This is a genomic window from Streptomyces lavendofoliae (genome assembly GCF_014649735.1).
GTDB lineage: Bacteria > Actinomycetota > Actinomycetes > Streptomycetales > Streptomycetaceae > Streptomyces > Streptomyces lavendofoliae.
In genome coordinates, this window is the sequence record NZ_BMTP01000008.1 from 1 (window position 1) to 57,029 (window position 57,029).

50 protein-coding genes and 1 pseudogene (1 of these 51 running past the window's edge) are annotated in these 57,029 nt (G+C 72.7%); 17 read left to right on the forward strand and 34 right to left on the reverse strand.

Annotated features, from left to right (window positions below; genetic code table 11):
- The 4 genes and pseudogenes from IE109_RS16405 to aroA form a co-directional block, all read right to left on the reverse strand.
- A pseudogene (locus tag IE109_RS16405) lies at positions 1–130 on the reverse strand (flavodoxin-dependent (E)-4-hydroxy-3-methylbut-2-enyl-diphosphate synthase); the annotation flags it as partial.
- 138 nt (positions 131–268) lie between these two features.
- Entirely contained in the window at positions 269–1,570 is a 1,302-nt protein-coding gene (locus IE109_RS16410; protein ID WP_189551639.1) for a M50 family metallopeptidase, read from the reverse strand.
- The gene (gene dxr / locus IE109_RS16415) at positions 1,567–2,817 is read right to left on the reverse strand and encodes a 1-deoxy-D-xylulose-5-phosphate reductoisomerase (protein ID WP_189551640.1); all 1,251 of its coding nucleotides are present in this window, start codon (positions 2,815–2,817) and stop codon (positions 1,567–1,569) included. Before dxr ends, IE109_RS16410 begins: the two co-directional genes overlap by 4 nt.
- Positions 2,818–2,935: 118 nt before the next feature.
- Positions 2,936–4,162, reverse strand: a complete 1,227-nt coding sequence (gene aroA, locus IE109_RS16420) for a 3-phosphoshikimate 1-carboxyvinyltransferase (RefSeq protein WP_189551641.1) — start codon at positions 4,160–4,162, stop codon at positions 2,936–2,938.
- A gap of 259 nt (positions 4,163–4,421) precedes the next feature.
- On the opposite strand from aroA, the gene IE109_RS16425 reads away from it, so the two are divergent.
- On the forward strand, positions 4,422–5,096 hold the full coding sequence (locus tag IE109_RS16425) for an IclR family transcriptional regulator (RefSeq protein ID WP_189551642.1): 675 nt from the start codon (positions 4,422–4,424) through the stop codon (positions 5,094–5,096).
- Positions 5,097–5,239: 143 nt separating this feature from the next.
- The gene (locus tag IE109_RS16430) at positions 5,240–5,692 is read left to right on the forward strand and encodes a hypothetical protein (protein ID WP_229891134.1); all 453 of its coding nucleotides are present in this window, start codon (positions 5,240–5,242) and stop codon (positions 5,690–5,692) included.
- A gap of 73 nt (positions 5,693–5,765) precedes the next feature.
- On the opposite strand, the gene IE109_RS16435 is transcribed toward IE109_RS16430, so the two are convergent.
- The 5 genes from IE109_RS16435 to IE109_RS16455 form a co-directional block, all read right to left on the reverse strand.
- Complete coding sequence (locus tag IE109_RS16435) at positions 5,766–7,703, reverse strand: acyl-CoA dehydrogenase family protein (protein ID WP_189551644.1); 1,938 nt, start codon at positions 7,701–7,703, stop codon at positions 5,766–5,768.
- A 159-nt stretch (positions 7,704–7,862) separates the two neighbouring features.
- Positions 7,863–9,305 (reverse strand): aldehyde dehydrogenase family protein, encoded by a 1,443-nt coding sequence (locus IE109_RS16440; RefSeq protein WP_189551645.1) that lies wholly within the window; start codon positions 9,303–9,305, stop codon positions 7,863–7,865.
- Positions 9,306–9,413: 108 nt separating this feature from the next.
- Complete coding sequence (locus tag IE109_RS16445; protein WP_189551646.1) at positions 9,414–10,370, reverse strand: EamA family transporter; 957 nt, start codon at positions 10,368–10,370, stop codon at positions 9,414–9,416.
- A 188-nt stretch (positions 10,371–10,558) separates the two neighbouring features.
- On the reverse strand, positions 10,559–12,121 hold the full coding sequence (locus tag IE109_RS16450) for a PucR family transcriptional regulator (RefSeq protein ID WP_189551647.1): 1,563 nt from the start codon (positions 12,119–12,121) through the stop codon (positions 10,559–10,561).
- A 98-nt stretch (positions 12,122–12,219) separates the two neighbouring features.
- A complete protein-coding gene (locus IE109_RS16455) occupies positions 12,220–14,274 on the reverse strand; it encodes a type IV secretory system conjugative DNA transfer family protein (protein WP_189551648.1) in 2,055 nt (684 codons plus the stop codon).
- Positions 14,275–14,531: 257 nt separating this feature from the next.
- Here IE109_RS16455 and gabT point away from each other — a divergent pair, with 257 nt between their 5' ends.
- Positions 14,532–15,866: a 4-aminobutyrate--2-oxoglutarate transaminase gene (gene gabT / locus IE109_RS16460; RefSeq protein WP_189551649.1), complete on the forward strand. Its 1,335-nt coding sequence runs from the start codon at positions 14,532–14,534 to the stop codon at positions 15,864–15,866.
- A 336-nt stretch (positions 15,867–16,202) separates the two neighbouring features.
- Positions 16,203–16,778, forward strand: coding sequence for a phosphatase PAP2 family protein (locus IE109_RS16465; RefSeq protein WP_373297718.1), 576 nt, complete (start codon positions 16,203–16,205; stop codon positions 16,776–16,778).
- Here IE109_RS16465 and IE109_RS16470 read toward each other — a convergent pair.
- The 8 genes from IE109_RS16470 to IE109_RS16505 form a co-directional block, all read right to left on the reverse strand.
- On the reverse strand, positions 16,714–18,513 hold the full coding sequence (locus IE109_RS16470; protein WP_189551651.1) for a chitinase: 1,800 nt from the start codon (positions 18,511–18,513) through the stop codon (positions 16,714–16,716). The two genes, IE109_RS16465 and IE109_RS16470, sit on opposite strands and share 65 nt — an antisense overlap.
- Before the next feature lie 99 nt (positions 18,514–18,612).
- Positions 18,613–19,071, reverse strand: a complete 459-nt coding sequence (locus IE109_RS16475) for a hypothetical protein (RefSeq protein WP_189551652.1) — start codon at positions 19,069–19,071, stop codon at positions 18,613–18,615.
- 156 nt (positions 19,072–19,227) lie between these two features.
- Positions 19,228–20,646 carry an NAD(P)/FAD-dependent oxidoreductase gene (locus tag IE109_RS16480; protein WP_189551653.1) on the reverse strand — a complete coding sequence of 473 codons (1,419 nt, stop codon included), beginning with the start codon at positions 20,644–20,646 and terminating at the stop codon, positions 19,228–19,230.
- Positions 20,647–20,668: 22 nt separating this feature from the next.
- Positions 20,669–21,463 carry an ABC transporter permease gene (locus IE109_RS16485; RefSeq protein ID WP_189551654.1) on the reverse strand — a complete coding sequence of 265 codons (795 nt, stop codon included), beginning with the start codon at positions 21,461–21,463 and terminating at the stop codon, positions 20,669–20,671.
- Positions 21,463–22,377, reverse strand: a complete 915-nt coding sequence (locus tag IE109_RS16490; protein ID WP_189551655.1) for an ABC transporter permease — start codon at positions 22,375–22,377, stop codon at positions 21,463–21,465. The genes IE109_RS16485 and IE109_RS16490 overlap by 1 nt, the downstream gene beginning before the upstream one ends.
- On the reverse strand, positions 22,374–23,543 hold the full coding sequence (locus tag IE109_RS16495) for an ABC transporter ATP-binding protein (RefSeq protein ID WP_189551656.1): 1,170 nt from the start codon (positions 23,541–23,543) through the stop codon (positions 22,374–22,376). The genes IE109_RS16490 and IE109_RS16495 overlap by 4 nt, the downstream gene beginning before the upstream one ends.
- Before the next feature lie 44 nt (positions 23,544–23,587).
- Positions 23,588–24,835, reverse strand: coding sequence for a polyamine ABC transporter substrate-binding protein (locus IE109_RS16500; protein WP_189551657.1), 1,248 nt, complete (start codon positions 24,833–24,835; stop codon positions 23,588–23,590).
- Positions 24,836–24,891: 56 nt separating this feature from the next.
- Positions 24,892–26,397, reverse strand: coding sequence for a gamma-aminobutyraldehyde dehydrogenase (locus IE109_RS16505; RefSeq protein ID WP_189551658.1), 1,506 nt, complete (start codon positions 26,395–26,397; stop codon positions 24,892–24,894).
- A 175-nt stretch (positions 26,398–26,572) separates the two neighbouring features.
- Here IE109_RS16505 and ybiA point away from each other — a divergent pair, with 175 nt between their 5' ends.
- A complete protein-coding gene (gene ybiA / locus IE109_RS16510) occupies positions 26,573–27,130 on the forward strand; it encodes a riboflavin biosynthesis intermediates N-glycosidase (RefSeq protein ID WP_189551659.1) in 558 nt (185 codons plus the stop codon).
- Between the two features lie 29 nt (positions 27,131–27,159).
- On the opposite strand, the gene IE109_RS16515 is transcribed toward ybiA, so the two are convergent.
- Entirely contained in the window at positions 27,160–27,843 is a 684-nt protein-coding gene (locus IE109_RS16515; protein ID WP_229891136.1) for a DUF4190 domain-containing protein, read from the reverse strand.
- A 93-nt stretch (positions 27,844–27,936) separates the two neighbouring features.
- Between IE109_RS16515 and IE109_RS16520 the strand changes: the two genes are divergently transcribed.
- Genes IE109_RS16520 through IE109_RS16530 form a run of 3 tightly spaced genes read left to right on the forward strand, consistent with a single transcriptional unit; the run spans position 27,937 to position 30,478 of the window.
- Positions 27,937–28,962: an adenosine deaminase gene (locus tag IE109_RS16520; protein WP_189551661.1), complete on the forward strand. Its 1,026-nt coding sequence runs from the start codon at positions 27,937–27,939 to the stop codon at positions 28,960–28,962.
- Positions 28,962–29,672 carry a glycerophosphodiester phosphodiesterase gene (locus IE109_RS16525; RefSeq protein WP_189551889.1) on the forward strand — a complete coding sequence of 237 codons (711 nt, stop codon included), beginning with the start codon at positions 28,962–28,964 and terminating at the stop codon, positions 29,670–29,672. Before IE109_RS16520 ends, IE109_RS16525 begins: the two co-directional genes overlap by 1 nt.
- A complete protein-coding gene (locus tag IE109_RS16530; protein WP_189551662.1) occupies positions 29,669–30,478 on the forward strand; it encodes an SAM-dependent methyltransferase in 810 nt (269 codons plus the stop codon). Before IE109_RS16525 ends, IE109_RS16530 begins: the two co-directional genes overlap by 4 nt.
- Before the next feature lie 57 nt (positions 30,479–30,535).
- Here the strand turns inward: IE109_RS16530 and IE109_RS16535 are convergent, their stop codons facing one another.
- Complete coding sequence (locus IE109_RS16535) at positions 30,536–31,069, reverse strand: hypothetical protein (protein WP_189551663.1); 534 nt, start codon at positions 31,067–31,069, stop codon at positions 30,536–30,538.
- A 104-nt stretch (positions 31,070–31,173) separates the two neighbouring features.
- On the opposite strand from IE109_RS16535, the gene IE109_RS16540 reads away from it, so the two are divergent.
- Positions 31,174–33,087 (forward strand): serine/threonine-protein kinase, encoded by a 1,914-nt coding sequence (locus IE109_RS16540; RefSeq protein ID WP_189551664.1) that lies wholly within the window; start codon positions 31,174–31,176, stop codon positions 33,085–33,087.
- Between the two features lie 120 nt (positions 33,088–33,207).
- Here IE109_RS16540 and IE109_RS16545 read toward each other — a convergent pair whose 3' ends face one another.
- Both IE109_RS16545 and IE109_RS16550 read right to left on the reverse strand, forming a co-directional pair.
- Positions 33,208–33,441 carry a hypothetical protein gene (locus tag IE109_RS16545; RefSeq protein WP_189551665.1) on the reverse strand — a complete coding sequence of 78 codons (234 nt, stop codon included), beginning with the start codon at positions 33,439–33,441 and terminating at the stop codon, positions 33,208–33,210.
- 112 nt (positions 33,442–33,553) lie between these two features.
- Positions 33,554–34,990 (reverse strand): gamma-aminobutyraldehyde dehydrogenase, encoded by a 1,437-nt coding sequence (locus tag IE109_RS16550; RefSeq protein ID WP_189551666.1) that lies wholly within the window; start codon positions 34,988–34,990, stop codon positions 33,554–33,556.
- A gap of 187 nt (positions 34,991–35,177) precedes the next feature.
- Here IE109_RS16550 and IE109_RS16555 point away from each other — a divergent pair, with 187 nt between their 5' ends.
- The 7 genes from IE109_RS16555 to IE109_RS16585 all read left to right on the forward strand — a co-directional run bounded on the left by IE109_RS16555 (position 35,178) and on the right by IE109_RS16585 (position 42,923).
- Entirely contained in the window at positions 35,178–35,684 is a 507-nt protein-coding gene (locus tag IE109_RS16555) for an Lrp/AsnC family transcriptional regulator (protein WP_189551667.1), read from the forward strand.
- Entirely contained in the window at positions 35,669–37,048 is a 1,380-nt protein-coding gene (locus IE109_RS16560) for an aspartate aminotransferase family protein (RefSeq protein ID WP_189551668.1), read from the forward strand. The genes IE109_RS16555 and IE109_RS16560 overlap by 16 nt, the downstream gene beginning before the upstream one ends.
- Before the next feature lie 212 nt (positions 37,049–37,260).
- Entirely contained in the window at positions 37,261–37,989 is a 729-nt protein-coding gene (locus IE109_RS16565; RefSeq protein WP_189551669.1) for an ABC transporter ATP-binding protein, read from the forward strand.
- Positions 37,971–39,143, forward strand: a complete 1,173-nt coding sequence (locus tag IE109_RS16570; RefSeq protein WP_189551670.1) for a hypothetical protein — start codon at positions 37,971–37,973, stop codon at positions 39,141–39,143. Before IE109_RS16565 ends, IE109_RS16570 begins: the two co-directional genes overlap by 19 nt.
- Before the next feature lie 145 nt (positions 39,144–39,288).
- Positions 39,289–40,404 (forward strand): LOG family protein, encoded by a 1,116-nt coding sequence (locus tag IE109_RS16575; protein WP_189551671.1) that lies wholly within the window; start codon positions 39,289–39,291, stop codon positions 40,402–40,404.
- Positions 40,405–40,548: 144 nt separating this feature from the next.
- Positions 40,549–41,745 (forward strand): serine hydrolase domain-containing protein, encoded by a 1,197-nt coding sequence (locus IE109_RS16580; RefSeq protein ID WP_189551672.1) that lies wholly within the window; start codon positions 40,549–40,551, stop codon positions 41,743–41,745.
- A 263-nt stretch (positions 41,746–42,008) separates the two neighbouring features.
- Positions 42,009–42,923, forward strand: a complete 915-nt coding sequence (locus IE109_RS16585) for a DMT family protein (protein ID WP_189551673.1) — start codon at positions 42,009–42,011, stop codon at positions 42,921–42,923.
- 38 nt (positions 42,924–42,961) lie between these two features.
- Here the strand turns inward: IE109_RS16585 and IE109_RS16590 are convergent, their stop codons facing one another.
- The 9 genes from IE109_RS16590 to rpsB form a co-directional block, all read right to left on the reverse strand.
- Positions 42,962–43,978 (reverse strand): ABC transporter ATP-binding protein, encoded by a 1,017-nt coding sequence (locus IE109_RS16590; RefSeq protein ID WP_189551891.1) that lies wholly within the window; start codon positions 43,976–43,978, stop codon positions 42,962–42,964.
- A 2-nt stretch (positions 43,979–43,980) separates the two neighbouring features.
- The gene (locus IE109_RS16595; RefSeq protein ID WP_189551890.1) at positions 43,981–45,585 is read right to left on the reverse strand and encodes an ABC transporter permease; all 1,605 of its coding nucleotides are present in this window, start codon (positions 45,583–45,585) and stop codon (positions 43,981–43,983) included.
- A gap of 35 nt (positions 45,586–45,620) precedes the next feature.
- Entirely contained in the window at positions 45,621–46,712 is a 1,092-nt protein-coding gene (locus IE109_RS16600; RefSeq protein ID WP_189551674.1) for a thiamine ABC transporter substrate-binding protein, read from the reverse strand.
- A gap of 216 nt (positions 46,713–46,928) precedes the next feature.
- Positions 46,929–48,041, reverse strand: a complete 1,113-nt coding sequence (rlmN, locus tag IE109_RS16605) for a dual-specificity RNA methyltransferase RlmN (RefSeq protein WP_189551675.1) — start codon at positions 48,039–48,041, stop codon at positions 46,929–46,931.
- A gap of 139 nt (positions 48,042–48,180) precedes the next feature.
- Entirely contained in the window at positions 48,181–49,386 is a 1,206-nt protein-coding gene (locus IE109_RS16610; RefSeq protein ID WP_189551676.1) for a phosphatidate cytidylyltransferase, read from the reverse strand.
- The gene (gene frr, locus IE109_RS16615; RefSeq protein WP_064070288.1) at positions 49,386–49,943 is read right to left on the reverse strand and encodes a ribosome recycling factor; all 558 of its coding nucleotides are present in this window, start codon (positions 49,941–49,943) and stop codon (positions 49,386–49,388) included. The genes IE109_RS16610 and frr overlap by 1 nt, the downstream gene beginning before the upstream one ends.
- Positions 49,944–50,090: 147 nt before the next feature.
- The gene (gene pyrH, locus IE109_RS16620; RefSeq protein WP_189551677.1) at positions 50,091–50,855 is read right to left on the reverse strand and encodes a UMP kinase; all 765 of its coding nucleotides are present in this window, start codon (positions 50,853–50,855) and stop codon (positions 50,091–50,093) included.
- 158 nt (positions 50,856–51,013) lie between these two features.
- Positions 51,014–51,850: a translation elongation factor Ts gene (gene tsf, locus IE109_RS16625; protein ID WP_189551678.1), complete on the reverse strand. Its 837-nt coding sequence runs from the start codon at positions 51,848–51,850 to the stop codon at positions 51,014–51,016.
- A gap of 98 nt (positions 51,851–51,948) precedes the next feature.
- On the reverse strand, positions 51,949–52,875 hold the full coding sequence (gene rpsB, locus IE109_RS16630) for a 30S ribosomal protein S2 (RefSeq protein WP_189551679.1): 927 nt from the start codon (positions 52,873–52,875) through the stop codon (positions 51,949–51,951).
- Positions 52,876–53,128: 253 nt separating this feature from the next.
- Between rpsB and IE109_RS16635 the strand changes: the two genes are divergently transcribed.
- Complete coding sequence (locus IE109_RS16635; RefSeq protein WP_189551680.1) at positions 53,129–53,683, forward strand: M23 family metallopeptidase; 555 nt, start codon at positions 53,129–53,131, stop codon at positions 53,681–53,683.
- Positions 53,684–53,729: 46 nt separating this feature from the next.
- Here IE109_RS16635 and IE109_RS16640 read toward each other — a convergent pair whose 3' ends face one another.
- From IE109_RS16640 to IE109_RS16655, 4 genes are all read right to left on the reverse strand, one after another.
- Positions 53,730–54,290, reverse strand: coding sequence for a TetR/AcrR family transcriptional regulator (locus IE109_RS16640; RefSeq protein WP_189551892.1), 561 nt, complete (start codon positions 54,288–54,290; stop codon positions 53,730–53,732).
- A gap of 53 nt (positions 54,291–54,343) precedes the next feature.
- The gene (whiG, locus tag IE109_RS16645) at positions 54,344–55,180 is read right to left on the reverse strand and encodes an RNA polymerase sigma factor WhiG (protein ID WP_189551681.1); all 837 of its coding nucleotides are present in this window, start codon (positions 55,178–55,180) and stop codon (positions 54,344–54,346) included.
- Between the two features lie 264 nt (positions 55,181–55,444).
- Positions 55,445–56,611: a DNA-processing protein DprA gene (gene dprA, locus IE109_RS16650; protein WP_189551682.1), complete on the reverse strand. Its 1,167-nt coding sequence runs from the start codon at positions 56,609–56,611 to the stop codon at positions 55,445–55,447.
- 117 nt (positions 56,612–56,728) lie between these two features.
- Positions 56,729–57,029: the end of a YifB family Mg chelatase-like AAA ATPase gene (locus IE109_RS16655; RefSeq protein ID WP_189551683.1), read on the reverse strand. 1,313 nt of this gene lie beyond the right edge of the window; 301 of the gene's 1,614 nt are visible here — the last part of the coding sequence; its start codon lies beyond the right edge, outside the window; it ends in the stop codon at positions 56,729–56,731.

Below are 57,029 nucleotides of genomic sequence, written 5' to 3' on the forward strand. Positions count from 1 at the left end.
TGGTCATCGACTGCACCGACACGGGCGCGTCCCCGCCCACGGCCACCGAGCCGACCTGGATCTTGCGGCTGACACGGCGGTCGGCCAGCTTGGTCGGAACGGACGGGATACCGAGAGAAATCGCGGTCATCTGCTGTGCAACCCCAAGGTGTGGATCGAGGTCCCGAGATCGGCGGGCTCCGCCTTCGAGATTACAGCCCCCCGATGACACGGCCGGACACCGCGGGGAGTCCGGCCGTTGTCGTTCACGCGTACGTACGCCGCCTGACTATGAGATTTTCACCGGGTTGACGATGTCCGCCACCAGCACGAGCAGCGTGAAGCAGATGAAGATCCCCGCCACCACGTAGGCGACCGGCATCAGCTTGGCGACGTCGAACGGTCCCGGGTCGGGCCGCCGGAAGACCTTCGCCACGTTCCGGCGCAGGGACTCCCAGAGCGCGCCCGCGATGTGCCCGCCGTCCAGGGGCAGCAGGGGCAGCATGTTGAACAGGAAGAGGGAGAGGTTGAATCCGGCCAGCAGCGTGAGGAACGTCGCGATGATGTTCTGCGTGGGGATGTCCAGGTTCATCACCTCGCCGCTGATCCGGGCGGCACCGACGACGCCCACCGGGGAGTCCGCCTTGCGCTCGCCGTCGCTGAACGCCGCGTTCCACAGGTCCGGGACCTTGGAGGGCAGGGCGACGATGGACTCGGCACCGTTCTCGATCATGTCGCCCATGCGGTCCACGGACTGGCCGAAGCTGAGCGGCAGGATCTCCGTCTTGGCGGCGAAGCCGAGGTAGCCGGCCTGGATGTACGTGTCGGCGACGACCTCGCCGTCCTCGTCCTTCCGGGGGACCTCGTTCTCGATGAGCGTGGGGTGGAGCGTCAGCTCCTTGCCGTCGCGGACGACGGTGAGGTCGGCGGGGCCGATGGTGTCGCGGATGCGCTGGGAGAGGGTCGCCCAGTCGTCGACGGGCTTGCCGTCGAAGGCGACGATCCTGTCGCCCGGCTTGAGCCCGGCGGCGTGCGCCGGGGAGACCGGGTCGCTCTTGGCGCAGGTGTCGCGCTTCTCGCTCTGCTCGATGACGCATTTCTGTACGCCGGCGACCTCCGTCGTCTGGGTCGCGTACCCGAAGGTCATCGAGACGCCGAGGAAGATCGCGACGGCGAGGACCAGGTTCATGAAGGGTCCGGCGAACATCACGATGACGCGCTTCCAGGGCTTGCGCGTGTAGAACAGCCGCGTCTCGTCGCCCGGCTGGAGCTCCTCGTACGCCGCCGACCTGGCGTCCTCGATCATGCCGCGGAACGGGGAGGTGGAGCGCGCCTCTATGCGGCCGTCGTCGCCGGGCGGGAACATGCCGATCATGCGGATGTAGCCGCCCGCGGGGATGGCCTTGATGCCGTACTCCGTCTCGCCCTTCTTGCGCGACCAGACGGTGGGGCCGAAGCCCACCATGTACTGCGGCACCCGGATGCCGAAGAGCTTGGCCGTGGACAGGTGGCCGAGTTCGTGCCAGGCGATCGAGAACAGCAGCCCGACGCCGAAGAGCGCGATGCCGAGGATCGTCAGAAGAATCGTCATGCGCGAGCCTCCGCGGTCGCCTTCGCCGTCAGTTCACGGGCCCGGGCACGTGCCCAGGTCTCCGCCTCCAGGACGTCCTGCATGGTCAGGGAGGTTCCCCCGGCCGGGGTGCCGTGCTCGGTCACCACGGCGGTGACCGTGTCCATGATGCCGTTGAAGGGGAGCCGGCCGGCGAGGAACGCCTCGACGCACTCCTCGTTGGCGGCGTTGAAGACGGCCGGGGCCGTGCCGCCGAGCTGCCCGACGTGGCGGGCGAGGCCGACGGAGGGGAAGGCTTCGGTGTCGAGCGGGAAGAACTCCCAGGTGGACGCCTTGGACCAGTCGAAGGCGGGCGCGGCGTCGGGGACGCGGTCGGGCCAGCCGATGCCGATGGCGATCGGGCCGCGCATGTCGGGCGGGGTGGCCTGGGCGAGGGTGGACCCGTCGGTGAACTCGACCATGGAGTGGACGTACGACTGCGGGTGGACGACCACCTCGATGCGGTCGAAGGGGATGTCGTAGAGCAGGTGCGCCTCGATGACTTCCAGACCCTTGTTGACGAGCGTCGCGCTGTTCACCGTGATCACCGGGCCCATGGCCCAGGTGGGATGCGCGAGGGCGTCCTCGCGGGTGACGTGGGCCAGTTGCTCGCGGGTACGACCGCGGAAGGGGCCGCCGGACGCGGTGACGACCAGTTTCCGGACGTCGGTGCGGGTACCGGCGGCGAGCGCCTGGAAGAGCGCGGCGTGCTCGGAGTCGACCGGGATGATCTGGCCCGGCTTGGCGACGGCCTTCACCAGCGGACCGCCGACGATCAGCGACTCCTTGTTCGCGAGGGCCAGGGTCCGGCCCGCTTCGAGAGCGGCGAGGGTCGGCGCGAGGCCGATGGAGCCGGTGATGCCGTTGAGCACGGTGTGGCATTCGGAAGCGGCCACCTGGGTGGCGGCCTCCGGTCCGGCGAGGATCTCGGGCAGCGGCTCGGTGCCGTACTGCTCCCTCAGCGCCTCCCGCAGCGCGGGCACGGCCTCCTCGCGCGCCACGGCCACCGTACGCACCCGGAGCCGGCGCGCCTGCTCGGCCAGGAGCCCGGCCCGGCCGCCGGCGGCGGACAGGGCGGTGACGCGGAAGCGGTCGGGGTTGCGCAGCACCAGGTCGATGGCCTGGGTGCCGATGGACCCGGTGGAGCCGAGGACGACGACGTCCCGGCGGCCTTCGGCGGGATCGAAGGCGATGTGCGGGTCTGCGAGGGGGGCTGGGCTGTCGCTCATGCCCCCATTCTTGCCGCATCCGCGCCCCGCCCGGACGCGGCATCCCCTTTTCAGCGCCCGGTTAGCCCGCGGAGCGCCCCGGCCGGCCCCGGCGCTCCCCCGCCCGGTCGCCCGCCCCTCACGGCCGCAGCGCGTTCTCCCAGTGGGCGTGGAAGCCGGGGAAGGTCTTGCGTACGCAACCGGGGTCGTCGAAGGAGATTCCGGGGGTGCGCAGCCCGGTGACGGCGAACGACATCACGATGCGGTGGTCGCCGTGGGTGACGATCTCGGCCGGACGGGGTGTGCCCGGGTGGATCTCGATGTGGTCGGGGCCGGTGGTGACCGTGATGCCGAGGCGGCGCAGGTTGTCGGCGCAGACCTCCAGCCGGTCGCACTCCTTGACGCGGGTGTTGGCGACGTCCTCGATACGGACGGGGCCGTCGGCGTACGGGGCGAGGGCGGCGAGGGTGGGCATGGTGTCGGAGATGTCCCGCATGTTCACGGTGAGGCCGTGGAGGCGGCCGGTGCCGCGCACGGTGGTGCCGCCGGGGGTGACCGCGACGTCGGCGCCCATGCGGCGCAGGACGTCGACGAAGCCGAGGTCGCCCTGGAGGGCTCCGGTGCCGAGACCGGGGACGGTGACCTCGCGGCCGGTGAGGGCGGCGGCGGCGAAGAAGTAGCTCGCGGTGGAGGCGTCGGGCTCGACGGCGTAGGTGGTGGCGCGGTAGCCGGTGGGCGGGACGGTGAAGACGTCGCCCTCGCGGGTCGGCCGGGCGCCGAAGGAGCGCATCATCGCGAGGGTGATGTCGACGTACGGCTCCGAGACCAGGTCCGTGACGGTGACCGACAGGCCCTCGGCGGTGAGCGGGCCGAGCATCAGCAGGGCGGTGAGGTACTGCGACGACTGTCCCGCGTCCAGGGTGACCGCGCCGCCCTTGACGCCACGGGCGGCGATCCGCAGCGGGTGGTGGCCCTCGGCCTCCTCGTGGCGCAGGTCGACGCCCAGGGTGCGCAGGGCCTCGGTGAGCGGCGCGAGGGGGCGGCGGCGCATCTGCGCGGAGGCGTCGAAGCGGAAGTCGCCGTGCCCGGCGGCGGCGAGCGTGGGCAGGAAGCGGGCGGTGGTGGCGCCGTCGCGGCAGTACACGTCGGCGCTCGCCGCGGCGGGGCCGGCGGGGCGGCCCCGGACGCGCCACGCGCCGGGTGCGCGCTCGACCTCGTACCCGAGGACGGCGAGACCCTCGGCGAACCCCTCGGTGTCGTCGGAGGCGAGGGGGCCGACGAGCGTGGTGGTGCCCTCGGCCGCGGCGGCGAGGAACAGCGCGCGGGCGGTGACGGACTTGGAGCCGGGGATGTCGATGACGGTCACGGCGCCCATCCTGCCGTCCGGGCCGGGACGGCCGCCGGGCGTCTCATGTGCTGGGCGGCGCCGGTGGTGCCGGGGGAGGTGGTGGGAGTCCTGGGGTGCCGGGCGGGCGGCTGCGTTCGCGCGTGTGTGGGCGGGGCGACACGGCGGAACGGTTTCGCCCGGCGCGCCGGTCCGGGGAACATGGTCGCGGACACCATGTGCCGGGGCCGCGCGGTTGTTTCGGGGGACGCGGCCGGGCCACGTCATCCGGGGGGATGCCATGGAGACAGCCGTAGCCACGCGGACGGCCGGCAGGGGACGCGGGGTGCTGGAGGGGGCGTTCGCGCTGCTGGAGGCCCTGCGGCAGCACGGGCACGAGGCCGGGGTGACCGAACTGGCGGTGGCCTGCGGCGTACCCAAGAGCACCGCCCACCGGCTGCTGGAGCAGCTGGTGGCCCTGGAGGCCGTGGAGCGCCGCGGTCCGCGCTACCGGCTGGGCGCGCAGCTGTACCGGCTCGGCCAGGCGTGGCAGCCGCACCCGGGGCTGCGCGCGGCGGGGCGGCTGCCGTTGCACCGGTTGAGGGCGGCCACCGGAGGCAGTGCGGTGCTGGCGGTGCTGCGCGAGGAGCAGGCCCTGACCGTGTGTTCGGTGCCCGGCCGGGTGGAGCCGCTGGCGCCGGTCCGCGACGGCGAGGCGTTCTCGCTGGACACGGCGCTGGGCAGGGCGCTGCGGGGGCCGGTGCGCGGCGGGGCCGTGCTGGACCGGGAGGACGTGGTGGCCGGGGTGTGCTGTGCCGCGCTGCCGGTGCGGTCGCCGGCGGGCACCGTGGTGGGGGCGGTGGCCGCGATGGTCGAGGCCGGTCAGCGGCTGGAGGTGGTGACGGGCCGGGTGGCCGAAGCGGCCTCCGCCGTCTCCCGCGCGCTGGTCCGGTCGGGGGCGGACCCGGCGCCGTGAGGACGTCGCCCGGCGCGTCCCGCTCAGTGGAACGCGCGTAGATGCGGGGCGGCCGCAGCGGGCACGGTGGAGTCGTGCCGGGGGACGGCACGGGCCCCGCGGAACGACGCGGGACCACCACACCACCATGGGGGATGACGACAATGCGTGGAATCGCTCGAGTGGCCGCGGCCGCCTTCCTCTCGATCGCCGGGTTCGCCGGGACGGCCCAGGCCGAGCCGATCGACTACGTCCGGATCGAGCTGCTGGAGCTGACCTGCCACCAGCAGAGCGAGGGTGACCACGACGAGACGTACCTGAAGGTCACCGACGCCAACGGCAACGCCGTGAAGGTGTGGCCGGGCAGCGTCAAGTACCAGACGATGGGCCCGGGTTACGTGCGGTCGATGACCGACGGCAACGGCAACGCGGCCCTGGTCCTCGGCAAGCAGCAGGCGCGCACCATGACGCTGTGGGACTACGACACGACCAGCGGCGACGACAAGCTGGGCTCGACGCTCGCCACCGGCAGCGAGGCGGGGGCCGAGATCCAGTACCGCTCGCTCGAGGGGTCCGGCGGCGTCTACACCATCGCGTACCGGGTCATCGACATCTGACGGTCCCCGGCGGCGCCGCCGGGCGGGTGCGGTCCACCCGTCCGGCGGCGCTCCGTGCGCCGTACCGGCGCGGTCAGCGGATGGGGCGGTGCACGTTCTCCCTGTCCGACGGGCCGGGGGTGGCGTCGGCGATCCAGGCGCCGTCGCCGCTGGGGTCGAGGATGCCCTCCTCCAGCCAGGTGTACGTGCCGGACAGCACTCCCTTGACGACCGTGCGGTCGAGGTCGTCCGTGTTGGTCCACAGCCGGCCGAACAGCTCCTCCACGCGGATGCGGGACTGGCGGCAGAAGGCGTCCGCCAGCTGGTACGCCTCGCGCCCGTGGTCGCCGGTGGAGCGCAGGAGTTCCGCGCGCACGCAGGCGGCGCTCATCGCGAACAGCTCGGCGCCGATGTCGACGATCCGGCCGAGGAAGCCCTGCTTGGTCTCCATGCGGCCCTGCCAGCGGGACATGGCGTAGAAGGTCGAGCGGGCCAGCTTCCGGGAGGTGCGTTCGACGTAGCGGAGGTGGGTGGACAGGTCGGTGTGACCGGCGGGGTGGAAGTCGCCGTACGAGAGCGGCAGCCGGCCCGGCCCGGCCACGAGCTTCGGCAGCCAGCGGGCGTAGAAGACGCCGGCCCGGGCGCCGGCCTTCGCCTTGTCGCCGAGCGTCTTGTCGGGGTCGATGATGTCGCCGGCGACCGCGAGGTGGGCGTCGACGGCCTCGCGGGCGATCAGCAGGTGCATGATCTCGGTGGAGCCCTCGAAGATGCGGTTGATCCGCAGGTCGCGCAGGAGCTGTTCGGCGGGGACGGCGCGCTCGCCGCGGGCGGCGAGGGACTCGGCGGTCTCGTAGCCGCGGCCGCCGCGGATCTGGACGAGTTCGTCGGCGATGAGCCAGGCCATCTCGGAGCCGTAGAGCTTGGCCAGGGCGGCTTCGATGCGGATGTCGTTGCGGTCCTCGTCGGCCATCTGGCTGGAGAGGTCGACGACGGCTTCGAGGGCGAAGGTGGTGGCGGCGATGAAGGAGATCTTGGCGCCGACGGCCTCGTGGTGGGCGACGGGCTTGCCCCACTGTTCACGGACCGAGGTCCATTCGCGGGCGATCTTGAGGCACCACTTGCCGGCGCCGACGCACATGGCGGGCAGGGAGAGGCGCCCGGTGTTGAGGGTGGTGAGCGCGATCTTCAGGCCGGCGCCCTCGGGGCCGATGCGGTTGGCGGCGGGGACGCGGACCCGGTGGAAGCGGGTGACACCGTTCTCCAGGCCGCGCAGGCCCATGAAGGAGTTGCGGTTCTCGACGGTCACACCCTCCGAGCCGGCCTCGACGATGAACGCGGTGATGCCGCCCTTGTGGCCCTCGGACTTCGGTACGCGGGCCATGACGACCATCAGGTCGGCGACGACACCGTTGGTGGTCCACAGCTTGACGCCGTCGATGACGTACTCGTCGCCGTCCGGTACGGCGGTGGTGGCGAGGCGCGCGGGGTCGGACCCGACGTCGGGTTCGGTGAGGAGGAAGGCGGAGATGTCGGTGCGGGCCAGGCGCGGGAGGTAGGTCTCCTTCTGCTCGGGGGTGCCGAACTGCTTGAGCGGCTGCGGCAGCCCGATCGACTGGTGGGCGGAGAGCAGGGCGCCGACGGCCGGGCTGACCGAGCCGACGAGGGCGAGGGCCTTGTTGTAGTACACCTGGGTGAGGCCGAGACCGCCGTACTTGGTGTCGATCTTCATCCCGAGGGCGCCGATCTCCTTGAGGCCGTCGATGACGGCGTCGGGGATGCGGGCCTCCCGCTCGATCAGGGCGCCGTCGATCTTCGTCTCGCAGAAGTCGCGCAGTTTGGCCAGGAACTCCTCGCCCCGCTGGGCCTGTTCCGTGGCCGGCATGGGATGCGGGTGGATCAGGTCGAGCCGGAACCGGCCGAGGAACAGTTCCTTGGCGAAGCTGGGCTTGCGCCAGTCCTGTTCACGGGCGGCCTCGGCGACCTGCCGGGCTTCGCGCTCGGAGACCTTGGGCTGGTGGTGGGGGCCGGACATGGGGGCTCACCTCGCCGCGTTCGGGGGCGGCCGGCCGGTGGTCCCGCCGACCGGTGCTACTCGACCGTATTACCCGATAACAGCGCGTACGAAAAGGCGGCCGGAGCCCCCGCACAGTGGGCTCCGGCCGCCGGTCTGGGCCGTACGAGTGACGTGCTGTTACAGGGCCAGGCCCGTGAGGACCAGCACGCGCTCGTAGGTGTAGTCGTCCATCGCGTACCGCACGCCCTCGCGGCCGACGCCGGACTGCTTGGCGCCGCCGTACGGCATCTGGTCGGCGCGGTAGGACGGGACGTCGCCGATGATCACGCCGCCGACCTCGAGGGCGCGGTGGGCGCGGAAGGCGGTCTGGAGGTCGTGGGTGAACACGCCCGCCTGGAGGCCGAACTTGGAGTCGTTGACCTTGGCGAACGCCTCGGCCTCGCCGTCGACCTTGTGGAGGGTGAGCACCGGGCCGAAGACCTCCTCGCAGGCGAGGGTGGTGTCGGCGGGCAGGTTCTCCAGCACGGTCGGGGCGTAGGTGGCGCCGTCGCGCTTGCCGCCGGTGAGCAGCTTCGCGCCGGCCGCGACGGCCTCGTCGACCCAGGACTCGACGCGCTTGGCGGCGTCCTCGCTGACCAGCGGGCCGACGTCGGTGGTGTCGTCGGACGGGTCGCCGGTGCCCTGCGCCTCGACGGCGGCGGTCACCTTGGCGACCAGGCGGTCGTAGACGGAGGCGTCGGCGATGACCCGCTGCACCGAGATGCAGGACTGGCCGCCCTGGTAGTTGGAGAAGGTGGCGATCCGGGTGGCCGCCCAGTCGAGGTCCTCCTCGGAGGACCAGTCGCCGAGGACGACGGCGGCGGCGTTGCCGCCCAGCTCCAGGGTGCAGTGCTTGTGCGGCACGGACTCCTGGATGGCGTAGCCGACCTTGTCGGAGCCGGTGAAGGAGATGACCGGCAGGCGCTCGTCCTGGACCAGGGCCGGCATGCGGTCGTTGGTGACCGGCAGGATCGACCAGGAGCCGGCCGGCAGGTCGGTCTCGGCGAGCAGCTCGCCCAGGATCAGACCGGAGAGGGGGGTGGCCGGGGCCGGCTTGAGGATGATGGGGGCGCCGACGGCGATGGCCGGGGCGACCTTGTGGGCGCACAGGTTCAGGGGGAAGTTGAACGGCGCGATGCCGAGGACGACACCCTTGGGGAAACGGCGGGTCAGACCGAGGCGGCCGGTGCCGCCGGCGTCGGTGTCGAGGCGCTGGGCGTCGCCGCCGTTGAAGCGGCGGGCCTCCTCGGCGGCGAAGCGGAAGACGGAGACGGCGCGGCCGACCTCGCCGCGGGCCCACTTGATGGGCTTGCCGTTCTCGGCGGAGATCAGCTGGGCGATCTCCTCGGTGCGCTCGGCGAGCCGCTTCGACACGTGGTCGAGGGCGGCGGCGCGGACGTGGGCCGGGGTGGCGGCGAACTCGTCGACGACCGCGTGGGCGGCGGCCACGGCCTCTTCGACCTGGGCCTCGGTGGGCACGCTCACCTGGCCGACGGTGCGGCCGTCCCACGGGGAGGTGACGTCGAAGGTGGTCTCGCCGGTGGCCTGGCGGCCGGCGAGCCAGAAGGCGGTGGCAGTCATGAGTGGATCCGGCCCTTTCGAAGCTGTGCGGGGTGGGGGTTCCTCTGCTCACACGGTAGGGCCGGGGAAGCGCGTGGTCGCTTGTCCGCGATGGAGTGGTGCCGAGTGTCAGTTTCGCCGTTCCGTACTGACGATGAGGCTCACCCCGGCCACGACCACGGCACCGCCGAGGGCGATCGGCCAGGTCACGGCCTCGCCGAGGATCAGGGCGCCGAGGGCGACGGCGACGACGGGGTTGACGTAGGCGTACGTGGCGACGAGCGACAGCGGGGCGGTCTGCAGGAGCCAGGCGTAGGCGGTGAAGGCGAGCAGGGAGCCGAACAGGACGAGGTAGCCGAAGGCGGTCCAGGACCGGAGGGAGACGTCGGCGACGTCCAGGCCGTGGTGTTCGCCGCGGAGCAGTCCCAGGAGGAGGCAGCCGAGGCCGCCGGCGACCATCTCGTAGGCGCTGGCCGTGAAGGGGTTGGCGGGCATCGGGATGCGGGACGCGGAGAAGGAGCCCGCCGACCACAGGAGCGAGGCCGCGATGACGGTGACGACGCCGCCGATGCGCACCTCGCCGCTGAGGCCGGGGAGGGTGAGGACGGCGAGCCCCGCGAGGCCGAGGAGGACGCCGGTGTACGCGGCGGCACCGGGACGCTCGCCGGACGCCGTGCGCAGCAGGACGACCCAGGCGGGGACGACCGCGACGAGCAGAGCGGCGAGGCCGGAGGGGATGGAGGTCTCGGCGAGGACGACGAGCCCGTTCCCGCCGAGGAGCAGGAGCAGCCCGACGAGGGAGGCGGAGGCGAGTTCCCGGCGGCTGATCCTGAGTACGCCGATGCCCTTCCGCCAGACCAGCAGGGCGGCCAGGAGGACGCCGGCGAGCACGAACCTGCCGCCGGCGGAGAGGAAGGGCGGCATGGTCTCGACGACGACGCGGATGCCGAGGTAGGTGGACCCCCACACCACGTACACGATGGCCAGCGCGGCCCAGACCGGGCCGGGGATGCGGCGGGCGGGCTTTTCGGTGGGGCCGGTGGGGAGGGTGGTGGCGGGGGCCGGATCTGCGGCGCGGCTTGTCATGCACCGGAGACTATGGAGCCGTCGGACGGGACGGCAAGATTTCTGCCCGGGATCGGGCAGGACCGGGCCATGGTCGGCGGTTTCGCGACATGACGGGGCCGGGAGGGTGGGGTGTGGTGCCCCTTGGGGCCCGGTGCCTTTGGCCTCGGGGCGCACGGGTCCCGGACGTGGGGGGCCGGGGCCGGGTGTCAGGGGGTGGGGGCGCCGCCGGTGGCCTTGAGGGCGAGCCACAGCTCCATCCGGACGTCCGGGTCGTCCAGCGAGCGGCCCAGGATCTCCTCGACGCGGCGCATGCGGTAGCGCAGTGTGTGCCGGTGGACGCCCAGGTCGGCCGCCGCCGCGTCCCACTGGCCGTGCCGGGACAGCCAGGCGCGCAGGGAGGCGACCAGGTCGCCGCGGCCGGTCGCGTCGTGCTCGTACAGGGCCCGGAGCATGCCGTCGGCGAAGGCGCGCACCGCGTCGTCCGCGAGGAGCGGCAGGACCGAGCCGGCCGCCAGGTCCTCGTGCTCGACCAGGGCGCGGCCACGCCGGCGGGCCACCGACAGGGCCTGCTCGGCCTGCTTGTACGCGGCGGCCGCCGCTATCGGGCCGGTCGGGGCCGAGAGCCCTATCACGACCCCGGCCTCCTCCGCCTCCTTCCCGGCGTACGCCTCGCAGGCACCGGCCACCGCGCCGCCGTCGCCGGCCAGCACCACCAGCCGCTCGTCCCCCTCCGGCACCGCGAGCACCGCCTCCGCGGTGCGCGCGGCCGCCGCTTCCAGCGATTCGGCGAACGCGGACAGCGGCGCCTCGGCGGCCGGGTCGCGCTCCGCCGTGGCCGGCTCGGCGATGAGCAGCCGGAACGGGGCGTCGAGCAGCCCCCCGTACAGGTCGCCCGCCACCGTCCGGGCGTGGTCCGGCTGCCCGGCCAGCATCATGCGCAGCACCGCCACGCCGAGCCGTTGTTCGGCCGCCTGGAGGGAGCGGGACCGCTCGGTGGTGAGCGTCAGCAGGGCGATGGCCGAGTGGACGGCGTAACGTTCCGCCGTCCCGAGGGGCGCGCCCGTGCCGACCGCCAGGGCCCCGCGCACCCGCCGCCCGCTGCCCAGCGACTGGAGCTCGACCCGGTCGTCGGTGCCGCCGACCACCGCGCTGGCGGGCGCCGACCGCTCCCGCAGCCGCTGGACCTCGGGGGTGAGCCGCGCCGCGCGGCGGGCCGCCCACTCGGGCGCCGCGGCCAGGACGGCGCCGGACGCGTCGTACAGCGCCGCCCAGCCGTCGACGTGGCCGGCCAGCTTGGCGACCACCGCGGCGGGGCCTTCGGCGAGGGCGGCCCGCGTCATCTCCCGCTGGGCCTCGAACCCGGCCGTCACGGCCCGGTACTGGTCCGCCGCCAGGGCGGCCGACACCGCCTTGGAGATGGCGAGGAACGGGGTGCGGCGCGGGACCTCCAGCAGCGGCAGGCCCTCGTCCCGGGCGGCGTCCACGAGGGCCTGCGGAATCTCGTCGTAGTTGACGCCGACGGCGAAGCCGAGCCCGACGACGCCGGCGCCGGACAGCCGCTTGACGTAGCGGCGCATGGCTTCGGGGTTCTCGGCGTCGAGCTTCATGGCGGTGACCATGAGCAGCTCGCCGCCCTCCATATAGGGGACAGGGTCGGCGAGCTCGCTGACGTGCGCCCAGCGGACGGGCGTGTCGAGTCGGTCCTCCCCGGCGCGGACGGTGAGCTTCAGCGCCGAGTGCTGGACGAGCGAGGCGAGCGTGAGCGGCATGGCGAGGACCGTCGGACTTTCGGGAGGTGAGGCACGGAGGGATTTTCGCCGTCCCGTATGAACGACACCTTTCAATTCTGCCAGGGTGGCACAGCGCTTCAGGTTCGCAGGTCGACCAGGAGCGGCGGGACGTGCTCCCCGCGTACCCCGGTCAGGGACAGTACGGCATGACCGGGGGGCACGGCGTGCGCCAGATCGGAGGCGGACCAGCGCTGCCGCTCGACCTCCCGCACGGTGACCGCCTCGGCCGTCGCCGCCTTGCCGGTGACCAGGCGACGGAGGAAGTGCAGCGCCTTGGTGAGCGGCTCGTCGGAGATGATCTGCCGGTTGGTGACGTCCCGTGTCTGCACCCATTCGGTGCCCCAGGTCTCGGCGAACCGCCCACCGTCCCAGGGCGCGATCCCGGCGAACGCCATCCTGCACCCCACCGCGCCCAGCAGGGGGCCGCGCAGCGCCTCGGGCACGTCCTCCAGGGTCCGCAGCGCCAGGACGACGCCCGCGTGGGCCGAGCGCAACCGCTGGATCGCGCGCACCGAGTCGGCGGTGACCGTGTACGTGGCGTCGTCGAGGACCAGGCAGGCGAACAGGGACCGGTCCGCCCGGCCCAGCGCCGCCTCGGTGAACTGGGCCAGCAGCAACCGGGCGACGATCCGGGACGCCTCGGCGTGCCCGCGCTCGGGGAGGTCGACGCGGACGCGCAGCGGGTGCTCGATGGCGCGCAGCGAGAAGCGGCGCCCTTCGGTGTCGGTGCGGAAGAACCGCGCGAACGCGGGCCGGTCGAGGAACGCGATCCGCTCCGCCAGCAGCACCCCGATGTCGTCGCCCCGCTCGGCCTGCCGCTCCCGGGCGTCCAGCTCGCGCAGCTGGGCCGGGTCGCCGGCCACGGCCGCGCGCAGTTTGGCCAGCGCCCTGGGCGCCCCGCCGAGCAGCTCGCGCAGCTCGGGTACTTCCGGGAAGTGGCCGTGCGCGGCGCGGTAGGGGCCGATGAGCTGGGCCAGCGCGGTGGCGGCGCGGCGGCTGTCGGGCACGAGGTCGCCGACGAGCGCCTCGGCGAGCATCCGGGCGGCCTCGTCGGGGTCGTCGGCTCCGCCGTACAGATCGAGGTCGTGGGTGGAGTCGGGGCGGCCCACGGAGACGACGAGGTCGAACGCCTGGTCGGGGGCGAGGGAGGTGCCGTGGGCGGTCACCGCGACGACGGCGGCGCGGTTGGCGAGCGCCTGGAGGCACAGGGACTCGACGACCGGGCGGATCAGCCGGACGGTCTTGCCGGAGCCGGCGGGCCCGACGGCGAGGAGCGAGGTGCCGAGCACGGCGGGCTCCAGCGCGACGCCCGTCGTGCGGCGGGCGTAGGGGTTGCGGGGATGGTCGGCCGCGGTGCCGATGCGCACCTGGGCGGTGGCCAGGTCGTGCGCGGCGGTGCGGACGGGAAGGTCGCGCACGCCCGAGGGGTGCGCGCACGCGGCGGGTCCGTGGGCGCGCACGGCGTCGGTGAACGCGGCGAGCCGGTCGGGGTGGGTCCGTACGCCCTGCCAGGCGCGCCGGATGCGGGCGTAGTCGACGTCACGCAGGGTCCCGGACCGGGTGGCGTCGGCCAGCCGGGCGGCCGCGTCGGTGAGCCCGGCGTCGCGCAGCTCGGGCCAGTCGGCGGGGTCGGCGTCCGGGGGCGGCGGCGGGGGCGGGGCGTCCTTCTTCCTGGCGTAACGGCGCCAGATCTCCGGGACGTGCCCGATCCGGGCGAAGAACACCAGCAGGCCGCCGCCGACGACGGCGTAATAGACGTAGCTGGCCGTGGCCCAGGTGCCGGGTTCCGAGCGCCACTCGTCGGGCGTGAGCACGAGCAGCGGCCACAGCCAGTAGTAGCCCAGGTACCCGTTCCACAGCAGAGACCACAGGAGCCAGCCGCTGAGCAGGGCGATCACCGCGCCGGCGAACAGCCGCCGGGCGGGCACGGCCTCCGGTTCCTCCGCCGGGCGCGGCCGGTGCCCGAACCGCCACACGCCGGGCTCGGCGGGCGGGCGGGGCGCGCGCAGCCACTGGGCGGTGCCGCCGCCGGCGGGCGCCGGGGCGTGCCGGGGCGGAGGCGGCACGGGCGGTTTCGCGACGTGGCCGCGACGTGCCTCGTACGTACCGTCGGTCGTGCCGTCGGTGTCCATGAACCCCTGCCCCCTGACCAGCCAGGTCCCGTGCGTCTGTGCCCCGTCAATCTAGCCGTCCCGGCCGGGCTGTTCACCGACCTGTGGACAACTGCGGGGCGGCGGGTGTCCGGGGTGTGCCGGGCCGCTATGTCCGTCCCGGACAAGGACACGGCCCCGACCACTCCCGAACGGAGCATGCCCGCGACCCCCCACCACGCCTAGCCTGCGGAAGAAAGAGAAGCAGCGTCCGAAAGACCCCACCCCAGGAGCCCCGCATGACCGAAATCCCGCAGGAGCGCCGCGTCGTCACCGCCATCCCCGGCCCGAAGTCGCAGGAGCTTCAGGCCCGCCGCCTGTCCGCGGTCGCGGGCGGCGTGGGCTCCGTGCTGCCGGTCTTCACGACCCGTGCCGGTGGCGGCGTGATCGAGGACGTGGACGGCAACCGCCTGATCGACTTCGGTTCCGGTATCGCCGTGACCTCCGTGGGCGCCTCCGCCGAGGCCGTCGTGCGCCGGGCGAGCGCCCAGCTGGAGCAGTTCACCCACACCTGTTTCATGGTCACGCCGTACGAGGGCTACGTCGAGGTCTGCGAGGCGCTCGCCGAGCTCACCCCGGGCGACCACGCCAAGAAGTCCGCGCTGTTCAACAGCGGCGCCGAGGCGGTCGAGAACGCGGTCAAGATCGCCCGCTCGTACACCAAGCGCCAGGCCGTCGTCGTCTTCGACCACGGCTACCACGGCCGTACGAACCTCACGATGGCGCTGACCGCCAAGAACATGCCGTACAAGCACGGCTTCGGCCCGTTCGCGCCCGAGGTCTACCGCGTGCCGGTGGCGTACGGCTACCGCTGGCCGACCGGCGCCGAGAACTGCGGCCCCGAGGCCGCCGCACAGGCGATCGACCAGATCACCAAGCAGATCGGCGCCGAGAACGTCGCCGCGATCATCATTGAGCCGGTGCTGGGCGAGGGTGGCTTCATCGAGCCCGCCAAGGGCTTCCTGCCGGCGATCGTGAAGTTCGCCAACGACAACGGCATCGTCTTCGTCGCCGACGAGATCCAGTCCGGTTTCTGCCGGACCGGCCAGTGGTTCGCCTGCGAGGACGAGGGCGTCGTCCCCGACCTGATCACCACCGCCAAGGGCATCGCCGGCGGTCTGCCGCTGGCCGCCGTGACCGGCCGCGCCGAGATCATGGACTCCGTGCACGGCGGTGGCCTGGGTGGCACGTACGGCGGCAACCCGGTGGCCTGCGCCGGTGCGCTCGGCGCCATCGAGACGATGCGGGAGCTGGACCTCAACGGCAAGGCCAAGCGCATCGAGGAGGTCATGAAGGGCCGCCTCGCCGCCATGCAGGAGAAGTACGAGATCATCGGCGACATCCGCGGCCGCGGTGCCATGATCGCGATCGAGCTGGTGAAGGACCCGGCGACCAAGGAGCCGAACCCGGAGGCCGCCGGCGCGCTCGCCAAGGCCTGCCACGCCGAGGGCCTGCTGGTCCTGACCTGTGGCACCTACGGCAACGTGCTGCGTTTCCTCCCGCCGCTGGTGATCGGCGAGGACCTGCTGAACGAGGGCCTCGACATCATCGAGAACGCGTTCGCCGGCGTGTGACGCCCGGCGGCCGGTTGTGAAGAAGCCGTGGGGGGCCGATGGCGGGATGGAGATCCGCCTGTCGGCCCCCCGTTTCCTGCCGTACGGTTTCCGCAGATGAGAGAAACACCCCGTCCGCAGGGGACTGCGGACGGCTCCGGGACGGAGCCTCCCCAGCCTCGTCCTGGTCGTGCCCTCGCGCACACCACTGGAGCCCTCGGCTCCGGATCTCCTCACCGATCGGACGGTCGCCCGCCCCACACCCCCCGGGGCGCGCGGCACACCGGTCCGGCCGGCCGCCCCGGAACCACCCCCCCTGTTCCCGGGCGGCCGGCTCTTCTCCTGGCCCTGACCGTGATGCTGCCGGTCCTCTTCGGGCTGATCACCTGGCAGGTCGTGGCCCGCGGTCCGCTCGCCCGGCTCGACGAGCGGGCGAGCCGCGCGCTGGCCGGCCGGGGCCCCCAGCCGCTCGCCGAGCTCCTCGCCGACCTGGGCGCCACGTACGTCGCCCTGCCCGTCCTGGCCGTCGCCACGGCGTACGCGGTGTGGCGCGGGCACCGCGTCCGGGCGCTGTACGCGTGGCTCGCCATGGCGCTGGTCCCGGCGGTGGTCGTACCGCTGAAACTGCTCGTGGACCGGGCCGGCCCGCTCACCGCGGAGACCGGCTACTACCCGTCGGGCCACACCGCGACCGCGCTGGTGGCGTACGGCGGCGCGGCGCTGCTGGTCCACCGGCGCCTGGTGCCCGTCGCCGCGCTGCTGACGGCGGCGACGGGCACCGGGCTGGTCCTGCGGGGTTACCACTGGCCGCTGGACGTGGTCGCCGCCGCGTGCCTGTTCACCCTCCTCGGGCTCGCCGCCGGTCGGTTCACCCCCATCGGTACGCGTCGAAGTTCCGGGAGAACTCCCAGCCGCCGAACCGGTCCCAGTTGACCGACCAGGTCATCAGGCCGCGCAGCCCGGGCCAGGCGCCGTGCGTCCGGTACGTGCCGCAGTTCACCGTCCGCGTCAGGCAGTCGAGCGCCTTGTTCACCTCGGCCGGCGCGGTGTGGCCGTTGCCCGCCTGCGGGGAGGCCGGCAGGCCGATGGCGACCTGCTCGGGGCGCAGGGGCGGGAAGAACCGTTCGGCGTTGCCCGCCACCGGGAAGCCGGTGAGGAGCATGTCGGTCATGGCGATGTGGAAGTCGGCGGTGCCCATGGAGTGGTACTGGTTGTCCAGGCCCATGATCGGACCCGAGTTGTAGTCCTGGACGTGCAGCAGGGTGAGGGCGTCGCGCAGGGCGTGGATGACGGGAAGGTAGGCGCCGGCGCGCGGGTCCTGGCCGCCCCAGGGGCCGGAACCGTAGAACTGGTACCCGAGCTGGACGAAGAAGGTTTCGGGGGCCATGGTGAGCACGAAATCGGGGCCGTACTCGGCCTTCAGCGTCTTCAGCGCCGAGATCAGGTGGACGACGACCGGACTGGTCGGGTTGCGGAAGTCGGTGTCACCGGCGTTCAGGGACAGCGAGTGGCCCTCGAAGTCGATGTCGAGGCCGTCGAGACCGTACTCGTCGATGATCCGGGAGACCGACGAGACGAAGGTGTCGCGCGCCGCTGGGGTGGCGAGCTGCACCTGGCCGTTCTGGCCTCCTATGGAGATGAGCACCTTCTTGCCGGCGGCCTGCTTGGCCTTGACGGCGGCCTTGAACTCGGCGGCCGACTCGACGTTCGGGCACTCGGTCGGCGGGCAGAGGGCGAAGCGGATGTCGCCGGAGGTGACGGAGGTCGGTTCTCCGAAGGCCAGGTTGATGACGTCCCAGGAGTCGGGGACGTCGGCCATCCGCGTGTAGCCGGAGCCGTTGGCGAAGCTCGTGTGGAGGTAGCCCACCAGGGCGTGGGCGGGCAGGCCGCCGCCGGGCTGCCCGTCGCCGGGGGGCGTGGTCACGGTCACCCCGGGCGACAGGCCGGACTCACCGGCGGCGTTCACGGCGGTGACCTGGAAGGTGTACGGGGTGGCCGGCGCGAGGCCGGTGACGGTGGCCGAGGGGCCGGTCGCGGTCAGGACCCGGGTTCCGCCCCGGTAGACGTGGTACGAGGTCGCGCCGGTGACGGGCGACCAGGTGAGCGGCACGGTGGTCGCGGTGGGCCGGCCGGCGGTCAGCCCGGCGGGGACCGCGGGTGTCCGGACGGGGTCGCCGCCCGGGCCCACCAGCGAGATGTCGTCGGCGTGGTAGGCGCCGGTCCCGTACCAGCCGTGGGTGTGGAGGGTGACGGCGCGGGTGGCGGCGCCGGTGCGGAAGGTGGTGGTCAGCCGCTGCCAGTCGGGGGCGGACCGGGTCCAGGTGGAGACGTCGGTCGTGCCGGTGCCGGCCGCGCCGAGGTGGACGTAGCCGCCGCGCACCCAGCCGCTCAGCGTGTACGTGGAGTCCGGCTGCACGGCGACGGTCTGGACGCACCGGGCGTTGTCACTGCCCGCGGGGGTGGCCTGGAGGGCCTTGGAGCCGCCGTGCACGGGTGCGGTGACGACCGTCCCGCTGCCCGCCGAGCAGCTCCAGCCGTCCAGGCCCGCTTCGAAGCCTCCGTTGCGCGCGAGGTCGGTGTCGGCGGCGTGCGCGGCGGAGGTGAGGCCGCCGAGGGTGAGCAGGGCCGCGGCGAAGGCGGCGAAGGGCCTGAGGGAGGTGCGGTCCACAACTGCCTCCAGGAGTGGGGGAATCGGGGTGGCGCGCCGCACAACCTGGTCCAGACCAATCGGGTTGTCAAGACCTCTGACACCGCGCCGGCCCGTCCGTCACGGCTCCCGGCCGTCCGCCCGGCGGGCCGCCGCCTCGTGCAGCGCCAGCTCCAGCAGCGCCGGGTCGTTGAGGGTGCCCCGGCCGTCCGGCGGCACCAGCCAGCGCGTGGCGCCGGCCACCCGGCCCGGGTACGGGACGACGAGCCAGGTGCCGCGCCCGGCGGCCCGCGTCCCGGTGCCGACCCAGCGCGCCGCGGTGCCCACCGGGACGAAGAAGCCCGTGCGCGCGTCACCGGAGCCGGCGAGCACCGGACCGGGCCGGTCCACGAGCCGGCGCAGGACGTCGAGCGCGGGACGGCCCAGCCCGGCCGGAGTGATCAGCACGTCCCAGCGCAGGCCGGCGGGCAGGAGCGCCACCCCGAAGGGGTTGCGCTCCCACTCCGACCGGCAGGCGCCGGGATCCGGTGCCACCGCCGCCAGCCACTCCACCGCGGCCTTGGCCCCCGTATCAGTCATCGCCCGCTGCCTCCGTGTCCGTGGGTCACTGCCCGGGCGGGCAGTGCGTTCACACGGGGAGAGGGGGGCCCGCCGGGATCATTACGCGGCATCGGGCACCGGCGGGGTGGTGAAAGGGGGCGGTGGGGGCGCACACCCGGCGCGAAAGGCCGGTGGTCAGCTGTCGAAGCCGAGCCCGAGCCGGTCCAACGCCTTCAGCCACAAGTTCCGCCGTCCGCCGTTGGCGTCGGCCCGGGCCAGGGACCACTTGGTCAGCCCGATGCCCGCCCAGGCGATCGGCTCCGGCGGGAACGGCAGTGGCTTGGTGCGCACCATCTCCAGCTCGGTGCGCTCGGTCCGCTCCCCCGACAGCAGGTCGAGCATCACGTCCGCGCCGAACCGCGTCGCGCCCACACCGAGACCGGTGTAGCCCGCCGCGTAGGCGACACGGCCCCCGTGCGCGGTGCCGAAGAACGCCGAGAACCGGGAGCAGGTGTCGATGGCGCCGCCCCAGGCGTGGCTGAACCGCAGGCCCTCCAGCTGCGGGAAGCAGCGGAAGAAGTGCTCGGCGAGCTTGAGGTACGTCTCCGGCCGGTCGTCCCGTTCGGCGCTGACCCGCCCGCCGAACGGGTAGACGGCGTCGTAACCGCCCCACAGGACACGGTTGTCGGCGGAGAGCCGGAAGTAGTGGAACTGGTTCGCGCTGTCCCCGAGGCCCTGGCGGTTCTTCCAGCCGACGGACGCCAGTTGGGCGTCCGTCAGCGGCTCGGTCATCAGGGCGTAGTCGTAGACGGGGACCGTGTAGGCGCGTACCCGCCTGACCAGCGACGGGAAGACGTTGGTGCCGAGGGCGACGTGCCGGGCGAAGACCCGCCCGTAGGGCGTGCGGACGGCCATGCCGGCCCCCGCTCGGGCGAGCTCCAGACCCCGGGTGTTCTCGTACACACGGACGCCGAGGTCGGCGCAGGCCCGCTTGAGACCCCACGCCAGCCTGGCCGGGTGCAGCATGGCGACGCCGCGCCGGTCCCACAGCCCGCCCAGGAAGGTGGGCGAGTCGACCTGGGCGCGTACCGCGTCCCGGTCGAGCAGCTCAAGGCCGCCGGCGAGACCGAGGCGGTCGGCCTCCTCGTACATCGCGGTCAGCTCGGCCATCTGGTGCGGCTCGGTGGCCACGTCGATCTCGCCGGTCCGCTCGAAGTCGCAGTCGATGCCGTACGCGGAGACGGCCGCCTCGATGGCGTCGAGGTTGGCGTGGCCCAGCTCTTCGAGAGTGGCGAGCTCGTCCGGCCAGCGGGCGAGGCCGTTGCCCAAGCCGTGGGTGAGGGAGGCGGCGCAGAAGCCGCCGTTGCGGCCGGAGGCGGCCCAGCCCGCCTCCCGGCCCTCGATGAGGACGACGTCCCGCGCGGGGTCCCGCTCCTTGGCGAGGAGGGCGGTCCACAGGCCGCTGTAGCCGCCGCCCACGACCAGCAGGTCGCAGTGCTCGGTGCCGGTGAGGGCGGGCAGCGGGCCGGGCTTGCCGGGGTCTTCCAGCCAGAAGGGGACGGGCCGGGCGTCCGAGAGTGATCGTGCGGCACTACGCATGGCGACTGGGGCCATGGCTTCCAACTCCCTCAGGAACTCATGAGACGTCTGTGCGCTTGCGCCGGCCGGCCGCGACCTGGCCGGCCACCACCACCAGGACCGCGATGACGAACATCGCCGTGCCGATGACGTTGATCTGTACGGGCGTGCCGCGCTGCGCCGAGCCCCACACGAACATGGGGAAGGTCACGGTCGAGCCCGCGTTGAAGTTGGTGATGATGAAGTCGTCGAACGACAGGGCGAAGGCGAGCAGCGCGCCGGCCGCGATGCCCGGCGCGGCGATGGGCAGGGTGACCCGCAGGAAGGTCTGCACGGGACCGGCGTACAGGTCCCTGGCGGCCTCCTCCAGCCGGGGGTCCATGGACATCACGCGCGCCTTGACCGCCGTCACCACGAAGCTCAGGCAGAACATGATGTGGGCGATGAGGATCGTCCAGAAGCCGAGCTGGACGCCCATGTTGAGGAACAGGGTGAGCAGCGAGGCGGCCATGACGACCTCGGGCATCGCCATGGGCAGGAAGATCAGCGAGTTGATCGCGCCGCGCGCCCGGAAGCGGTAGCGGGCGAGCGCGAAGGCGATCATCGTGCCGAGCGCGGTGGCGCCGAGCGTCGCCCAGGCGGCGATCTGGAGGGACAGGGCGAGAGAGCCGCACAGGTCGGCGACGCCGCAGGGGTCCCGCCAGGCGTCCGTGGAGAACTCCCGCCAGGAGTAGTTGAAGCGTCCCGCCGGCCTGTTGAACGAGAACAGCATCACGACGACGTTCGGCAGGAGCATGTACGCGAGGGTCAGCAGACCCGCGATGACGACGAGGTTCTTGCGGAGCCGGCGCATCAGACCAGGTCCTCCGTTCCGGCCCGGCGGATGTAGACCGTGACCATGAGCAGCACGACGGCCATCAGGATGAAGGACAGCGCGGCGGCCGTCGGGTAGTCCAGCACCCGCAGGAACTGCGACTGGATGACGTTGCCGACCATCTTGGTGTCGGTCGAGCCGAGCAGTTCGGCGTTGACGTAGTCGCCGCTGGCCGGGATGAACGTCAGGAGCGTGCCCGACACCACGCCCGGCATCGACAGCGGGAAGGTCACCTTGCGGAAGGTGGTGGCGGGCGAGGCGTACAGGTCCTTCGCCGCCTCGTGCAGCCGCCCGTCGATCCGCTCCAGCGAGGTGTAGAGCGGCAGGATCATGAAGGGCAGGAAGTTGTACGTGAGGCCGCAGACCACCGCCATCGGCGTGGCCAGGACGCGGTCGCCCTGGGTCCAGCCGAGCCAGTTGGTGACGTCCAGGACGTGCAGGGCGTCCAGGGCGCCGACCAGGGCGCCGCCGTCCGCGAGGATCGTCTTCCAGGCCAGCGTCCGGATGAGGAAGCTGGTGAAGAACGGGGCGACGACCAGGACCAGCAGGAGGTTGCGCCAGCGGCCCGCCCTGAAGGCGATGAGGTACGCCAGCGGGTAGCCGAGCAGCAGGCACAGGAAGGTGGCGGTCCCCGCGTACACCAGGGAGCGGACGAACTGGGGCCAGTACTCGGCGAGGGCCTCCCAGTAGGTCGCGACGTGCCAGGTGACCCGGAAACCCTGCTCCAGGGTGCCGGTCTGCACGGAGGTGGAGGCCTGGTACACCATCGGCAGCGCGAAGAAGACGAGCAGCCAGAGGACGCCGGGCAGCAGCAGCCAGTACGGGACGAGCCGCTTGCGCGCGCTCCTGGTGCGCGCGGCGGGTGGCGCCGGGGTGGTGTCGGTGAGGGTCACGCCGCGTCCTCCGCCTCGTCCAGGCCCGCGTCGCCCACTGTCCCGGCGAGCACGGACTGGGCGGCGTCCAGGCCGAAGGTGTGCGCGGGGTTCCAGTGGAGGACGACCTCGGCGCCGGGGGCGAGCCGGGAGTCGCGCTCGATGTTCTGCTCGTACACCTGGAGGGCGGCGCCGGCGGGGCTGTCGACGACGTACTGGGTGGAGACACCGATGAAGGAGGTGTCGACGATCCGGCCGGTGACCCGGTTGCGTCCCCCGGCGATCGCGCCCGCGTCGTCGGCGTGGGCGAGCGTGATCTTCTCCGGGCGGACGCCGACGAGCAGCCTGCCGCCGGTCGTGGTGGGGGCCGAACACCGGTTCGCGGGCAGCCGCAGCGTGCCGCCGCCGGCCGTGACGACGACGTCCGAGGCGGCTTCGACGACCTCGGCCTCGATGAGGTTGGACGTGCCGAGGAAGTTGGCGACGAAGGTGGTGCGGGGGTTCTCGTAGAGGTCGGCGGGCGCGCCGAGCTGCTCGACCCGGCCGCCGTTCATCACCGCGACCGTGTCGGCCATGGTCATGGCCTCCTCCTGGTCGTGGGTGACGTGGACGAAGGTGATGCCGACCTCGGTCTGGATGCGCTTGAGCTCCAGCTGCATCCGGCGGCGCAGCTTGAGGTCGAGGGCGCCGAGTGGCTCGTCGAGGAGGAGCACCTGGGGGTGGTTGATGAGCGCGCGGGCGACGGCGACGCGCTGCTGCTGGCCGCCGGAGAGCTGGTGCGGTTTGTGACTCGCCTTGTCGCCGAGCTGGACGAGGTCGAGCATCTCGCCGACCTGCTTCTTCACCGAGGTGATGCCGCGCCGCCGGAGGCCGAAGGCGATGTTCTCGTAGATGTTCAGGTGCGGGAACAGGGCGTAGGACTGGAAGACGGTGTTGACCGGCCGCTTGTACGGGGGCAGGTCGGTGACGTCCCTGTCGCCGAGGAAGACGGTGCCCGTGGTGGGCTCCTCCAGGCCGGCGATCATGCGCAGGGTGGTGGTCTTGCCGCATCCGGAGGCGCCGAGCAGGGCGAAGAAGGAGCCCTGGGGGACGGTCAGGTCGAGCGGGTGCACGGCGGTGAAGGAGCCGTAGGACTTGCTGATCCCGGAGAGGCGGACGTCGCCGCCGGTGTGCGTGCTGTCAGTCATGGGTTCGCGATCCCAGGGGTTTCGAGGGGTGGACGGCGGCGGGCTCAGGCACCGATGAGCTTGGCGAACTTCTCCTCGTACGCCGTCTCTTCCTCACTGGTGAGGGAGCGGAAGGCGCGGGACTTCGCGGCCATCGCCTTGTCCGGGAGGATCAGGGTGTTGGACGCCAGCGCGGGGTCGATCCGGCTGAGTTCGTCGCGTACGCCGTCGACCGGGCAGACGTAGTTGATGTACGCGGCGAGCCGGGCGGCGTTCGGCAGCTCGTAGTAGTAGTCGATGAGCTTCTCCGCGTTGGTCTTGTGCCGTGCCTTGGCGGGGACCAGGAGGTTGTCGCTGGAGGTGATGTAGCCGGCGTTCGGGATCGCGAACCGGATGTCGGGGTTGTCGGCCTGGAGCTGGATGACGTCGCCGGCCCAGGCGAGACACGCGGCGAGGTCGCCCTTGGCGAGGTCGCCGGTGTAGTCGTTGCCGGTGAAGCGGCGGATCTGCTGGGTGTCGACGCCCTTCTGGAGGCGGCCGATCGCCGCGTCGTAGTCGGCGTCGGTGAACGCGCCCGGGTCCTTGCCCATGTCGATGAGGGTCATGCCGACCGAGTCGCGCATCTCGGAGAGGAACGCGACGCGTCCTTTGAGCCTGGGGTCGTCGAGGAGCTGGGTGACGGAGTCGACCGTGCGGCCGCCGGTGGCCTTCCTGTTGTACGCGATGACCGTGGAGATGCCGGTCCAGGGGTACGAGTAGGAGCGGCCCGGGTCCCAGTCGGGCCGGCGGAACTGGGACGACAGGTTGGCGTAGGCGTGGGGGAGGTTGGCCGGGTCGAGCTTCTGCGCCCAGCCGAGGCGGATGATGCGGGCGGCCAGCCAGTCCGTGACGCAGATCAGGTCGCGGCCGGTGTCCTGGCCGGCGGCCAGCTGCGGTTTGATCTTGCCGAAGAACTCGACGTTGTCGTTGATGTCCTCGGTGTACTTGACCGCGATCCCGGTGCGCTTGGTGAACGCCTCCAGCGAGGGGCGGGACTTCTCGTCGTCGCCGATGTCGATGTACTGGGTCCAGTTGGAGAAGCTGAGCCGCTTCTCCCGGGCCGAGAAGTCGGTGGAGGCGGGGCCGTCGCCCTCCCGCCCGGCGGGCGGGATGCCACAGGCGCCCAGACCGGCGACACCGCCGATCGTGAGCGCGCCGACGCCCGTGGCGCGCAGCATGGAACGGCGGGTGAGGGCTCCCCTGCCGTTCGTCAGGCTGCGCCGCATCGCGGCGACCTGGGCCGCGGACGGGCTGTCGGGCTCGTACTGCTCCATGCGCTGTGCCTTTCGGGTGTGGGGCGGCGGCCGTTGGTCGGGCGGACCGCTCTGGGCTATCGGTCCCCGAAGATCGTGCGGTGCCAGGGCTTCCGGGCGACCGCCGTGTTGTCGTACATCACATGCTTGACCTGCGTGTACTCCTCGAAGGAGTAGGTTGACATGTCCTTTCCGAAGCCGGAGGCCTTGTAGCCGCCGTGCGGCATCTCGCTGATGATCGGGATGTGGTCGTTGATCCAGACGCAGCCGGCCTTGATCTCGCGGGTGGCGCGGCCGGCGCGGTACACGTCACGGGTCCAGGCGGAGGCGGCGAGGCCGTAGGGCGTGTCGTTGGCCAGGGCCAGGCCCTCCTCGTCGCTGTCGAAGGGCAGGACGACGAGGACGGGGCCGAAGATCTCGGCCTGGACGATCTCGCTGTCCTGGGCCGCGCCGGTGATCAGGGTGGGCCGGTAGTGGGCGCCACCGCCCCCGGGCGCCGCCCCGCCGGTGACCACGGTGGCGTACGCGCGGGCACGGTCGACGAAGGCGGCGACGCGGTCGCGCTGGGCGTGGCTGATGAGCGGGCCGAGGTCGGTGTCCTCGTCGAAAGGGTCGCCGACGCGGACGGTGGCCATCAGGTCGGCGACCTGCTCCACGAACGCGTCGTACAGCGGGCGCTGGACGTACGCGCGCGTGGCGGCGGTGCAGTCCTGGCCGGTGTTGATCAGCGCGCCGGCGACCGCGCCGTGCACCGCGGCCTCCAGGTCGGCGTCGTCGAAGACCACGAAGGGTGCTTTGCCGCCGAGTTCGAGGTGCAGCCGCTTGACGGTGGAGGTGGCGATCTCGGCGACCCGCCGCCCGACGGCGGTGGAGCCGGTGAACGACGTCATGGCGACGTCCGGGTGCCCCACGAGGTGCTCCCCCGCGTCCCTCCCCGCGCCCGTGACGATGTTGACGACGCCGTCGGGGATACCCGCGTCGGTGGCGGCCGACGCGAACATCAGGGAGGTGAGCGGGGTGAGTTCGGCGGGCTTGAGCACGATGGTGTTGCCCGCCGCGACGGCCGGGAGGACCTTCCACGCCGCCATCTGCAGCGGGTAGTTCCAGGGCGCGATGGACCCGATGACGCCGATCGGCTCGCGGCGGACGTACGAGGTGTGGTCACCGCTGTACTCGCCGGCCGACTGGCCCTGGAGGTGGCGCGCGGCCCCGGCGAAGAAGGCCGTGTTGTCGACCGTGCCGGGTACGTCGAACTCGCGCGTCAGCCTGATGGGTTTGCCGCACTGGAGGGACTCGGCGTGGGCGAAGTCCTCCGCCCGCTCGGCCAGCAGGGCGGCGAACCGGTGCATCGCGTCCGACCGCTCGCCCGGGGTCGCGCCCGCCCAGCCGGGCAGCGCGTCGCGGGCCGCGGCGACGGCGTCGTCGACGTCGGCGGTGGAGGCGAGGACGTAGTCGAGGATCTTCTCCCCGGTCGCGGGATCGACGACGGTGTGCGCCCGGCCCGACGTGCCGGGCCGCGGTCGCCCTCCGATGTACTGCGCCCCGGCCGCGAAGCGGTCGAGTCCCTGGAAGGAGTTGTCCATGACGCTCTCCGTTGTCCCGGCTCGAATTGAGTGCCGATCCTGACAGAGGAGGTGCGGGGCAACAAGGGATTCCGTTGTTGCCTTTTGGTTACGCGACGGAATCGGTCGACCATGTGTCGGGTGGCCGCCGGAATCTCCGTACGTTGTGTCCGTGGTGACTGCCAGACTGGCGTGCATGGAACGGATCCACGAGCTGATCGAGCAGGTCAGCACGGGTAAGCGCGTGAAATTCCTGCACTTCTGGGGGCACACCCCGAAGCGGGACGGGACGCTCGGCGGGCACTGCCTGAGCCAGTGGTGGCCGTCGCCCTTCACCGTCGACGGCGTGGAGTACGCGACCGCGGAGCACTGGATGATGGCGTCCAAGGCCCGGCTGTTCGGCGACGCGGACGCCGAGCGGGCGGCCGTCGGGGCGCCGAACCCCGCGCTCGCGAAGGAGGCCGGCCGGCTGGTGCGCGGCTTCGACGAGACGACGTGGAAACGGGAGCGGTTCGGGATCGTCGTGAAGGGCAGCGAGCACAAGTTCGCCTCGGACCCGGACCTGCGGGCGTTCCTGCTGTCGACGGGCGACCGGGTCCTGGTGGAGGCGAGCCCGGTGGACCGCGTGTGGGGCATCGGCCTGGCCGCCGACGACCCGCACGCGCAGTCCCCCGCCCGTTGGCGTGGCCTGAACCTGCTGGGCTTCGCCCTGATGGACGCCCGTGCGGCACTGGCGGCCACGGCCGCGCCCTGACGCGCGGGCAGATGGCCGGGCCGGCCGGGTCAGCGGTGGCTCGTGACCACCAGCGAGGTGTCGAAGGAGTCGCCGCCGCGCTCGTCCCGCTGGTCGGACCGGTCGGCGGCGGTCGTGATCGTCCAGATCATGGCCGCCAGGAACGCGCCGCCGACCACGATGCCCACCGCGCCCAGGATGATCCCGGCGAGCGCGACACCGTGGTTGTCGGCCTCGCCCCGCTGGGCCTTCTTGCGGCCCAGGACGCCGAAGACCAGCGCCAGGACTCCCAGAACGACGCCCAGGCCCCACAGGCAGAAGAGCACCACGGAGATGATGCCGAGGACCAGCGCGGTGACACCCAGGCCGTTGGACGGCGCCTGCTGCCAGCCGGGCCCGGCGTAGGTGCCGTAGCCGGGATAGCCGGGGTAGCCGTACGCCCCGGCGGGCTGCGTGGCGGCGGGGTGGCCGGGGTAGCCGTAGGTCCCGGCGGGCGGGGCGGGGGCGGGGTAGCCGTACGGACCCGGCACGGGCGTACCGGGGCCGCCCGGGGCTATCGGGGGCGGCGGCAGCTCACCGCCGGGTCCCGGGCCCGGCACCGACGTCACCGTGGGCTGGTCGTGGACCCCCGGCGGGCGCGGCGGCGGCTGGTGGGGCGGCGGTTCGACACGGTCCTGGGGCGGCCTGCCCGAGGGCGGAGCCCATGGGTCGTTCGCGTCGCTGGTCTCTGGCACGGGCCCTCCCCCATCGTGTCCGGTCATGCTAACGGCCGACCTACGATGATCCCTGACCAGCCCGGCGAGCGACCCGTACACGGAGGACCTCCGATGACCGATCTGCACCCCTTCATCGCGGGGCTGCCCAAGGCCGAACTGCACGTCCACCACGTCGGCTCGGCCTCGCCCCGGATCGTCGCCGAGCTGGCCGCCCGCCACCCCGACTCCAGGGTGCCCACCGACCCCGAGGCGCTGGTCGACTACTTCACCTTCACCGACTTCGCCCACTTCATCGAGGTGTACCTGTCGGTGGTGGACCTCATCCGCACCCCCGAGGACGTGCGGCTGCTGACGTTCGAGGTCGCCCGCGACATGGCGCGGCAGAACATCCGGTACGCGGAGCTCACCATCACGCCCTTCAGCTCCACCCGGCGCGGCATCGACGAGAAGGCGTTCATGGCCGCCATCGAGGACGCCCGCCTCGCCGCCGAGACCGAGCTCGGCGTCATCCTGCGCTGGTGCTTCGACATCCCCGGCGAGGCCGGCCTGGAGGCGGCCGAGGAGACCGCGCGGCTCGCGGTGGACCTGCGGCCCGAGGGCCTGGTGTCGTTCGGGCTCGGCGGCCCGGAGATCGGCGTACCGCGCCCGCAGTTCAAGCCGTACTTCGACCGCGCCATCGCCGCCGGTCTGCACTCCGTCCCCCACGCCGGCGAGACGACCGGCCCGGAGACCGTCTGGGACGCCCTGACCGCACTGCGGGCCGAGCGCATCGGCCACGGCACCAGCTCCACCCGGGACCCCCGGCTGCTGGCGCACCTCGCCGAGCACCGCATCGCCCTGGAGGTGTGCCCGACGTCCAACATCGCCACCCGTGCCGTCGCGCGCCTCGACGAGCACCCCCTCAAGGAGATGGTCGACGCCGGCGTGCTGGTCACCATCAACTCCGACGACCCGCCCATGTTCGGCACCGACCTCAACAACGAGTACGCGGTCGCCGCCCGCCTCCTCGGCCTCGACGAGCGGGGCCTCGCGGAGCTGGCCGCGAACGCGGTGGAGGCGTCGTTCCTCGACCCGGCGGGCAAGGCCAGGATCGCCGCCGAGATCGAGAGCTACACCACCGAGTGGCTCCGCCGCTGATGCCCCGGCCGCCGCTCCCCCGCCCGGTCACGGCCGTCGGCCACCGGGGCGACCCGTACCGCGTCCGCGAGAACACGCTCGCCTCGCTCCGCTCGGCCTTCGCCCGCGGCGCCGACGCGGTGGAGATCGACGTACGGCTCACCAGGGACGGCGTCCCGGTGCTGCTGCACGACGACTCGCTGAAGCGCCTGTGGGGCGCAGACCTGCCACTGGAGCGGGTCACGCTGGACCGGCTGCGCGCGCTGACCGGCCCGGAGGGCGTGCCGACCCTGGGCGAGGCGCTGGAGGCGGTCGGCGACCGACGGGTGATGATCGACCTGCCGGGCGCCACCGAGCGGTCGGTCGGCGCGATCGTCGGCACCGTCCACGAGTGCGGCGCGGGCGACCGCGTGTACTACTGCTCCAGCGCCGAGGCCATGCTGCTGGTCCGGGCCGCCGACCCGGGCGCCGAGATCGCCCTGACGTGGACCACCCTCGCCCCGCCCCGCCGGGTGCTGCTCGACGCGGTGGCGCCGCGCTGGCTCAACTACCGTTTCGGGCTGGTCGGTCGGGCGCTGGCGGACCGCGTCCACCGGGACGGGCTGCTGATCTCGACCTGGACGGCCGACACCCGCAGAACCATGCGTAGGCTGATCGCCGACGGGGTGGACTCGATCACCACCAACCGCGTGGACGCGCTGAGCGCCGTACTGAAGGGAAACCGCACGTGACCCCGGACAGCACAGGCAGGATCCGCACCGACATCGCGCACAACGCCCGCGTCTGGAACTACTGGCTCGGCGGCAAGGACAACTACCCGGTCGACCGCGAGGTCGGCGACCAGGTCGTCGCCATGTACCCGAGCATCGGCGAAGTCGCCCGCGCCGACCGGGCGTTCCTCGGCCGGGCCGTCACCTACCTGGCCGGTGAGGCCGGCGTGCGGCAGTTCCTGGACGTCGGCACGGGCCTGCCGACCGTCGACAACACGCACGAGGTCGCGCAGCGCATCGCCCCCGACGCCCGGGTCGTGTACGTCGACAACGACCCGATCGTGCTCACGCACGCCCGCGCCCTGCTCACCGGCTCCCCGGAGGGCGTGACCGAGTACATCGACGCGGACGCCCACCGCCCGGACCGGATCGTGGAGGCCGTGCGCCCGATCCTGGACCTGGACCGGCCCGTCGCCGTGATGATGCTCGGCATCCTCAATTTCGTGCTGGACACGGACGAGGCCCGTTCGATCGTGCGGACGCTGATGGCGGCGGTGCCGTCCGGCAGCCATCTGGTGCTGACGCACCCGACCCTGGAGCTGGGCGGCGAGGGCAACGCCGAGGCGATGGAGTTCTGGAACAAGAACGCCACGCCGCCCATCACCGCGCGCAGCCGGGCCGAGTTCGCCTCGTTCCTGGACGGCCTGGAGGTGCTGGAGCCGGGCATCGTGTCGTGCGCGAGGTGGCGGCCCCCGGCGGCGGACGCGGCGGAGGGGGCGGACGCGGCGGAGGTGGCGCAGTTCGGCGCGGTCGCGCGCAAGCCCTGACCCGCGCGGCCCGCCGGCGGGCCCGGACCCACCGGCGGGAGCCCGTGACCGAGTGGATCACACGGGCAGCGTGCGTGCGCTGAGCACCGGCGCGGTCAGCGCCTCCAGCCGCTTGATCATGCGGCGTACGACGAGCAGCGGGATGACGCCGAAGACCCCGAAGGACATGTCGATCAGCGTCCAGTAAAACGGGATGTCCCGGATGGGGCCGCAGATCAGCGCGAGCGGGATGATCCCGGCGCAGGCGATCATGCCGAACTCGATGACCCAGACGTTGCGCACGGGGTCGCGGTAGGGGCCGTAGAAGGCGACGGCGATGACGAGGTGCGCGAACGCGAGCCAGTCGGTCCCGTACAGGAGGAAGGGGTACTGCCGGTCGGCGGTGTCGACGCCGGCGCGGACGCGCTCGATCCACTCCTGGAGGCCGGGGAAGGCGTCGGCGACGGGGGACGCCCAGCCGCGCAGGGCGTCTTCGAGGAGGCGCAGTTCGGTGACGAGCGGGAAGGCCGTCGCCCCGCTCAGCACCAGACAGACGATGAAAACCACCAACCACACGCGTATGCGCCGCAACAGGGCGCGGGTCTCGCTCATGTCCGCAGCGTACGCCCGGGTTTACGCGCTTTTTACCGCGGGTCCCGTACCGTGCGTCCGCCCTCCGCGCCGGGGTCGCCGGGCCGCTGTGCGAAGATCCGACGGTGCAACCGATCAGCGTGGAAGACCCCTCCTGGACAGGGCCGTACCGGCTCCTCGGCCGCCTGGGCGAAGGGGGGATGGGCCGTGTCTACCTCGCGCGCAGCGAGGGCGGCCGGACCGTCGCCGTGAAGCTGATCCTCCGTGAGCTGGCGCAGGACGCCGAGTTCCGGCGGCGGTTCGCCCAGGAGGTCGCCGCGGCGCGGCGGGTCGGCGGCCGGTGGACGGCGCCGGTGCTGGACGCCGACACCGCGGCTCCCGTGCCCTGGGTGGCGACCGGTTACATCCCCGGCCCCTCCCTGTCGGAGGTCGTCGGCGACGGCCACGGGCCACTGCCCGAGACGTCGGTGCGCGCGCTGGCGAGCGGGCTGTCGCAGGCGCTGGAGGCCATCCACTCCGTGGGGCTGGTGCACCGCGACCTGAAGCCGTCCAACGTGCTGGTCACCGTGGACGGTCCGCGGGTGATCGACTTCGGCATCGCCCGGGCCCTGGACGCGCACAGCGCCGCCGGTGACATCCGGACCCGCACCGGCGCCGTGGTCGGTTCGCCGGGCTTCATGTCGCCGGAGCAGGTCCGCGGCGAGAGCATCACCCCCGCTTCGGACGTGTTCTGCCTGGGCGCGGTCCTGGCGTACGCGGCGACGGGACGTACGCCGTTCGGCGGCGCCGACAGCGGCGTGCACAGCCTGTTGTACCGGATCGTGCAGGAGGAGCCGGACCTCACGGGCGTGCCGCAGAGACTCGCCGGGCTGGTCCGCGCGTGCCTGGTCAAGGACCCCGCGGGCCGGCCCTCGGTCGCCGAGCTGATCGAGGCCACCCGGGACGCGGAACCGGCCGGGGCGTGGCTGCCGGGCGCGCTGCTCGCGCAGCTGGGGCAGCGGGCGGCCCGGCTGCTGGACGCCGAGCTGCCGTCGTCCGCGCACGCCCCGGTGCCGCATCAGCCGCACCCGGGGCCGCCGTACGCGCGGACGGCCTTCCAGACGCCCCCGCCGGCGTTCCCCGCCCCGTCGCCGGTGTTCCCGACCCCGCCGCCGCCCCAGCCCTATCCGTACGGGATGGCGCACTCCGTACCGCCCGGCCCTCCGGACGCCTCCGGCCGGCCCGGCAACGGCGGGCGGGTGGCCCTGATCGTGCTGGGCGTCGTGATCGGGCTGCCGGTGGTGGGCGTCTTCCTGCTCTTCCTGATCGGTCTGCTCACCGAGAAGGAGAAGACACCCGCCCTCCACGAGATCGAGGGCGCCGTGCCGGATGCCTACCTCGGCGCCTGGGAGGGCGTGATGAAGGCGGGCGCGTCAGGTGAGTTCCAGGGGCGCTTCGACATCGTCCAGGGGGAGAAGAACCAGGTGGTCGCCACGGTCACCTACACCCTCCCGTACGCCCTCTGCGAGGACCGCGCCCCGCTGCTGTCGGCCGACGACACGAAGGTCGTCCTGGGCGGGGGTACCCGGGCCAGGAGCGTGCCCGCGGGGACGCGGAACTGCGCGCCGCCGTCGGCGCGGCAGACCCTCAAGGCGCAGCCGGACGGTTCGCTGCTGTGGGAGTCGATGGGCGCCTCCACGACGCTGAGACCGGCCGAGACCAGCAAGGCGGCCGTCCACCCGAAGTTCCTGGGCACCTGGGACCTGCCGGCCGAACCCGCCGCCCAGAGTCTCCGGCTGACGATCAAGCAGGGCTCGACCGGCGAGGACGTGGTCACCGCGACCGGCGCGGGCTCGTTCAAGGAGTGCAGGTGGAAGGGGTCGCTCGCCGGCGCCCACGGCGACCGCCTCGTCCTGGGCCCGCTCACGGCGGGCGGGAACGCGTGCCCGGTGCGGAGCTCGATGGTGATCACCCCCGCCGGTGAGGGCACGCTCTACGTGGACCGCGCGGACCGCCCGAAGGGCACCGGCCGGGAAGAACTCACCCGCCACACCCCCTGACGCCTGCGCCCGGTGGGCGGAGGCGTCAGCGGGTACCGGGCTCCGCGGCCGGTACGCGGGTGGGGGCGCGGGGCAGGAGCCGTGGCGCCCCCGCCGGTTCGCGGCGGCGGCGGGCCCGGGTCACTGGTCCCGGGCGTCGTCCTCGTCGGCCTGGACCCCTTCGAGCGGTTCGCCGCCGCCCGTACCCTCGCCGGGGCGGTAACCCTCGGCGGCGCTCGCCGTGCCGGGGACGGTGCGGTGGGCCGCCTGGCGCTCGGCGCCCGAGTGGGCTCCGGGCTCTTCCTCGGCGCGTTCGCGGGCGCGCTCCGGTGGAGTGTGCGGCGTATGCGAGGTATGCGGCGTCTTGTCGTTCATGGGCCTGCGGGTACCCGTGGGGCGGTGCCTCATACGCGGGGAGCGCGCCGGGAAAAGGCCGGCGGGCGGGCCGGAGAGGGTCCCTCCGGCCCGCCCGCCCGTGGCGCGGGGGTCAGCCCAGCGAGGTCATCACGTGCTTGACGCGCGTGTAGTCCTCGAAGCCGTACGCCGAGAGGTCCTTGCCGTAGCCGGACTTCTTGAAGCCGCCGTGGGGCATCTCCGCGACCAGGGGGATGTGGGTGTTGATCCAGACGCAGCCGAAGTCCAGCGCCTTGGACATGCGCATCGCGCGGGCGTGGTCCTTGGTCCAGACGGAGGAGGCCAGGGCGTACTCGACGCCGTTGGCGTACTCCAGGGCCTGCTCCTCGTCGCGGAACGACTGGACGGTGATGACGGGGCCGAAGACCTCGTTCTGGATGATCTCGTCGTCCTGCTTGAGGCCGGACACGACGGTCGGGGCGTAGAAGTAGCCCTTGTCGCCGACCCGGTGGCCGCCCGCCTCGACCTTGGCGTGGGCGGGGAGGCGGTCGACGAAGCCGCTGACCTGCGCCAGCTGGTTGGCGTTGTTCAGCGGGCCGTACAGCACGTCCTCGTCGTCCGGCCGGCCGGTCTTCGTCTCGGACGCGGCCTTGGCGAGGGCGGCCACGAACTCGTCGTGGATGGACTCGTGCACCAGGACACGGGTCGCGGCCGTACAGTCCTGGCCGGCGTTGAAGAAGCCCGCCACCGAGATGTCCTCGACGGCCTTGGCGATGTCGGTGTCCTCGAAGACGACGACCGGCGCCTTGCCGCCCAGCTCCAGGTGGACGCGCTTGACGTCCTTGGCGGCGGACTCGGCGACCTGCATGCCGGCGCGTACCGAACCGGTGATGGAGGCCATCGCGGGGGTCGGGTGCTCGACCATGGCGCGGCCGGTCTCGCGGTCGCCGCAGATGACGTTGAAGACGCCCTTGGGGACGATCGAGCCGATGATCTCGGCGATCAGCACGGTGGAGGCCGGGGTGGTGTCCGACGGCTTGAGCACGACCGTGTTGCCCGCGGCGAGCGCGGGGGCGAACTTCCACACGGCCATCATCATGGGGTAGTTCCACGGCGCGACCTGGGCACAGACGCCCACCGGCTCACGGCGGACGATGGAGGTCAGACCCTCCATGTACTCGCCGGCGGACTTGCCCTCCAGCATCCGGGCGGCACCCGCGAAGAACCGGATCTGGTCCACCATCGGCGGGACCTCTTCGGTGCGGGTCAGCTCGAGCGGCTTGCCGGTGTTCTCCGACTCGGCGGCGATGAGGTCCTCGGCGCGCTCCTCGAAGGCGTCGGCGATCTTCAGCAGCACCCTCTGGCGCTCGGCCGGCGTGGTGTCGCGCCACGCGGGGAAGGCGGCCGCGGCGGCCTCCATGGCGACGTCGACGTCGGCCTGGCCGGAGAGCGGAGAAGTGGCGTACACCTCGCCGGTGGCCGGGTTGACCACGTCGATGGTCCGTCCGTCGGCGGCGTCCCGGAACTCCCCGTTGATGTAGTTGCGCAGACGACGCAGCTCGGTGGTCACTTGCCACCCCTCCTGTCGGTCTCGTGGTGCTCGGTGACTCAGGTGTCCACGTGGTGGACAGGCCCACCCTAGTCGCTGAGGCGACGATTCCGACAGGGCCGACGTCCCACAACTTCGGATTCAGTGGGATTAGATCTCCGGAACGACGGATTTCCTCGATCCGGGGTTGCGCGACTGACGAGACTCGGTGCACAGTGAAGACGTGGCCAGTCGAAGCGCAGACCCCAGGGCCGGGAACGGATCGTCACCGACGATCGATGCCGTATCCCTGGCGATCATCGAACAGCTCCAGGAGGACGGCCGCCGTCCGTACGCCGCCATCGGCAAGGCCGTGGGCCTGTCGGAGGCGGCCGTGCGGCAGCGCGTCCAGAAGCTCCTCGATCAGGGCGTCATGCAGATCGTCGCCGTCACCGACCCCCTCACCGTCGGCTTCCGCCGTCAGGCGATGGTCGGCATCAACGTCGAGGGTGACGTGGAGCAGGTGGCGGACGCGGTGACGGCCATGGCCGAGTGCGAGTACGTGGTGATGACCGCGGGCTCCTTCGACCTGATGGTGGAGATCGTCTGCGAGGACGACGACCACCTCCTGGATGTGATCAACAAGCGCATCCGCACTCTCCCCGGCGTGCGCTCCACCGAGAGCTTCGTCTACCTCAAGCTCAAGAAGCAGACCTATATGTGGGGAACCCGATAGCCGTGAGCAAGGACCTCTCCAAGACCGCCTACGACCACCTGTGGATGCACTTCACCCGCATGTCGTCGTACGAGAACAGCCCCGTCCCGACCATCGTCCGCGGCGAGGGCACCTACATCTACGACGACAAGGGCAAGCGCTACCTCGACGGCCTCGCCGGCCTGTTCGTGGTCCAGGCCGGCCACGGCCGCACGGAGCTCGCCGAGACCGCCTACAAGCAGGCCCAGGAGCTCGCCTTCTTCCCGGTGTGGTCCTACGCCCACCCGAAGGCCGTCGAGCTGGCCGAGCGCATCGCGCACCACGCCCCCGGCGACCTGAACAAGGTGTTCTTCACCACCGGCGGCGGCGAGGCGGTCGAGACCGCCTGGAAGCTGGCGAAGCAGTACTTCAAGCTGGTGGGCAAGCCCACCAAGCACAAGGTCATCTCCCGCGCGGTCGCCTACCACGGCACCCCGCAGGGCGCGCTGTCCATCACCGGCCTGCCGGGCCTGAAGGCCCCCTTCGAGCCGCTGGTCCCCGGCGCGCACAAGGTGGTCAACACCAACATCTACCGCGCGCCGATCTTCGGCGACGACCCGGAGGCCTACGGCCGCTGGTGCGCCGACCAGATCGAGCAGCAGATCCTCATGGAGGGCCCCGACACCGTCGCCGCGGTGTTCCTGGAGCCGGTGCAGAACGCCGGCGGCTGCTTCCCGCCGCCGCCCGGCTACTTCCAGCGCGTGCGCGAGATCTGCGACCAGTACGACGTGCTGCTCGTCTCCGACGAGGTCATCTGCGCCTTCGGCCGCCTCGGCACGATGTTCGCGTGCGACAAGTTCGACTACGTGCCGGACATGATCACCTGCGCCAAGGGCATGACCTCGGGCTACTCCCCGATCGGCGCCTGCATCATCTCCGACCGCCTGGCGGAGCCGTTCTACAAGGGTGACAACACCTTCCTGCACGGTTACACCTTCGGCGGCCACCCGGTCTCCGCCGCGGTGGGCCTCGCCAACCTCGACATCTTCGAGCGCGAGAACCTCAACCAGCACGTCCTGGACAACGAGGGCGCCTTCCGGGCCACGCTGGAGAAGCTGCACGACCTGCCGATCGTCGGCGACGTCCGCGGCAACGGCTACTTCTACGGCATCGAGCTCGTCAAGGACAAGGTCACCAAGGAGTCGTTCGACGACGAGGAGACCGAGCGCGTCCTGTACGGCTACCTCAGCAAGGCGCTGTTCGACAACGGCCTGTACTGCCGTGCCGACGACCGCGGCGACCCGGTCGTCCAGCTGGCGCCGCCGCTGATCTCCGACCAGTCCACGTTCGACGAGATCGAGCAGATCCTCCGGGCCACCCTCACCGAGGCCTGGACGAAGCTGTGACCCTCGGCGTGATCGTCCGATCGTAGGCTGAACGCGGCCCGGGTCCTGCCCCATCCGAGTGAGATGGGCGGACCCGGGCCGTGTGCTGTCCGGACAGCCGCCTCGCCAATACCTACGGTTCCTGTGACCGATCCGCCCTACCATCGTTCCGCCGTACGGGGGAACAACGTACGGGGAAACGACACATCAGAACCGATACCGAGGTGTACGCCATGGTGGCCCCGCCGGACAACGACGTGCTCTGGGCACGCGCCCTGCACCACTCCCACAACGGCTCCCCCGCGCTCCAAGGCGTCTCCCTCGGCGTGCGCGAGGGCGAGATCCTCGCGGTCAGCGGACCGCGCGGCAGCGGCAAGACGACACTCCTGCGCTGCCTGTCCGGCCGGCTCGTCCCCCGCGAGGGCGAGGTCTGGTTCAACAGCGCCCCCGTGCACACCATGACCCCGCTCCAGCGCGAGCGGCTGCGCCGCGACCGGTTCGGCTGGATCGGCCCCAAGCCCGGCCTCGTCCCCGAGCTGACCGCCTGGGAGAACACCGCCCTGCCGCTGATGCTGCGCGGCACCTCCCGCCGCGCCGCCAAGGCCGCGGCCCTCGACTGGCTGGAGCGCCTCGACGCCGGCGACTGCGCGCGCCTGCGCCCGCGCGCCCTCCCCCAGGCTCAGCGCCAGCGCGTCGCCATCGCCCGCGCCCTGGTGACCATGCCGTCGCTGCTCTTCGCCGACGAGCCGACGGCGCCCCTCCACCGGGCCGACGGCGCCCAGGTGCTGCGCACCCTGACCGCCGCCGCCCGCTCGCACCGGATCACCGTCCTGCTCGCCACGCACGACCCCGAGGTCGCGGCGCTCGCCGACCGCACGGCGCACCTGCTCGACGGCCGACGGATCAACTCCGTCCACCTCAACGGAGCGGAGGGCCGCGACGCGTGCTCGCTCTCCGTCTAGCCCGCGGCGCCCACCCCCTGGTGCTGCTGCGCCGGCTGCTCGTCGCCGCCGCGTCGGCCGGGGTCGGCTTCCTGCTGCTGTGCACCCTCGGGTACGCGGTCGGGCACCCCGGCGAGTCGCAGGCGGCCCTGACCCGCCTGGCCTGGTGCGCCCTGCCGCTCGCCGCCACCGTGCACTTCGCGGTCGCCGTCGCCCGGACCGACCCGGCCACCCGGCCGCGCCCCGGGCTGTCGGCGATCGGCCTGGGCCCCACCCGGCTCGCCGCGGTCGCCGCCGCGTCCACCGCCGTGTCCTGCTCGCTCGGCTCGGCGGTCGCCCTGCTCGTCTTCCTCCACCTGCGCGGTGACCTCACCGGCCTGCCGTTCGACGGGGCCTCCGCCGAGCTGCTGGGCGCGGGCCGGCCGCTGCCGGTGGCGGGCGCGCTGACGCTGCTGGCGGTCGTGCCGGTCGTCGCGTCCACGTCCGCCGCCCTGACGCTGCGGCCCCGCCGCAGGGCCGTCCTGGACGACGACCCCGACACCGCCGAGCCCGCGGCCGCGGCCCCGCCGAGCGGACTGCCCTGGGGCGTGGCGCTGGTCGCGCTGGGCGTGGCGGTCGAGATGTACGCCTCCCGGGGCCGGGGCGGTGGCGCCGCGGCGCTGCCGCTGCCGGGCGGCCTGGGCGGCGGACCGGTGGGCGTGCTGGCCGGCTGGACGCTCACCGCGGTGGGCCTCGCCGTCGCGGGACCGGGGCTCACGCACCTGACCGGGCGGCTGCTCCAGGCGTTCCGCCCCGGGGTCACCCGCCTGCTCGCGGGCCGCGCGCTGATGGACGAGGCGCGGCGCATCGGCCGCCCGCTGGGCGTGGCGTGCGCGGTGGCCTCGGCGACCATCGGCGCGACGACCCTGTACGGGCCGGGCGGCGCCCAGCCGTTCGGGCCGCTGACGGGGCTGGGCGCGGCGCTGGTCATGACGTGCACCACGGCGACGCTGCTGACGGCGGCGCTGGAGTCCCGGCAGACCCGCGTCTCCACGAAGGACGCCCTGCTGCGGCTGGGCGCCTCGGCCTCCATGCTCCGGCTGGCCGTGACCGTGCGGGCCCTGGCGCTGCTGGCCGTGTTCGCGCCCCTGACGTGGGCGGTCGCCGAACTGGCGGCGCTGCCGCTGCGACGGTAGGACGCGACGGCCACGATCCGGCCGCGCCCCGGAGAACCGTTCCTTCCGGGCGCGCGCAAGGGTCGGGCCGGTCCGCCGGCGGGTTTGGGCCCGGTCGCCGCACCGGGGCCGTGGCGGTCCGCCGGGGGGTGGCTATCGTGGCGGCATGGCGCACACACCCCGGCACGGCCACGACCGCGAGATAGAGACGCTCCAGGAGTTCGACGAGGTGGCCGCGCGCGGCAGCCTCGTCGGGTACCGGCTCCAGGCCGTCGACCTGGCGGAGCGTACGGGCGCACTGCTCGCCCTGCCCGTGACGGGTGCCGTCTTCCTCGGCTGCCGCATGGCGCCGGAGGCCGCGGCGAAGGCGCGGGCCGAGGGGGCGCTCGTCTTCCCGCCCCTGCCCGACCTGCCGTTCGACCCGTACCGGGGGCTGCTGTACTCCCCCGACGAGCTGTTCGCCGGCCTCGCCGAGCAGGGGTACGCCGGGACGCCGGACGCGCTCGCGTACGCCTGGTTCCAGCGGACGAAGGCGGACGGCGACATCTTCGGCTCCATGCTGCGGGCCGTGCACGACGACGCCGTCTCCGACGCGCTGGACGAGCACCTCGCCGGGGCGCGTGTGGTCGGGGTGATGGGCGGCCACGCCATGGCGCGCGGCACGGACGCGTACACCGGTGCCGCCCGACTGGGCCGCGGCCTCGCCCGCGCCGGGCTGACCGTCGCGACGGGCGGCGGGCCCGGCGCCATGGAGGCGGCCAACCTGGGCGCGTACGCCGCGCCGTACGACGACGCCATGCTGGAGGAGGCGCTGCTGCTGCTCGGCAAGGAGCCGTCGTTCGTGCCGTCCGTGGGCGCCTGGGCGCGAGCGGCCTTCGACGTCCGGTCCCGCTGGCCCGGGGGCGGCGACTCGGTGGGCATCCCGACCTGGTTCTACGGCCACGAGCCGCCGAACACGTTCGCGTCCCACATCGCGAAGTACTTCGCCAACGCCACCCGTGAGGACGGTCTGCTGGCCCGCTGCAACGCGGGCGTCGTCTTCCTCCCCGGCGCGGCCGGCACCGTGCAGGAGGTCTTCGACAACGCGACCCCCAACTACTACGAGTCGCGCGGCGAGCCGACCCCCATGGTCCTGGTCGACCGGCACCACTGGACCGAGCACCTGCCGGCCTGGCCGCTGCTCCGGTCGCTCGCGGCCGGCCGCTCCATGGAGAGCCGCATCGCCCTGGTCGACGACGTGGCCGAGGTTCCCGAGGCGCTGCGCCGGCTCGCCGGGCGCTGACGCCTGTCGCGCGGCGCTCGCGCCGCCCCCCTCCATGAAGCCGGATGGCCCACCAGGCGGGCGCGGCCCGCGGGGCCGCCCGATGCTGGGCCCTGAGCCGCCCGGCGCGTGCCGGGCGCCAACGAGCCCAGGAGGTACGCCGGTATGCGCGCAGCGCCCACCCACCGCGGACGACGGTTCCGCACCCGACGCGGACTCGCCACCGCCCTGATCGCGGCCGGGGCGTGTGCCGCCGGCCTGCTCGCCGGACCCGCGCAGGCCGAGGGGCAGCGCCCCGACGTCCGCGGCGACCGGGAGCTGCGGAACGCCCTGGAGGAGCTGGTACGGCTGCCGGGCGGTCCTCCCGGCGCGATCGCCGTGCTCCAGCGGGACCGGGACGTGCGGGTGTACCGGGCCGGGGTGGCCGACGTGGAGTCCGGACGGCCGCCGCGGCCCGGCGACCACATGCGCCTGGCCAGCGTCTCCAAGGCGTACAGCGGCGCCGTGGCGCTCCAGCTCGTGGACCGCGGTCAACTGCGGCTCGGCGACACGATCGGCAAGCGGCTGCCGTGGCTGCCCGCCGCCTGGCACAAGGTGACCCTCCGCCATCTGCTCCAGCACACCAGCGGGCTGCCGGACTACACCGAGGACCCGGTTTTCCAGGAACGGTTCGCGTCCGACCCCCGCCGTGAGTTCGACCCGCACACCCTGCTGGACTTCGTCGCCGGCCAGCCGCTGCTGTTCCCGCCGGGGTCCCGCTACCGCTACGACAACTCCGACAACGTCGCCGTCGCCCTGATGGCGGAGGCGGCGACGGGACTCCCGTACGAGGAGCTGCTCCGCCGGCTGGTGTACCGCCCGCTCGGCCTGCGCAACACCAGCCTGCCCCGAGGCCACCTGCTCCCCCAGCCCTACCTGCACGGCTACGCGGTCGTACCGGGACAGCGGCCGGAGGACGTCAGCACCGCCTTCGGCGTGTCGGCCCTGTGGGCCTCGGGCGGGATGGTCGCCACCCCGAACGACCTCAACGCCTTCATGCGCGCCTACGCGGGCGGCCGGCTCCTGTCGAAGGAGACCCGGAAGCAGCAGACCAAGTGGATCCCGGGCTCCTCGGTGAACCCCGGTCCTGGCCGCAACGAGGCCGGCCTCGCGCTGTTCCGGTACACCACCCGCTGCGGCGCCGTCCTCGGCCACACGGGCACCATGGCGGGCTACAGCCAGCTCGCCGCCGCCACACCCGACGGCAAGCGCTCGATGACCTTCACCCTCGACACCCAGGTCTCCCAGCAGGCGACGCCGGAGCTTCTGGCCAGGATGCGCGCGGTCCAGGAGGACTTCGTCTGCGCGCTGCTCCGCCGCTGACGTCACCGGTCACCGGTCACCGGTCACCGGCCGCCGACTCGGCCACGGCCTTCCGGACGGCGCGGCGGACGTGTGACGCGCTTCAGCCCGCCCGCCCACCCGCCGGGGCACCGGGTGCGCGGGCGGCCGTGCCCCTTGCCCGTGTGCCGCCCCGCGACTCCTCCTCCCCCGCCGTTTCGGCGATGCCCGAGGCAACGCCCCGGCCCGTTCTCCCGTCTGGCAGACGTACGACGTACACAGCTGACCGACGAACGGAGCCGGACGTGCTCATAGGACTGTTGACGGCCGTCGCGGCCTCGATCTGCTACGGCACGGGCTCGGTCCTGCAAGCGGTCGGTTCCCGGAAGTCCGCCCGCCGTGAGGCCGCGGCGGGCCTGACGACCCAGCACGGCGGACCGTCCCTGTCCTCGACCGCCAAGGCGGCGATGACGTGGGAGTTCGTCGTCGGTACGGTTCTCGACTTCGTCGGGTTCGGGCTGGGCGCGCTGGCCGCGCGCATGCTGCCGCTCTTCCTGTCGCAGACGGTGATCAGCGCGAACCTGGTGATCACCGCCGTGCTGAGCGTGCGGATGCTCGGCATCCGGCTGACGCGGGCGGAGTGGACGTCGATCGGCGTCGTCTGTTCGGCGCTGGTGCTGCTGGCCACGGCGGCGGGGCCGGAGGGCAGTGGGCACACGCCGGTCGCGACGCACTGGTGGCTGCTGGCGGTGTCGCTGGTGCTGATGGTGGGCGGGACGGTGCTGGTGCGGTTGCTGGGCGGCCGGGCGGCGATCCTGGCCGGTCTGCTGTCCGGGCTCGGTTTCGGGGCGCTGGGGGTCGGCGTACGCGTACTGAACGGCGTCGAGCCGTTCGGCCTGGGCGCGCTGCTGGCGGATCCGGCCCTGTACGCGATCCTCGTCGCGGGCGTGGGCGGGATGTACCTGCACACCGTCGCGCTCCAGATCGGCTCGGTCAACGGGGCGACGGCCGCGCTGGTGGTCGGCGAGACGGTGCTGCCGGGCATGATCGGCGTGCTGTGGCTGGGGGACGCGTCCCGGCCCGGGTTCGGGTGGCTCGCGGTCACCGGTTTCCTGCTGGCGGTGGCGGGCGCCGTCGCGGTGGCGTGGTTCGGGGCGCCGGAGGCCGGGCCGTCGCCCGCCGTGGCGGAGGAGCCCCGGGAACTCGCCGCCACCGGCTGAGGGACCGCGCGGGTGCCGCGTCTGACGGCTCCACCCCGTCAGCCGAGGACGACGACCTCGTCCGCCGCGAAGGTCGCCCCGACCACGGCCCCCTCCTCGGGCGCCTCCCGCAGCGCGCACGCCGCCTCCAGGGCGGGGCCCGACTCCGGGCGGAGCCGTACCGCCACGCTCTGGCCCCGGAACGTCCGCGCCTCGACCGTGCACCACAGCCCGCCGGCGGGGTCGCCGAGCCGGACGCCCGCGGGCCGCACCAGCACCCGGGCCGCCCCCTGCGCGGACCCGGCCGGCACCGGGATCCTGCCCCACACGGTGTCGGCCGCCCGGCCGGTCACCGTGCCCGGCACCACGTTGTCGAACCCGAGGAATCGGGCGACGAACTCGGAGGCCGGGCGCTGCCAGACCTCCAGCGGCGTACCGCTCTGGGCGACGCGCCCGTCGCGCATCACGACGACCCGGTCGGCGAGCGCGAACGCCTCGCCCTGGTCGTGCGTGACGGCGAGCACCGTGGTGCCGAGCCGCCCGAACAGCTGCCGCAGCTCGACCACGAGCCGCTCGCGCAGGCCCCGGTCGAGCTGGCCGAGCGGTTCGTCGAGCATCAGCAGCCGGGGCCGGGGCGCCAGCGCCCGCGCGAGCGCGACGCGCTGCTGCTCGCCGCCGGACAGCGCGGCGACCGCCCGCCGGCCGGCGCCGGGCAGGCCGACGAGGTCCAGCAGCTCCGCCACCCGGGCGGCCCGCTCCACGCGCGCCACGCCCCGCATGCGCAGCCCGAACGCGACGTTGCCGGCGACGTCCCGCTGCGGGAACAGCTGGTGGTCCTGGAACATCAGGCCGACGCCCCGCCGGTGCACGGGCACGCCGCTCTGGTCGGCGCCGTCCAGCAGCACCCGGCCGGCGGTCACCGGCTGGAGCCCGGCCACCACCCGCAGCAGGGTCGACTTGCCGCTGCCGCTCGGCCCGAGCACGCACACGACCTCGTGGTCGGCGACATCCAGCGACACCGCGTCGACGGCGGCGCGCGCCCCGAAGCGTACGGTCACGTCCCGCAGGGCGAGCATGGTCACCACTCCCCGGCGCGGTCGGCACGGATACGTTCGAGCAGCAGCAGGGCCACCGCGCACACCACCATCAGGATCGTCGAGAGGGCCATGGCCTGGCCGTAGTTGAGGTCGCCGGGCCGCCCGAGGAGGCGGGCCACGGCGACCGGCAGGGTCGGGTTGTCGGGGCGGGCGATGAACACGGTCGCCCCGAACTCGCCCAGCGACACGGCGAACGCGAAGCCCGCCGCCACCGCCAGCGCCCGCCCCACCAGCGGCAGGTCCACCTCGCGCCACACCCGCCACGGCGAGGCGCCGAGCACCGCCGCCGCCTCGCGCAGCCGTACGTCCACGGCGCGCAGGACGGGCAGCATCGTCCGTACGACGAAGGGCACACCGACCAGGGCCTGGGCGAGCGGCACCAGGATCCACGAGGAGCGCAGATCCAGCGGCGGTTCGTCCAGCGCGATCAGGAACCCGAAGCCCACGGTCACGGCGGACACGCCGAGCGGCAGCATCAGCAGCGCGTCGAAGCCGCGGACGAACCGCCCCGCGCGCCGGGCCAGCGCGGCGGCGGCGAGCCCGCCGACCAGCAGGGCGATCCCGGTCGCGACGGCCGCGTACTCCAGCGAGTTGCCGACCGCCTCCAGGGGCGGGACCAGGAACGTCCCGCCGCTCGCCGACACGTCCTGGAGCGCCCGGTAGTAGCCGAGGCCCCCGTCGAAGGACCGCCGGACGAGCACCGTGAGCGGCAGCAGGAGCAGCAGCACCGCACTGAGCAGCACCCCGCCGAGCAGCGCCCACTGCCCGGCACCGCGCGGCCGCCGGGCGGTCGAGCCGGCGTCCACCAGCCTCAGCGCGGTCTCCCGCTTCCGTACCGTCCGGGCGTGCAGGACGAGGATCGCGCCGACGGCGGCGAACTGCACGAGCGTGAGCACGGCCGCCGTCGGCAGGTCCAGCAACTGCGCGGTCTGCCGGTACACCTCCGCCTCCAGGGTCCGGTACGCGGGCCCGCCGAGGATCTGCACGATCCCGAAGGAGGTGTACGTGAAGAGGAACACCATCAGGGAGGCGGCGGCCACGGCGGGCCCCAGCGCGGGCAGCGTCACCCGCCGCCAGGCGCCGAACCGCGAGGCGCCCAGCACCCGCGCCGCCTCCTCCTGACGCGGGTCGAGCTGGGACCACAGGCCGCCGACCGTCCGGACGACGACGGCGTAGTTGAAGAAGACGTGCGCGAGGAGGATCGCCCACACGGTGGTGTCGAGCCGTACGCCCCACAGCTCGTCGAGCAGCCCGCCCCGGCCGAGGAGGGCGAGGAACGCGGTGCCGACGACGACGGTCGGCAGGACGAACGGCACGGTGACGACCGCCCGCAGCAGCGCCTTGCCGGGGAAGTCGAAGCGGGCGAAGACGTACGCGCCGGGCAGGGCGATCAGCAGGGTGAGCGCGGTGGAGGCGAGCGCCTGCCAGGTGGTGAACCAGAGGACGTCCAGGACGTCCGGCCGGCCCAGCACGTCGCCGAGCCGCCCGAGCCGCCAGGCGCCGTCGTCCGCCGTCAGGCCGCGCCCGACGATCGCGACGACGGGGTAGGCGAAGAAGACGCCGAAGAACGCCACGGGCAGGACCATGAGCCCCGCCCGCAGCGCCCCGCGCCTGAGGGCGGCTACTTCAGGACGAGCGAGGACCACGACCGGATCCACCCGTCACGCTTCTCGGCGATCTTCCCGGGGGCGACGGTGTGGGGCTTGGCGACCACCGCACCGTGCTTGGTGAACAGCTCGGGAAGCGCGGCGTCCTTCGCCACCGGGTTCACGAACATCTGGAGCGGCATGTCCTCCTGGAACTTCCTGCCGATGAGGAAGTCGATGAGGGCCTTGCCGCCGTCGGGGTTCTTCGCGCCGGTGAGCAGGCCGGCGAACTCGGTCTGCCGGAAGCACGTCCCGGTGGACACGCCGGTCGGCGCCTCGGCGGGCTGCGGCTCGGAGTACAGCACCTCGACGGGCGGGCTGGAGGCGTACGACACGACGAGCGGACGGTCGCCCTTGGCCTTCCGGCCGCCGGCTGAGCCGGAGAACTCCTGGTTGTAGGCGAGCTCCCAGCTGTCGACGACCTTGACGCCGTTGGCCTTCAGCTTCTTCCAGTAGTCCTGCCAGCCCTCGTCCCCGTACTGGGCGGCCGTGCCCAGCAGGAAGCCCAGGCCGGGTGAGGACCGCTCGGGGTTCTCGACGACGAGGAGGTCCTTGTACGCGGGCTTGGCGAGGTCGTCGAAGGTCTGCGGCGGCGCGAGCTTCCGGTCCGCGAAGTACTTCTTGTCGAAGTTGACGCAGATCTCGCCGGTGTCGACGGGCGTCACCCGGTGCCCGTCCCTGTCCAGCTGGACGGCCTCGGGGACCCGGTCCAGGCCCTTGGCCTCGTACGGCTCGAAGAGCCCGTTGTCGAGCGCCCGCGACAGGAGGGTGTTGTCGACGCCGAAGAAGACGTCGCCCTGCGGGGCGCCCTTGGTGAGGATCGCCTTGTTGACGGCCTCGCCGGCGTCGCCGCTCTTGAGGACCTTGACGGTGTAGCCGGTCTGCCGGGTGAACTCCTTCAGGACCGCCGGGGAGGCGTTGAAGGAGTCGTGGCTGACGAGCGTCACGGTCTTCGACTTCGTCCCGCCGCCGGCGTCCTTGCCCAAGTCGCCGCCGCAGCCGGTGAGCGTCGTGACGCCCAGCGCGGCGGCGAGGGTGCCGGCCGCGATCTTCGTGGTGGTGCTCACTGAGATTCCTCCTGGGTATGACCAGGAAGAGACGCGGCCCCGCCCGCCGGAACCGTCCGGCGGGCAGGGCGCAACAGCTCGAGTAACGACCGAACTTCCTACCCAGAATGACCTGGGCGAGGTTCAGAGGGTCTGCGACCTGACGGCGTCGCACTCTCAGCGCTGTGGCGCTCCCCTGTCGGAATATGCAGGTGTGTTCGAGCTCAGACTACAAGGTCAGCGTTCAGCAGCCGCGAGCTGTCCACAGGCACCGTCGATCTCCTGCCCGCGGGTGTCACGGACGGTGACCGGTACGCCATGGGCGGCGATCGCCTCGACGAACGCCTTCTCGTCCTCGGGGCGCGACGCGGTCCACTTCGACCCGGGCGTGGGGTTGAGGGGGATCAGGTTGACGTGGACGCGCCTGCCCTTGAGGAGGCGGCCGAGGAGGTCGCCGCGCCACGCCTGGTCGTTGATGTCCCGGATGAGGGCGTACTCGATGGAGACGCGGCGGCCGGACTTCTCCGCGTACTCCCAGGCGGCGTCCAGCACCTCCCGGACCTTCCAGCGGGTGTTCACCGGGACGAGGGTGTCGCGCAGCTCGTCGTCGGGGGCGTGCAGCGAGACGGCCAGGCGGCACTTGAAGCCCTCGTCGGCGAACCGCAGCATCGCGGGGACGAGGCCGACCGTCGAGACGGTGATGCCGCGCTGCGAGAGCCCGAGCCCGTCCGGCTCGGGGTCGGTGAGCCGGCGGATCGCGCCGACCACGCGGTTGTAGTTGGCGAGCGGCTCGCCCATGCCCATGAAGACGATGTTGGACAGGCGGGCGGGTCCTCCCGGCACCTCGCCGTCCCGCAGCGCCCGCATCCCGTCGACGATCTGGTGCACGATCTCGGCGGTGGACAGGTTCCGGTCGAGCCCCGCCTGGCCGGTGGCGCAGAACGGGCAGTTCATCCCGCAGCCCGCCTGGGAGGAGATGCACATCGTGACGCGGTCGGGGTACCGCATCAGGACGGACTCGACGAGGGTGCCGTCGTGCAGTCGCCACAGCGTCTTGCGGGTGGTGTCGTCGTCGCACGAGATGTGCCGGACGACCGACATGAGGTCGGGCAGCAGTTCCGCGGCGAGCTTCTCGCGGGAGGCGGCGGGGATGTCGGTCCACTGGGCCGGCTCGTGCGCGTAGCGCGCGAAGTAGTGCTGGGACAGCTGCTTGGCGCGGAACGGCTTCTCGCCGATCGCGGCGACGGCCTCCTTGCGCTCGGCGGGCGTCAGGTCGGCGAGGTGCCGCGGTGGCTTCTTGGCTCCGCGCGGGGCGACGAAGGTGAGCTCTCCCGGTGCGGGGCGTGGCATGACCTGGTACTCCTCAGTGAAGACGAGGCCGCGGTACGTGAGCCGGGAGACCTCACCGGATGATCCCCGCGCGGGGGCCGCGGGGCCGAAAGGGCCCGCCGCGCCGCGACGAGCCCTTCCAGGGTAACCGGATCGCGGTTCAGCCTGTTCCGACGAAGACCACCAGAAGCAGCCACACCACCGGAGCGGTCGGCAGGAGCGAGTCCAGCCGGTCCATGATGCCCCCGTGGCCCGGCAGCAGCGTGCCCATGTCCTTGATGCCGAGGTCCCGCTTGATCATCGACTCGCCGAGGTCGCCCAGTGTGGCGCTGGCCGCGACGGCGAGGCCCAGGAGCAGGCCCTGCCACCAGGCGCCGTCGTCGATGGCGAACTCCATGCACAGCGCGCCGGCGGCCATCGCGAACGCCACCGCGCCCAGCAGGCCCTCACGGGTCTTGCCGGGGCTGATGCGCGGCGCGAGCTTGTGCTTGCCGAACCGCCAGCCGACGGCGTAAGCGCCGGTGTCGCTGACCACCGTCAGGAGCAGGAACGTCAGCACGCGCCAGGCACCGTCGTCGGCGGTGAGCATCAGCGCCACGAACGTCGCCAGGAACGGCACGTAGAACGCGGCGAACACGCCGGCCGTGACGTCCTTCAGGTAACCCTCCGGCGGTTCGGTCATCCGCCACACGAGCACCGCGAGCGCGGTGAGCGCCATGGCGACCCAGGCGCCCTCGGGGCCGCGCACGTACCCGGCCACGACCATGGCCGCACCGCCGACGGCGAGGGGCACGAGCGGGGCCTTGATGGACTTGCGCTCCTGAAGACGGGAGGTCAGCTCCCACAGCCCGACCACGACGGCGACGGCTATCACCCCGACGAACACGGCCTTGACGACGAAGAGCGACGCGACGATCACCGCTCCGAGACCGACGCCCACCCCTATGGCGGCCCTCAGGTCCCGGCCGGCCCGCTTCTTCTGCTTCCTCTGCGGACCGGGCTGCTCCGCGGGCTGCGGCGCTCCCGACGGCGAGCTGGGCATGGGCTCCTGCGGATCCTCCGGCCGCGGCTGCGGCGCGTACGGCGGCTGCCGGTCGTACGGCGCCTGCGCCGGCTGCGGCATCTCGTGACGGAACGGGGGACCGCTCAGCGGAGCGGTCCCCCGGTCGCGGTCGTCCTGGTCTCCGCCGGTGTCTCCACCGGCGGGAACGTCGGGCACGATGGGCATGGGCCGAGTCTGCTGTGCCTCATGCCCGTCGTAGGCGGGACCCGCCGGGGCTGCCGGAGCGAACCCCGGGTGGTACCCCTGGTCGGGCGGACCCCATGGACCGCCTCTCGGCGGGGCCCCCCAGGAAGAGTCGTTCATCAGACCTCGAGCAGCTCGGCTTCCTTGTGCTTGAGCAGCTCGTCCACCTGCGCGACGTACTTCGCGGTGGTGTCGTCGAGCTCCTTCTCCGCACGGCGGCCCTCGTCCTCGCCGACCTCGCCGTCCTTGACGAACTTGTCGATCGTCTCCTTGGACTTGCGGCGGACCGAGCGGATCGAGATCTTGGCGTCCTCGGCCTTGCCCTTGGCGACCTTGATGTACTCGCGGCGGCGCTCCTCGGTGAGCTCGGGGAACACCACCCGGATGATGTTGCCGTCGTTGCTCGGGTTGACGCCGAGGTCCGAGTCGCGGATGGCCTGCTCGATGTTGCGCAGCGCGCTCTTGTCGAACGGGGTCACCACGGCCATGCGGGGCTCCGGCACGGAGAACGACGCCAGCTGGTTGATCGGCGTGGTGGCCCCGTAGTAGTCGGCCACGATCTTGTTGAACATGGCCGGGTGCGCGCGCCCGGTACGGATCGCGGCGAAGTCCTCCTTGGCGACCAGGACGGCCTTCTCCATCTTCTCCTCTGCCTCGAGGAGGGTCTCTTCGATCACCACTTGCTCCTGCGTGTCTATGAGTAGGCCCGGCGTACAAAGGGCTGCGGAACCTGCGTCGCGTCTGTCCCCTGCACGGTGTCCGACCGGCAGGGCTTTGTCCATCCCCTCGCGGGGGCACCCCGGGGGAAGCCCCCGGGACCCTGATCAGGTCCTGGTGCCCTCGTCGCTCACGAGAGTGCCGATCTTCTCACCCTTCACCGCACGCGCGATATTGCCCGCCGCGAGCAGCTCGAAGACGAGGATCGGGAGGTTGTTGTCACGGCAGAGGGTGATGGCGGTGGCGTCGGCGACCTTGAGGTCGCGGGAGAGCACCTCGCCGTACTCCAGCGCGTCGAACTTCACCGCGTCCGGGTTGGTCTTGGGGTCGGAGTCGTAGACGCCGTCCACCCCGTTCTTGCCCATGAGGAGGGCTTCGGCGTCGATCTCCAGGGCGCGCTGGGCCGCGGTGGTGTCGGTGGAGAAGTAAGGCATGCCCATGCCCGCGCCGAAGATCACGACACGGCCCTTCTCCAGGTGCCGCACGGCCCGCAGCGGGATGTACGGCTCGGCGACCTGCCCCATGGTGATGGCGGTCTGGACCCGGGAGTCGATGCCCTCCTTCTCCAGGAAGTCCTGGAGGGCGAGGCAGTTCATGACCGTTCCGAGCATGCCCATGTAGTCGGAGCGGGCCCGGTCCATGCCGCGTACCTGAAGCTCCGCCCCGCGGAAGAAGTTGCCTCCGCCGATCACGACCGCGATCTCCGCGCCGTCGCGGACGACCGCGGCGATCTCGCGTGCGATGGCGTGTACGACGTCGGGATCGACGCCGAGGCCACCACCGCCGGCGAACGCCTCGCCGGACAGCTTCAGCATGAAGCGGCCGGCCTTTTTACCGGTGTTGTCGTCGCCCTGTGCGGCGCCCTGGTTCATGGAGATCTCCTCGTGCACATACGAAGAAGGCCATTGCCGGTGGGTCTGTTGTCCCTACGGCAATGGCCTCCTCGTCAGATCTGTGGCCGCCGGCGCTGACGCGACCGACCGTCCACTGGGAAAACCCTAGCGGGATCCCGTGTCGAGCGCGTACCGGCTCAGATGCCGACCTTGATGCGGCTGAAGCGCTTCAGGGTGACACCGGCCTCGTCCAGAACCTTCTGGACGGACTTCTTGTTGTCGAGCGCGTACGGCTGACCCAGGAGGGTGGCGTCCTTGAAGAAGCCGTTGAGGCGACCCTCGACGATCTTCGGGAGCGCGGCCTCGGGCTTGCCCTCGGCGCGGGTGGTCTCCTCGGCGACGCGACGCTCGGCCTCGACGACCTCGGCCGGGACGTCGTCCTTGGAGAGGTACTTCGGGGCGAAGGCGGCGATGTGCTGCGCGACACCCTTGGCGACCTCGGCGTTCTCCTTGTCGAGCTCGACAAGGACACCGATCTGCGGGGGCAGGTCGGGCATGGTGCGGTGCATGTAGGCCGCGACGTAACCGCCGGAGAACTGCGCGAAGCGGTCCAGGACGATCTTCTCGCCGAGGTTGGCGTTGGCCTCGTCGACGTACGCCTGGACGGTCTTGCCGGCCTCGATCTCGGACGCGAGCAGCGCCTCGATGTCGGCGGGGGACGTCTTGGCGACGTGCTCGGCGAGGGCCTTGGCGACGCTCTGGAACTTCTCACCCTTGGCGACGAAGTCCGTCTCGCACTTCAGCTCGACGATGACACCGGAGGTGTTGTCGTCGGCGATCACGGAGACGACGGCGCCGTTCTCGGCGGAGCGGCCCTCGCGCTTGGCGACGCCCTTCTGGCCCTTGATGCGCAGCGCCTCGACGGCCTTGTCGACGTTGCCCTCGGACTCGTCGAGCGCCTTCTTGCAGTCCATCATGCCGGCGCCGGTGAGCTCGCGGAGCTTCTTGACGTCAGCGGCGGTGTAGTTCGCCATGATCTGTGAGTCTCTTTCGAAGTCTGGAAGATCTACGAAGATCTACGGGTGGACGGCGGGGGCGACGTGCGCCCCCGCCGTCGATCCGAACCTGAGGGTCAGGCCTGCTCGGCGTCCGCGGCCGGAGCGGCCTCGGCGGCCGGAGCCTCGTCGGCCGGAGCGGCCTCGGCGGCCGGGGCCTCGTCGGCCGGAGCCTCCGCGGCGGCCTCGGCCGGCTTCTCGGCGGCCTCGTCGGAGTCAGCCTTCTTCTCGCCCTCGAGCAGGTCGCGCTCCCACTCGGCCAGCGGCTCGCCGGCGGCCTTCTCGCCCGGCTTCTGGTCGCCGGTCGCGACGCCGGAGCGGGCGATGAGGCCCTCGGCGACGGCGTCGGCGATCACGCGGGTGAGCAGGGTGACGGAGCGGATCGCGTCGTCGTTGCCCGGGATCTTGTAGTCGACCTCGTCGGGGTCGCAGTTGGTGTCGAGGATCGCGACGACCGGGATGTGGAGCTTGCGCGCCTCACCGACGGCGATGTGCTCCTTCTTGGTGTCGACGATCCAGACGGCGCTCGGCACCTTCTGCATCTCGCGGATGCCGCCGAGGGTCTTCTCCAGCTTGGCCTTCTCGCGCGAGAGGACCAGGAGCTCCTTCTTGGTCAGACCCGAGGCCGCGACGTCCTCGAAGTCGATCGCCTCAAGCTCCTTCAGACGCTGAAGGCGCTTGTAGACGGTCGAGAAGTTGGTGAGCATGCCGCCCAGCCAGCGCTGGTTGACGTAGGGCATGCCGACGCGGGTCGCCTGCTCGGCGATCGCCTCCTGCGCCTGCTTCTTGGTGCCGACGAACATGATGGAGCCGCCGTGCGCGACGGTCTCCTTAACGAACTCGTAGGCGCGGTCGATGTACGACAGCGACTGGAGCAGGTCGATGATGTAGATGCCGTTGCGCTCGGTGAAGATGAAGCGCTTCATCTTCGGGTTCCAGCGACGGGTCTGGTGACCGAAGTGGACGCCGCTCTCCAGCAGCTCCCGCATCGTGACGACGGCCATGGCCGTATCTCCTTGGTTCTCGGTTGTGTCCTGACGCCCCGACGCGCCGTGCCACGAGTGGACCGAAGGGCGCTGCCACGACTTGTGAGGGTGGTGGCGGGGCGTGCGAAGTCGACCCGGTGGCCCGGGTCGCCAGAAGAAGTGTACGGGACCTCGGCGGCGCCGGGTGACGGCGCTGTCCACAACCGGCCCGTGATCCACAGACCTGGTCCATGATCAGCGCGGTCCCGTCCCTCTGCGCCACAGTCGGGGCATGTACTCCACCGCGTTCGCCCTGGTCCTGTCCGTGCTGGCCGCCACGGCCGCCGCCGTCCCGCCCGCCGCCCGGCCGTCGGGAGGCCCGCAGCGGCCGGTGGTGGGCGCGACCGCCGTGTGGCCGGTGGGCCCGCCGCGGCCGGTGGTCGTGCGGGGCTGGGAGCCGCCCGCCTCGGCGTACGGTCCGGGCCACCGCGGTGTGGACCTGGCCACCCCACCGGGCACCGAGGTACGCGCGGCGGCGGGCGGCAGGGTCTCGTTCGCGGGCCCGGTGGCGGGCCGGGGCGTCCTGTCCGTCACGCTTCCGGACACGGGCACGCCTCCGCTGCGCACCACCTACGAGCCGGTCCGGCCCCTGGTGCGACCGGGTGCCGAGGTCGCGGCGGGACAGCTCGTCGCCGTCGTGACCGCCGGGGCGCGCCCGCACTGCGCGGCCGGGTGCCTGCACTGGGGCCTGCGCCGGGGCGACGTCTACCTCAACCCCTTGTCGCTGCTGCCCCCGCCGCTGCTCCGCCGCCCGCCTTCGCGCCTGCTGCCCGTGGCGGGCTCCTGAGGACCGGCGGCGCGGGCACCCGCGCTTCCGGGCCGGCCGGTGCGGCTCACCCGCCGCGTACGCCGCCGAGGACCATCGAGACGGCCGTCTCGGCGATGGACGACGGGTCCTCCGCCGCGCCCAGCTCGATACGGCGCACCGCCGCGTCGACCACGCCCTGGAGCAGCATGGCGGCCAGCCGCGGCTGCTCCTGGCCCAGGTCCGCCAGCGCCTCGACGATCATGGCGACCAGCCCGCCGTGCGCCGCGCGGATCTTCTCCCTCGCCCCGTCGTCCAGCTCGCCGGCCGAGATCGCGACGACGGCCCGGTGGCGCCGGTCGCCCACGAGGTCGAGCTGGGCGCGGACGTACGCCTCGACCTTCCCCTCGGGGGTGGCCGCCCGCTCCATGGCCGCCTCGACCTCCGCCGCCCACACGGGGAAGTCGACCGCGCACAGCTCCTCGACGACGGCGGCGCGGGAGCGGAAGTACTCGTACACGGAGGACCGGGCCAGGCCGGTGCGCTCGGCGAGGGCGGGGAAGGTCAGCGCCTCCGTCCCGCCTTCGGACAGCAGAGAACGCGCGGCGTCCAGCAGGGCGCCGCGTTGCATGGTCCGGTGCTCGGCCACCGAGGCCGCTCGAATCCTGGGCACGGCTCCACCTTACGACCGCCCCCCGGGCGTCAGCGCCCTACATCGGCCAGCTTGGCTCTGAGCTGGAGGACCGACTTGGTGTGGATCTGGCTGACGCGGCTCTCCGTGACCCCCAGCACATTGCCGATCTCGGCCAGCGTCAGGCCCTCGTAGTAGTACAGCGTGACGACGGTCTTCTCCCGCTCGGGCAGGGTGTTGATGGCGCGGGCCAGGAGTCTTCGCAGCTCACGACCCTCGGCCACCTCGACGGGATCGTCGGCTGCGGTGTCCTCCAGGGTGTCCATGAGGCTCAGCCGGTCGCCGCCCTCGCCGCCGACGTGCAGCAGCTCCTCCAGCGCGACCACGTTCGCCAGCGACAACTGGCTGAAAACCGCGTGCAGTTCCTCCAGGGCGACGCCCATCTCCGCGGCGACCTCGCCCTCCGAGGGAGTGCGCCGCAGCTGCGCCTCCAGGGTGGCGTACGCGCGCTCCACGGCCCGCGCCTTCTGCCGCACCGAACGGGGGATCCAGTCCAGGGCCCGCAGCTCGTCGATCATCGCGCCGCGGATCCGGGTGATGGCGTACGTCTCGAACTTGATCGACCGCCCGATGTCGAACTTCTCGATCGCGTCGATGAGCCCGAAGACCCCGGACGACACGAAGTCGGCCTGCTCCACGTTGGACGGCAGGCCGACGCTCACCCGGCCCGCGACGTACTTCACCAGCGGCGAGTAGTGCAGGATCAGCTGTTCCCGCAGCCGCTCGTCGCCCGTGTCCTTGTACGACTGCCACAGCTCGTCGAGCGACGAGGGTGCGGACGGGCGCACGGTGCCCCGGGCAGCGGGGGGCACCGCAGCGCGGTCGGACCCGGAGGTGTGCTGGGGCATGCGTCGCCTTGAGCCGTTCTGCTGGGTGTGAGGGGGGACGGGGGAAGGGGAAGCGGTGTGCGGGGGCGTAATTCTGGTGAGCGTAGCGTGACTGGGCGGTCGCAGTGAGCGAAGGCCCCTGGATGGTGACTCCACGAGTGCGCACCCTCGGCCGCATCTTCGAATGGGGGCCACGGGGCCGACTACGGGCACGTCGGCCCTCCGGGTGTCACCGGGAGAGCTGCGGAGGTCATCGGCATCACCTTTTCACCCGAATGCTCCGGGTCAAGGACCGCCTCGCCGGGCATTCGGGCGACGTACGGCCTGGGGCGTCAACTGCCAGCCGTCGCCGTGCCGTTCGACGAACCCCAGGGCGTGGAGTTCGTACAGCCTGCCGAGCGCCTCGTCGACGGTGGTGCCCGCGTCCCGCGCGATGTCGTTCGCGGTGGCGGCCGTCCCGCGCGCTGGCAGGGCTTCGAGCACCCGTGCGCCGGCCGGGTCGAGGAGGTCCCTGGGCAGGACCGGGCCGCGCCGGGGCGGGGCGAGGTCCCCGATGTCGCCGACCAGCTCCGAGACTTCCGCCGCGTCGGTGACCAGCTCCGCCTCGCCGCGCAGGAGCTCGTGCACACCCGCGGAGAGGCCGCTGGTGGCGGGGCCGGGGACGCCCATGGTGAACCGGCCCAGGCGCTGTGCGGCACGGGCGGTCACCAGGGACCCGCTGCGGTACTCGGCCTCGACGACGACCGTGCCGCGGGTCAGTGCGGCGATCACGCGGTTGCGGAGGATGAACCGGCTCGGGGTGGGGTGCGAGCCTGGCGGCAACTCGCCAATCACCAGGCCCTGTTCGGCGATGCGCCGAATCAGCTCGGCGTGGCCGCGCGGATAGGCCCGGTCGACCCCGCAGGCCAGGACGGCGACGGTGGCCCCGCCTGCCGCGAGCGCGCCCCGGTGCGCGGCGCCGTCGACACCGAAGGCCGCTCCGGAGACGACGACCCAGCCGCGCTCGGCGAGCCCCGAGGCCAGGGTCGCCGCCATGTGTGCCCCGTAGGACGTGCAAGCCCGTGCTCCGACGACCGCGACGGAGCGCAGCGCCCAGCGGCGCAGGTCCGGTCGCCCGCGCACCCAGAGCCCCACGGGCCGGGCGTCCCCGAGATCGTCCAGCTGGCTCGGCCACTCCGGGTCGCCCGGCACCACGAATCGGCCGCCGCACGCCTCCACCGCCGCCAGGTCACCGTCCGGGTCGGCGCGCACCGCACGTGTCCGGTAGCCGTGGATCCGCTGTTCACTCGCGCCGGTGAGCGCGTCGTCGTAGGACACGGACGTCAGCCGCCGCAGCAGCCCCACCGCCCCCAGCTCCCGCAGCCACCGCCCCCCGTGTTCATCACCCGGTTCGACGACCCGGGTCAACGCCGCCCGGGCCCGTCGCTCTTCCTCGCTCACCCCGCCGGACATGCCGCTCCCCCTTTTCGTCCCGTCCCTCTGTCCTCCGCGCGGCTCGTCGCACACGCCGGTCGCCCCCGTGGTGCCGCACCCGTGGTCACCCGCGCCCCCGGGGCCGGGCCGGCCCGGTCACGAGGCGTTCTGGGCCGGCATCGGCACGCCCCGGGCGATGCCGGTGCGCAGCTCCAGCGCCAGGTGGACGTCGCCGGGGCCCGGGCGGTCGCGTCCCGCGAGGTCGGCGACGGTCCAGGCGACCCGCAGGACCCGGTCCAGCCCTCGCGCGGTGAGCAGGCCCCGCTCGATGTCCCGCTCGGCGGTGGCGAGGGCGCCGGGCGCGACCTGCCAGCGGGTGCGCAGCTCGTGGCCGGGCACTTCGCAGTTGACGTTCCAGGGTGTGCCGTCCAGACGGGCGGCGGCCCGCGCCCGGGCC

Coding starts and splice junctions, on each gene's coding strand:
- IE109_RS16590 (WP_189551891.1), bottom strand. CDS start 43,978: ATGCTCGCCCTGCGGGACGTGACCGTACGCTTCGGGGCGCGCGCCGCC.
- IE109_RS16440 (WP_189551645.1), bottom strand. CDS start 9,305: ATGACTGCCACCGCCTTCTGGCTCGCCGGCCGCCAGGCCACCGGCGAG.
- rpsB (WP_189551679.1), bottom strand. CDS start 52,875: ATGGCCGTCGTCACGATGCGGGAGCTGCTGGAGAGCGGCGTCCACTTC.
- tsf (WP_189551678.1), bottom strand. CDS start 51,850: ATGGCGAACTACACCGCCGCTGACGTCAAGAAGCTCCGCGAGCTCACC.
- whiG (WP_189551681.1), bottom strand. CDS start 55,180: ATGCCCCAGCACACCTCCGGGTCCGACCGCGCTGCGGTGCCCCCCGCT.
- IE109_RS16495 (WP_189551656.1), bottom strand. CDS start 23,543: ATGACTGACAGCACGCACACCGGCGGCGACGTCCGCCTCTCCGGGATC.
- IE109_RS16505 (WP_189551658.1), bottom strand. CDS start 26,397: ATGGACAACTCCTTCCAGGGACTCGACCGCTTCGCGGCCGGGGCGCAG.
- IE109_RS16485 (WP_189551654.1), bottom strand. CDS start 21,463: ATGCGCCGGCTCCGCAAGAACCTCGTCGTCATCGCGGGTCTGCTGACC.
- IE109_RS16520 (WP_189551661.1), top strand. CDS start 27,937: ATGACCGATCTGCACCCCTTCATCGCGGGGCTGCCCAAGGCCGAACTG.
- IE109_RS16450 (WP_189551647.1), bottom strand. CDS start 12,121: ATGCCGCTCACGCTCGCCTCGCTCGTCCAGCACTCGGCGCTGAAGCTC.
- IE109_RS16575 (WP_189551671.1), top strand. CDS start 39,289: ATGGCGCACACACCCCGGCACGGCCACGACCGCGAGATAGAGACGCTC.
- IE109_RS16475 (WP_189551652.1), bottom strand. CDS start 19,071: ATGACTGATACGGGGGCCAAGGCCGCGGTGGAGTGGCTGGCGGCGGTG.
- IE109_RS16545 (WP_189551665.1), bottom strand. CDS start 33,441: ATGAACGACAAGACGCCGCATACCTCGCATACGCCGCACACTCCACCG.
- gabT (WP_189551649.1), top strand. CDS start 14,532: ATGACCGAAATCCCGCAGGAGCGCCGCGTCGTCACCGCCATCCCCGGC.
- IE109_RS16595 (WP_189551890.1), bottom strand. CDS start 45,585: ATGGTCCTGCCCGTGGCGTTCTTCGGCGTCTTCTTCGCCTACCCCGTC.
- IE109_RS16480 (WP_189551653.1), bottom strand. CDS start 20,646: ATGGCCCCAGTCGCCATGCGTAGTGCCGCACGATCACTCTCGGACGCC.
- IE109_RS16565 (WP_189551669.1), top strand. CDS start 37,261: ATGGTGGCCCCGCCGGACAACGACGTGCTCTGGGCACGCGCCCTGCAC.
- IE109_RS16430 (WP_229891134.1), top strand. CDS start 5,240: ATGCGTGGAATCGCTCGAGTGGCCGCGGCCGCCTTCCTCTCGATCGCC.
- pyrH (WP_189551677.1), bottom strand. CDS start 50,855: ATGAACCAGGGCGCCGCACAGGGCGACGACAACACCGGTAAAAAGGCC.
- IE109_RS16580 (WP_189551672.1), top strand. CDS start 40,549: ATGCGCGCAGCGCCCACCCACCGCGGACGACGGTTCCGCACCCGACGC.
- IE109_RS16500 (WP_189551657.1), bottom strand. CDS start 24,835: ATGGAGCAGTACGAGCCCGACAGCCCGTCCGCGGCCCAGGTCGCCGCG.
- dprA (WP_189551682.1), bottom strand. CDS start 56,611: ATGTCCGGCGGGGTGAGCGAGGAAGAGCGACGGGCCCGGGCGGCGTTG.
- IE109_RS16535 (WP_189551663.1), bottom strand. CDS start 31,069: ATGAGCGAGACCCGCGCCCTGTTGCGGCGCATACGCGTGTGGTTGGTG.
- IE109_RS16445 (WP_189551646.1), bottom strand. CDS start 10,370: ATGACAAGCCGCGCCGCAGATCCGGCCCCCGCCACCACCCTCCCCACC.
- IE109_RS16410 (WP_189551639.1), bottom strand. CDS start 1,570: ATGACGATTCTTCTGACGATCCTCGGCATCGCGCTCTTCGGCGTCGGG.
- IE109_RS16425 (WP_189551642.1), top strand. CDS start 4,422: ATGGAGACAGCCGTAGCCACGCGGACGGCCGGCAGGGGACGCGGGGTG.
- ybiA (WP_189551659.1), top strand. CDS start 26,573: ATGGAACGGATCCACGAGCTGATCGAGCAGGTCAGCACGGGTAAGCGC.
- IE109_RS16435 (WP_189551644.1), bottom strand. CDS start 7,703: ATGTCCGGCCCCCACCACCAGCCCAAGGTCTCCGAGCGCGAAGCCCGG.
- IE109_RS16525 (WP_189551889.1), top strand. CDS start 28,962: ATGCCCCGGCCGCCGCTCCCCCGCCCGGTCACGGCCGTCGGCCACCGG.
- dxr (WP_189551640.1), bottom strand. CDS start 2,817: ATGAGCGACAGCCCAGCCCCCCTCGCAGACCCGCACATCGCCTTCGAT.
- IE109_RS16610 (WP_189551676.1), bottom strand. CDS start 49,386: ATGAACGACTCTTCCTGGGGGGCCCCGCCGAGAGGCGGTCCATGGGGT.
- rlmN (WP_189551675.1), bottom strand. CDS start 48,041: ATGCCACGCCCCGCACCGGGAGAGCTCACCTTCGTCGCCCCGCGCGGA.
- IE109_RS16635 (WP_189551680.1), top strand. CDS start 53,129: ATGTACTCCACCGCGTTCGCCCTGGTCCTGTCCGTGCTGGCCGCCACG.
- IE109_RS16455 (WP_189551648.1), bottom strand. CDS start 14,274: ATGGACACCGACGGCACGACCGACGGTACGTACGAGGCACGTCGCGGC.
- IE109_RS16465 (WP_373297718.1), top strand. CDS start 16,203: ATGCTGCCGGTCCTCTTCGGGCTGATCACCTGGCAGGTCGTGGCCCGC.